The sequence below is a fragment of the Sporosarcina sp. BP05 genome (assembly GCF_014282005.1).
Taxonomy (GTDB): Bacteria; Bacillota; Bacilli; order Bacillales_A; family Planococcaceae; genus Sporosarcina.
Map to the genome: position 1 here is coordinate 1 of NZ_JACFTD010000020.1, position 57,671 is coordinate 57,671.

Here is a 57,671-nt window from a genome sequence, read left to right on the forward strand (position 1 = left end):
TATTCCATGTTGAAAAACTTATACTTTTCTTCACGTCTGTTGATTAACCAAATGCAACAAGCAAATAACTTGATCACACACTGTGTGCTACGTTTATAGCTGCATTTGGATTACTTTGGATTGAACGACTACTATACCGTTATCGAGTTGTCTGGATGTGTAGGGATGCGACTTTGTCGCATCCCTACACATTTTTTTGGTCAACGTATGGTGGTCCTTCATCTGACGCGCTCCAAATACAAAAGTACACGTAATAGTGCTGAAGCTTTTTGGGACGAAAGAATAGTTGGCTTCTTAACTGGAGAAAAGCCGCCAAAGATGCAATTTTGGCGGCTGAATCCTTCTTTATAGCATTTCCTTCTCAATTTTAAGGGAGTGTCACTTTCTATATGGCGTCATACTGTTACTCGTAATAGCTTTGCCAAATTAAGCAAGAAAGGCATTATTATAAGCGGTATAGTGCCCGAACATTCAATTATTTCGACATAGGATACTAGTTTCCCTTTATAGTTATTTGGATCCTTTTTTTACCGTTAAACACTCGATTTTTCAGCAGATAAGGTAACTTATATAAATAAAAACTATTCTTTTCACCATCATCGAAACAACGATTGCCTGTTTATTTCCCTACAATATACGTCTTCAGAAGGGCAATACGCTCTCGCAAAACCAATTTTGCAGCTACTACTTTCGGTGTTTCGGCCGACACAGCATCTGAATCGAGATCAAGGTTAACCGCAATTTTCCGCGCTCTAGCAAGGTGATAATCACTTGTAATGATTGTGACCGATTGAATTTCAGACGGCAATAACTTTTTCGAAAATAGTATATTTTCATAAGTTGAGGTAGATGCTGTTTCTAAAATAAGCCGTCCCTCAGCGATGCCATTCTCCGTTAAAAACCGTCTCATCGCTTCCGCTTCGCTAATAGGCTCATCCGAACCTTGCCCACCAGATAAGATCATGGTCACATGTGGATGTTCAGTGGCATACTGGAGCGCAGCATCCAAGCGATACTGCAAAGACAGCGACAGGGAATCTTTTTTCACTTTCGCACCGAGTATGATTGCATAGTCATTCGTACCATCTGCCGCCGGTTCCACTCCCTCATCCATCCATTTTCCCGTTAACCACCACAAAAATAAACTAAAAATTGTAAGCACAATAGCACCAGCCATTGCTATTTTCTTCGATTTTTTCAATACAATCACTCATTTCAACTGTTCTACGGAAATTTTATTCTCCATCAATAAATTCATATAAAACGGATCTTTTCCGATTGCATAAACTCGGTCGCAAACGGTAGTGATTTCATCCATATCATGAGACGTATACATAATCATTTTCCCTTCATTTTTCGCCAGGCTATTCAAATACGAACCTATCTCCATTTTGGATTTTAGATCGATCCCAACTGTAGGTTCATCTAACAACAGGAAAGTCGGATCATGGAGCAGGCTGATTGCTAGGTTCAACTTCCTTTTCATACCGCCCGATAACGATTGAACTCCTTCCTTCCAATGCGTCAATTGCATATCCAAACAAAGTTGTCGGCATTCCTCTTTTGTACGTTTTTTCCACGACAACTGTTCAAAAAACAGCATATTTTCTTCTACAGTGAATTCTTCCCAAATCGATATGTCTTGGGGAACATAACCGATTATCCGCCTGATTTCCTTCACATCATTCACATAAGAAAGTCCATCCAATTGAATGTCACCTTGTGTCGGCTGCATAACCGTCGCGAGTAGTTGAAGCAATGTTGATTTACCCGCACCATTTTCCCCAACAAGGCCGACAATTTCGCCTGGTTTCATTTGAAAAGACACATTTTCTAAAACGGTCTTTTCCTTGTACTTTTTCTGTAACCCCGTTACGTTAAGCATTTGCCTTCCCTCCTTTATGGATCCAAACAGTGAGCAAGACAATCATAACGAAAAGCCATATCAGCGGTATCGTCCCTTTCAGTAACGAATGTACCGGACTTAATTCTTCAATCCATGGCCACTTCCCCGTTAGCCCATCCACCGGTATGATTGACCCACCGATTACAATAAAAAGCAGTGCAATCCCAAGACCACTTATATAATACATAAATAATTGCTTGTAGACGCTTGCGAGTAAAAACGCGAGCAAGATTATCGTCAACCGAAAAGCGAAAAGTGAAATCAGCACTCGGATTGTCAATGCTTCGCGGAATAATGACGAGAAGAGAAATGCCGTGACGAGATCCATTAGGAAAATGATGACTGTAAAATACAACAACGATCCACATGCATACTTTTTAAAAGAGATTTCCGTGAATAACCAGCGCTGGCGCATCGATGGTCGATTTTCTTTCAGCATCCAGTCGAACAGGAAAAATGTCGTGATGACTGCGAAAAATGCCCAAACACCCCAGGCTTTCAGTAACGGTAACGCATGTTCTTCAGCGGTTTTACTCTTTTCATAATAGGTAAAACTCGATTGGAGCAACGCTCCACTTCTTTGTCTCTCACGACTACTAGCAATAATTTCTTCATAATTCCATTCATCTTCCATACCATATTCTAAGAACAATTGTTTGATAACAAAAGCCGCTTTTGAACGGGCCGCGTCTTGTTGGGCATAGGACGTAATCGTTTCGACGACCGATTGATAAGCGAAAGACCGATTGGAAGAGTATGCCTCGATTAGCTGATTTCGCCGGTTTTCAAGTATATTATTCTCATAGCCCTCGCGAATAACGAACACACTATCCAGCTCATGCTGTTCGAGTTTATGTAGTGCTCCATCCAAGGACATGAACTGGATATGGAGAAGTTCCGTATTCGCGATATTATCGACTAGATGAGCTGCCATTTCAGTCTGTTCCTCAACTACAAGTGCTATCGGCACCCTAGTCTCCTCTTGCCAAGTCTCAACCCCTTGCATAATTAGCACCGTCATAACAATTGGAATAATTATCCAACACAATTGACTTCTCCACTCCTTCTTCAAACGCATCCAGCGGATAAATACAACATTCTTCACCGGATCCACCTCTCTTTTCCGACTGTTGATAGCCAAAGTAAGAGTAGTCCGATAGTAGCAAGGACCGTCAGCGTTGTGAAGTTCGCATAGTTTCGTCCTTCTAATACAATATCAATCATCCAATTCAAGCTAATGTATGAAAAGATATACGGTAAAACACCTTGAATCCCTTGTGGAAAGTAAAGAGTCGGTATAACTGCACCACTTGTAAAAATCAGTAGAAAGGTATAGAGGCTTTGTAATAAAAGAACGACTTTCCGAGATGAAATCAAAACATCAATTAACGCTATGCCTACTAAAAATAACAGGGCATAAAGAATAGTGAACAAGCCCAATCGTAAATAATCAGTGAGAAATAGTTCAAATCCAACAAACTTATTTATGATGAAAAATGCTACTGCCGCAACGACAAGGCTATATCCTAAAGAGACAAGAATTCTTGCTAGGATACGTTGCCACATGGTTACACCGAACAATTTCATCCGAATGAGCATCGAGGAATGCTCTTCTTTCCCTAAAACAGTATAGATAGCGAAAAGCCAGACTGACATAATTATTAACCAGCCCGATAATATGTAATAGTGAGTCGGAGAAGACGTCGCCACATTTGTAATCACTTCTTCATCAAGTAACTTATCTTTTCCAAGTGTGTACAAACTGAAATCCATAAACTGTTGAAACATCATTTTTTGGCGTTCTTCTTCTGGCATATCGGTTTTCTTTGCGTACTCATTGATAGTCAGAATAGTCGACTGGGCCACGGCAATGTAGCGCATCATGCTTTCTACTAACTCTTTCACAAGAAAACTATCTGTTGAACGCGCTGGATTTCCAACAATCGGGATCGTCACGGACTCACCTTCATACAAATCCTCCGTAAACCCGCTTGGAAATGTAAAATAGGTACTTATTTCATTTTGCGCCATCAGCTTTTCAGCATTGTCCTTCGATATCGACATAAATTGGATGAATTGATTATGCGAGGCCCTTTCTTCCAGTAGCCCGCTAAACAGCATCGTTTCCTGCGTTCTGTCTTCATCAACCAAAGCCACCCGGATTGGCGAATCTTCTTTGGGTAGCAGTAAACCAGCCAGCAGGAGCAACAGTGAGCCTATCAAAATAATTGGAAATAGAAAAAGAAGAAGAAGTGTCGCCCACTTCTTCTTCAACTGTTTATTATATTGACGCATGAAAAATAGTATTCTTCTAATGGACAGCAAAATGGTCACTTCCATTCTATCAATTTCGCCTTGGCGTAATTGCGTCCAGATTTTGAATCGAGCTTGTGCCTGCAGGACGCAGGTATGCAACCTTTGCCGCAGGATGCGGCGAACTTGGGTTGCCTTTTAACACCATTCAAAATCTGTGATATCCGCCGGAGGCTTTGGGCCAACAGGATGTTGGTTACTCCGGCGTTGCCGCAGGACGCGGCGATCTTAGCCAGAGTTCTACAATTTAGCCGGGGTTTGAACCCCGGCTAAATGAAGTTAAAACCCGCCTATTTCACCCTGTAAATCTTCCATAAACCCAAACACCCAATCTTGGACTTTTACCATAGCTTCTTCAGTAAACGCTTCTAATTCATCTTTATTCATTTTACCAATATTCACTGTGCCACCTGTTTCTACTGGCATATCTACTTTTTTCACAACTTTTCCTTGTTGCTTTAAAATCAAATTGAACATATTAACGCCCATTGACTCTTCACTGAAAGTAAATTCATGCTTCGCTTTCATTGAATCACTTTCGTGTGTAGCGCTACCTTTCCAAATAACGGCAGGATCCAAATCCCCATCTGTAAAGCCAAATGAACGAGTGAATGTTCTTTTCTTATCTTTTAGTTGTTCTTTTCCTTTATAGATGAATTTCATATCATCCATCGTCAACGTAATGGAATCAATTGCTTTTTGATCTTTCCAGCTTAAATCGCCTTTGATTTTCACAAAGTTTTCATCTCCGAAGGAATCTTCTACGCCAAATGTGAAGTCCCATTTTTGCCCTGCTTTCTCTAGCAATTGAATTCCGCTAATCATTAACGTATCGACATCAGTCTTATCTTCACCCACACCCATTGCGAATTCACGTTTCACAATTTTGTTTGAATGGTGCCAGATTGTAGATTGCAATCCGTTAGGAAGTTTAATGGAATCCACGCCTACAATCGCTTCATCAAGCCCATCTTCAAAGCCATCCATAAGCGTTGCAATTTCATTATCGGAAGTATCCCCAGCAAATGAAGTAAGTGTCAGTTGCTCTTTCAGTATAGTTTTAAGTTTTTCATCCTTTTTCGCTTTTTCCAATAAATTTTTCAGTAATGTTTTAACTTGTTGTTCTGTAAGATCCAACTTGACTTTTTTTGTTTTCATTTTTTTATCAAACACAGTAAGTTCTTCTTTTTCACTCGTAAATGCCTCTTCAGGAATCTCTTTAATGAAATACGCTATATATTCTTTTTCGACATATGTACGAGATTCTTCCGTCATCGAAAAGCCGTCTTCGAATAGTTGGGATAGACCAAGATTTTCATTTCCTTCATAATCTGGATCGGTTTCTCGCATTAATTTCCCAAAATCCTTATCGTCGAAGCGAATCAGTCCATCCATGAATGGAAATGAAGCCACTAGTTTCTCAGTTGTCACAAAAACCGAACCAAAGTTCATGTTAACGCTACCTAGTTCTCCCCTAAGATCCACTTCCAACTCTTTCTTGACTGGATCATAGACTTGTTTACTGGAAATTTTAGCGCTATTGACAATGCTTTGTACTTGTTGCATTTCATAGTCAACGGATGGTTCATTCCATTCGCCAGATAGGTCAAAATTCGTTTCAACCGGCTTTTCCTTTTGAACTTCCAACCACCTTAGTTCGTTCTTATAGCGGTCTTCAAAGATAGTCCCCACTAGTTTAAACGTTTCTGCTTCTGCTAAAAAATATTGTACTTTCGGTGATTTATTCACCAAAAGAAATGCCGACACGCTGCCGCCTACAGTGACCAATAAAGTTAATACAATAATCATTAATAACTTTGGTGACTTTTTTTTCACAACTTTCTCTTCCATGCAATTCTCCTCCTAAATTTGAATCGTGAACTAGAAAAATTTCGCTGAAGTTGAATTTTTTTCATATTCACATTTTTTCATACTATCACAGTCTATGTCTTTACTCAAAAAATAGTTGGTAAAATTCACCTTTTTAAGCAATTGATGATATCCGACTAGTCTCCCCTTTACACCAAAAGAATCATACAACTCAAAAAACCATCTACCATTAAAGAGTAGATGGTTCTTTGAATGGATGGTTCTTACTTTTTCACTGTTTGCTTCTTGTTTACCATGCTGTGCACTTCTGTAGGCAATCCCCAAAGCTTAATGAACCCAACAGCTGCCGATTGGTCAAACGAGTCATCAGACGTATACGTTGCAAGGTTCATGTCATAAAGTGAATTTGGTGATTTTCTGCCTTCTACAAGCGCATGCCCTTTGAATAGCTTCACGCGTACTGTTCCATTGACGTATTGCTGTGTTTCTTTGATGAACGCTTCTAATGCATCTCTAAGTGGCGAGAACCACAGGCCATTATAAATTAACTCACTCAATTTTTGTGAAATGATTGGTTTGAAATGAGCCAACTCTTTAACAAGTGTCAGATCTTCCATTTCCTTATGTGCCTTCAGCAAGATAATTGCTCCCGGACATTCATACACTTCACGCGACTTGATACCTACAAGACGGTTTTCTACGTGGTCAATTCTTCCGACACCGTGTTTTCCGCCAATCTCATTTAGTTTCAGAATCAGTTCACTGAGTGGATACTGCTGACCATCAATACTGACTGGTACACCTTTTACAAAATCAATTTCAATGACATCGGACGTATCCGGCGCATTTTCAATAGAAACCGTAAGCCCGAATGCATCTTCAGGTGGTGCTGCCCAAGGATCTTCCAAGATTCCACACTCATTAGCACGTCCCCATAAGTTTTGGTCGACCGAATATGGGCTATCTAGGTCGATTGGAATCGGAATATTCTTTTCCTTCGCATAAGCAATTTCTTCTTCACGCGACCAACTCCACTCACGGACAGGAGCGATGACTTCCAATGACGGATCCAGTGCTTTGATGGCAACTTCGAAACGTACTTGGTCATTCCCTTTTCCCGTACAGCCGTGTGCAACCGCTGTAGCATTTTCTTTATGCGCCACCTCAACAAGTTTTTTTGAAATAAGCGGACGTGAAAGCGCAGATACCAGAGGATACTTGTTTTCATAATAAGTTTGAGCTTGGAGTGAAAGCAACGCATACTCCTGTGCGAATTCCTCTTTCGCATCAATTACATAACTATTTACAGCTCCAACCTGCAACGCCTTCGCCTGGATGAAGTCCAAGTCTTTTCCTTCTCCGACGTCTAGACAAACCGCCACTACATCGTACCCTTGTTCTGTTAGCCACTGTACTGCTACAGAGGTATCTAGTCCACCTGAATATGCTAAAACCACTTTTTTCTTAGCCATAATTAAAATCCCCTTCCATTCAATCGGGTGCATGTTTATTCAGTAATTTGTATTTTTATAATAACATATTTTCAAATTAACACAATAGTTTTGTTTGAGTTTTTTCGAATTAAAAAAGAGTACACAATTTTTAGCCTGTGTACTCTTTTTATGGGACTGTCATAAGCTTAACTAAGACCATGGGCTACCATTGCATCTGCTACTTTTAAAAATCCTGCAATGTTGGCTCCCATTACGAGGTTACCGGGATGCCCATATGCTTCTGCTGCATCCAAACAGCTGGTATAGATATTTTTCATGACAGTCTGTAGTCTTTCATCAACCTCTTCGACTGTCCAAGAAAGGCGCATGCTATTTTGGGACATTTCCATCGCCGATACCGCTACCCCGCCTGCATTCGCAGCTTTCGCCGGACCGAATAAAGTTTTATGCTCGTGGAAAACTGCCATCGCTTCCAGCGTACAAGGCATATTCGCACCTTCCCCGATTGCTATTACACCGTTCGCAATCAGTATACGTGCAGCTATCTCATCAATTTCATTTTGCGTCGCACAAGGAAGTGCAATATCACATGGAATTGACCAGATTGCCGAACAATCGTCGTAATACTTTGCCCCCGAATGTTCTTTAACATATTCCGAAATCCGTTTGTTCTCGACTTCTTTCAAACGCTTGATTGTATCAAGATCGATTCCATTTTCGTCATAAATATAGCCGCCTGAATCACTGCAAGCCAGTACTGTAGCGCCTAGCTGGATTGCTTTTTCAATTGCATAAGTGGAAACGTTACCCGACCCGGAAACAACAACCTTTTTACCCGCAAAACTTAAACCTGCTTCTTTTAACATTTCTTCAACAAAATAGACAGTTCCATACCCTGTTGCCTCTTTGCGCCCAAGACTACCACCGTGTTTTGGATCCTTGCCAGTAAATACGCCTGCTTCATAACCGCCTTTCAAGCGATTATACTGACCGAACATATAGCCAATTTCTCTCTTACCAACGCCGATATCCCCTGCTGGAACGTCGGTATCAGGACCAATATATCTGCTCAACTCCGTGATGAAGCTTTGAGTAAAACGCATAATTTCACGGTCTGATTTACCTTTCGGATCAAAGTCAGAGCCACCTTTACCCGCACCAATTGGTTGGCCTGTTAACGCATTTTTAAATATCTGTTCAAATGCGAGAAACTTCATGATGCTGCTATTTACCGAAGGATGGAAGCGGATACCGCCTTTATACGGTCCGAGATCACTATTGAACTGGACACGGAAACCACGATTTACATGTACTTTACCTTGATCATCTTCCCATGCAACGCGGAAAATAATGATGCGTTCCGGTTCTGTAATACGTTCTAAAATACCATTTGTTATATAGTCGGGATGCTTGGAAAAGACAGGTCGAAGAGAATCGAAAATCTCTCTTGTTGCTTGTAAAAACTCTTTTTCATCTGGATTTCTTTTTTTGATCAATTCATAGACTTCATGAACGTAATCATTCGCTCTTTTTTTTCTATCATTGTGAGTTTCATTCAACTTCGTCATTTTTCACTCATCCCTTTCTTGTATAAGTTAAAGGTGGAAGCTGTTAAATTCCTACTTCCACAACTGAATGATATTTCAAAATCATTTAGTCATTTTTTAGTATTATCGCTGAAAATATGAATATATACAACTGTTTATCTATTGCTGAATAAGTAATTATACATCATTATGTCATATTTATGTATGAAAAATAAAATTATTTACTTTTTTCTGAAGAGAGAGTATTATTTAGTTATTCAAATATCGATTGATGAAGCATATACTTATCAGTGTAGCTGTCAATAGCTATTAGAAAATTACAACTAGGAGAAAGAAGGTTAGGACAATGAGATTTAAAAAGATACTCCGTACATTTATCGGTGCGAATATAACGCTACTGGCGACTTTCGTTTTCCTACCTGTTTTACTTTTCAATCCGGATGTAGAATTTCTGACGAGTTTCATCAATTATATCAATAAAGAGTAATTAAATTGACAAAACGAACCGCTAGTGCTCAGGCACTGCGGTTCATTTTTTTAGGTGATTTTCCGGATTGTAAAGTTGTCTTCTAATAATAACCAGTTTTGTGGGAAAGCCAAACCAAGTTTCCAATACATCATACCGCGTAAGTTGAACTGTTTGATCAAGTCAAATTTAGCTTGGATACTACGTGCGTCTTCAAACCAAACTTCATGCTGTACCCCTGCATCTGTGTACTTGAAATGCGGCGCCTGCGCAACATAGTCGTATTTGATATCAACTTCTCTTTCTGCCGCAATCGCTAGTGCCTGCTGAGGGCTTAATGCTTTGGCAGCAGATCCACCTTGGCTCGGATAAGGTGTCGACCAATCATAACCGTATAGATTTTGACCCAAGAATATTTTTCCACTTGGGATTTGACTGACGGCATACTCGACGACGTTTCGAACAGGGCCTATTGGACTGACTGCTTGTGGATCGCTGTACGTATAACCCCACTCATATGTCATTAGTGAAACGAAATCCACAATCTCCCCGTGCGCACGATAATCATGAGCCCCGTAAATACCCGTCCTAACGTCACTTGTCATGGGTGCTAGTGCAGTCGAAATTGTAAATCCGGCTTGATGGAATCGATCTCTCGCATTACGCAGAAAACGATTATAAAGTTCACGGTCTTCTGGATGTAATAACTCAAAATCAAAATGAATGTCCTTATAACCCACCTCATTGGCAACTTGAATGAGATTGCCAAACAACCGATTTTGTGCAGCTTGATCCGTAAACAATACATGGGCAAGGTCTGCATTAAATGCAAAGTTTTCTAAATTACTTACAACAAGTGCATTTGCCGCTCCCGCAGCTTTTGCTATATTTGGCATATCATCAATCGAGGGTGCCTTCAATGACCCATCTCGTTGCGCTTCATAACTGAACATAGCTAGATACGTCAGTGCATCAACTCTTTGTTTAACTTCATCAATCATTACTTGAGTTACTGGAGTCCGCGGCTCTACATAGAGTAATGACTCAGCTTGCTTTTTCGGTTGCGGTGGAATATACAGACGCTGTCCAACACGTAAGTTTTGCGATGGGAATAGTCGATTAATTGTTGCAAGCTCATTTACTGTCAAACCGTACATTTGAGCAATGGAATAAAGTGACTGACCCGGCTGAACCCAGTGGTAGCTACCCGTAATCGGTATGACTAACGCTTGGCCTACAACGATACGTGATGGATCTGGCAGTTCATTAGCTTGTGCAATTTCTTGATAATTAATGCCATAAGCTTGGGCAATTCCATATAAACTTTGACCTTTTTGAACCACATGGATCTGCATACTTATCATCTGCCTTTCATTAATAAAAATGTCCTCTACCCTAGACTATTTTTGCTAGAAGGAGATTATGCTTAGTTTGTTTTGATTTAACAATTTTCACGTATAGCTTCCACGCAAGCATCCATACTATTGTTGATGAAAATCAATAACTATTAAGGAGGAGTTTATACAGTGACACAAAACCCATTCGGCCAAATGGACAATCAAACTCATGAGAATATGCACACGGGTAGCGTTTCACAGCAAATGAATCATGGCGGTCATGAATTATTTGACGTACACGAGGCATTATCTGGAACTGTCGCATGTCTGAACCAAGCAATGCTATTACGAACACATGTGAAAGATCCCGAGTTACTTGATATTTTGGATCGCCAATACCGCTTTACTTTAGACGAATATAACATTACAGTTGAATGTTTCAAGACCGGACGAAATCCCTCACATCCAACTGGAAGATATGAGATGAAACAAGGCAATGACTTCGTGTATGGTATGAAACCGTCTCAACCAAAAAAACCGATGCATTCCGAGGCAGACATATCGGATGAAATCATTTCAGGCTTTCTACTAGGCTCTGCGAAGGCCGGGGCATCCATGAAAACAATGGCTGCCACTGAAACATGTAACCCCGTCGTACGTCGCGTACTTGCCGACTCAGTACCCAATTGTATAGAAATGGCTTATGAACTGGCAATTTACCAAAACAAAAACCATTATTACCAAGTACCACAACTCGCCGCACAAGATATGCAACAATTATTGAATTCGTTCGCCTCCTCGCAAGGCCAACCAGGGATGCCGACTAACACTTTGCAGTAAATAACTGAAAAACAAAAAATCAGATGCCCCCTCGGAATCGAGTGGACATCTGATTTTTTTTATTACTATATATGTTGAACAAATGAATACCTATAATAAGCTGAGCGAAGGCATCCCCTAGCGCCGTAGCAAATTCAATGGGATTCTTTTTTCACAACCTATATACCCAAGCACGCAACTCATTCCAAAATCGAGTTGACGATATGTTTTGGTGAATTCTCAAAGAAGGATAAGTAATGCATCGGATGACTTTTGGGAAATAGTTTTTTTCTTATTGCATTCGAATTCATCCCTTGATTGTAAAGTGATTGGACTTCTTGTTGTATGCTCTCCAAGTAATCCAACTTCTTCTCAATCGCTTGTCTCCCTTTAATTTTGATCCCTGCATGGGAACAAATATACGTTTCAAAATCATACGTCAAAACCTTTTTTAATGATGTAATAATTTCCGGAACAGATTCAAATGCAAACAAACTTTTAGGAGTCGGTTGTATATACAAATCCCCGCCAAACATCCAACCTTTTTCCTGATTAAACAACGCAACATGGTCATGTGCGTGACCAGGTGTATGAATGACATCCCAGTTGTAGTTATCTGTTGTAATCATGTCATTCAATTCAATCGGTTGGAACGGTTCTCTTTCACCCCAAAAAACTTTACGATAAAAAGGCAACTTCGCACGATTTTCACAGTCTTTAATCCCTAATTCATGAATATAAATCGGGACTTTCTTAATTTCTTGAAGCCAATATGCCAACCCCGTATGATCTTCGTGGTGGTGTGTTAAGATTACTTTCTTCATATCCCACTGTTCAAACAAGAGTATGAGTTTTGCTTTCATCTTAGCCGGTCCGGTATCAATTAATAACCCATCTATCATAAAGACGGAAACGGTCATTTTTTGCTTACCAAATGAAAGTACCATCTCAGCCTGTTTTAAATCCTCAAAAGATGTAATTTTCATGAACACACCAACCAATCATTTTGACTTCGCAATAAGTGAAGAAGGTACATCCGCTTTGAAACGGACGAGTTCTCCAGTACGCGGGTGTATAAGTGCCAAAGCAGTTGCATGAAGACCAATCCGTTTGATTGGATTAACGGTAGATCCGTATTTTTTATCACCAACAATTGGATGGCCAAGGTCTTCCATATGAACGCGAATCTGATTTTTACGACCTGTTTCTAGTTGAACCTCAAGTAACGAGTAGTTACTATTCATCTGTAGCGTTTTGTAATGAGTGACAGCATGTTGCCCACCGTTGTCAGTCGGATTTGAGTACACTTTAAATGTTTTACTTTCCTTTAGCCACGATGAAATCGTTCCTTCTTTTTTCCTAACTTTACCTTCGACAAGTGCCGTATACGTACGCTCTTTCACGACTTCATTCCACGCGGCCTGTAATCCATTTTTCACTTCTTCGCTTTTCGCGAACAACATCACACCCGACGTATCACGGTCAAGACGATGAACGATATAAACGCGGTTTCGTGAATTGGATTCTTTTACATAGTCCATTAGCTGTCTGTAAGCGGTCATGTCTTCCGGATTTTTCGAAGCGACTGAAAGCAGACCCGCTTCTTTATTAATAACAATGATATCGTCATCTTCATGTAAAATAGTGACTCCGACTAGCGTATCCTCTTTCATCGCTGCTCGATTTTTAAGGATCTCAACAAGTTGTCCAGCTTGAAGTGGATGATTATGTTGCGTAACCATCCTGCCATTCACTGTGACCTGTCCACGTGTCAGTATAGATTTCACTGAGTTACGGCTACTTTTAGACATCATCTCCAATAGAAAGGGTAATAACTCCATTGGTTCTTTCACTGTATAAACAGATGTATCTTCTTTTCTACTTGCTGAATTCGTATGATTTTTTTTCATAATTTATAAACTCCTCACTCTCACTTCTTATTATCCTCAAATTGCCTCTACATTACAAACGCTGTATGATAAAACCAAGGAATTTATTTCAAATAGCAGAAAAAAGGGGATTTTTATGCGAGTTGCGATATTCGATTTTGATGGAACACTGTATTCAGATGAAACTTTTCAACTATTAATGAGCCATTTAAGATACCACCCCGTCCATCATACAAATTATAAACGATTTTACCGGGCCATCCTTCCGCCTTATATCGGCCACAAGTTGAAACTAGTTTCCGAAGCCAAGATGAAAGAACGTTCCATGCAAATCTACTTGAATGCACTTGGCCTAATGTCCATTAAAGAATTAGATGCCTACTTCGGAGAATTAACCGATCGGGTACGAGAAGGCTTTAATCCCGATGTAATTGCGCGTTTGAAACAGCACGCTACTGAAAATGTACATATCATGCTTGTTTCTGGTGCATACTCATCCCTTTTGCAATCCGTCACAAAGGAGTTGCAGTTCGATTCAATTATCGGTACAGAAATTCCCATGAAAGAGGGAAAAACTGATAATCGAACGCCACTTTATCATATACAAGGTCCACGAAAAAACGAAAAGATTCTAGAAGTACTACAAGGGAAAGATATCGACTGGGAAAATAGTTTCGCCTACGGAGATAGTTTTTCCGACTTGTCTGTACTGGAACTCGTCGGGAACCCTGTTGCCGTTCGACCTGAACCACGATTAAAAGCTATTGCTAAAGAACGTGAATGGGAAATAATTTGAATATGGAAAAGCGGAAGGCGCCGTTTAGCCCCGACAAGCGCTGGGGGAATTGATGGTAAAGGCGCTCTTTGCCTTTGTCATCAATTCTGAAGCGACTCGAGGGGCTGGCGTCTGGAGTCTGGACATCGTTCCATGCAGAAAAACTAATACTTTCTTACCTTGTATCAAAAGCGCAAGCGCCTATAACAGATGAGCGCAGCCTAAGTACGCCACATCCTATGGCAACAGCTGCATAACCTTCATCCTGTTGGCCAGCGGCAGGCATAAGGCGGGTAAAGGAAGGCAGTCTAAGTTCGCGACGTCGTGTCGCAACTACTGCATGACCTGCATCCTGCAGGCCCAAGCGGCGTTCTTTGCCGCACAGCCGGACCGACTTATGACCCGAGCCTCTAGGCGCTGGAGTCTGGACGTAAACAAAAGCGCAAGACGCCGTTTAGCCCCGACAAGCGCTGGAGGAATTGATGGTAAAGGCGCTTTTTGCCTTTGCCATCAATTCTGAAGCGACTCGAGGGGCTGGCGTCTGGACGAGATCATAAGCGCAAGCGCCAATTTCCTAAAAAAAGAAACGTACATCCGTATTAATGGATGTACGTTTCTTCAATACGTTCAATTTAAACTTTTACACAACAAATCCTTTTTTGATTTTCCTGACAGCTGGATAGATGATTAGTATGTATGTTTTTACTCTCTTTACGCCCCGTTCTCCAATTTACAGAAATCTGATAAATCCATCAATTGGATCTTGATATTGAATTTTTATCGAAAAATATATTTTAAGCATAAACATTGTAACAAAGCTAATGTAAGCGCTGCAATTTCCAAGTATTCCAATTGGGCAGAATTTTCGGACTTGTGTTATTTTCGAGTTCATGGTAAAAACTTATAATAACAATTAAAAATTCGGAGTGGAATGGGGTATGGTCAATGACGAGTAGTTACAAGTCTTCTTTAGAAATGCATCGTATTCATACGGGGAAAATGGAAACTGTATCAAAGGTTCCACTTGAAAACAGTGTAGATCTCAGCCTAGCTTATTCTCCTGGGGTAGCTGATCCATGTTTAGAAATCGCAAAAAACCCCTATGCGGTATACGACTATACAATCAAAGGGAATCTAGTGGCAGTAATTACAGATGGAACTGCCGTGTTAGGATTAGGCGATATAGGACCCGAAGCAGCACTTCCCGTCATGGAAGGGAAAGCGTTGCTGTTAAAGAGATACGCTAACATTGACTCGTTCCCAATCTGTCTTGGCACTAAAGATGTTGATATCATCGTGCAAACAATCAAAGCAATCAGCCCGACGTTTGGCGGGATCAATTTGGAAGACATATCTGCCCCGCGATGCTTCGAAATTGAAAAAAGATTGCGTGAGGAGTGCAATATCCCCGTGTTCCATGATGATCAGCATGGTACAGCAATCGTTGTTGGCGCGGGATTATTAAATGCGTTAAAAGTTGTTAAGAAAAATAAGAAATCTGTTAAAATAGCCGTTAATGGGGCAGGTGCTGCCGGGATTGCAATAGTGAAACATCTCAAAAACATTGGATTTGAGCAGATTGTCATCTGTGACTCAAAAGGTATTATTTACAAAGGCCGCCCTATTGGTATGAACCCGACTAAAGATGAAATCGCTGAAATTACAAATCCCAATGGCTTAACAGGCTCGTTACAAATTGCCATGACGGATGCTGACGTCTTCATTGGTGTTTCCGCTGCCAATATATTGACGTTGGAACATATTGACTGCATGAGTAGCGATCCGATTGTCTTTGCTTTGGCAAATCCGAACCCCGAAATCGCACCCGCTTTGGCAAAATCATATGGAGTTCGCGTCATTGCAACCGGCAGATCTGATTATCCCAATCAAGTCAACAATGTGCTTGCGTTTCCTGGTATTTTCCGGGGGGCACTGGATGTCCGAGCAACCGAAATAAATGAAAGCATGAAACTGGCCGCAACTTACGCCATCGCATCATTGATTCATGAATCAGAGTTACGCGATGATTATATTGTTCCTGATCCTTTTGATGAAAGAGTTGTTAAAGCCGTTACACAGGCGGTAAGTAAAGCTGCGATTGAGTCAGGCGTATCTGCTCTTATGTGTACTGTACGATAATAGTAAATAACCCATTAAAAAGCGTCGCAGAAAAGTTCACTATCCTTTTCGCGACACTTTTTCTTATTTTTCACCGTCAGCCTTCATATCTACATGGAGACTTCCATCTGTTTGGACTTCTGCATAAAATATATTTTTGACATTGCCAATACCCTGTTTTTTCAATTGTTCGTACAACCATTCTTCCGTCAAATTTAGCTCCGTTAAATTCTTATCCGTAATTTTCCCTTCTGCTATTACTTCAGTCGGTATATATTTAGGCACCGGTGAAGGAGCATTTACATCTTTTTTCGTTGCAGCTTCTAGCCCTGCTTTTTTTAAGACACTTAACTCTCCGTTTGTTTCAAGTATTGCATAATGGACATCTTTAATCGAAAAAATACTTTGTTCACGTAGCATCATACTTAAATCATTTAAATGGAGTCGCAGCTTTTTCAATGAAGCTTCAACTATTTTCCCTTCATATACAACGATAGTAGGTTGATCATCAAGAATAATCCGCGCCTTTTTTGATTTAAATGCAATGTAACTCATGAGCATCGTCAGGAATGCCCACCAAACCATTGCTACGAGTCCATCCAAAAGCGGGGTTTTGGATACTCCCGCGATTTCCCCTGCAATGGAACCTATCGTGATACCGGTTACGTAATGAAAAAACGTCAGCTGAGAAATTTGTTTTTTCCCCATAAATCGCGCAAGTATAAGTAGGACAAAAAATGTAACCGTCGCCCTCAGTATCATTTCCCAAAAGTCCACTTCAAAAAAGTCTTCCAAGTTCACACCTCCGCTTTTAAAGAAGTGTTCCACCATTCCTCATCGCCTATTCAAATAGATGACTTGAATTTTATATTTAACAACAAAAGAAAGCTCTTCCAAAAGTAATGTCAGAATGACCTTTGGAAAAGCCTTCATTTTTAAATTGCTTGTATTTTGTTCTTCTTCAATATTCCTGCGAGTAAAGCTGTAACTAATGCACCAGCAGCTATGGCTATTGCATATAGCAACACTTTTCCAATTCCACCATCGACAAGTCCCATAACGAAAACGCCGCCATGCGGTGCACGTAAACCAATATCAAATAGCATCGTAAGTCCACCAGCCAATGCAGCTCCAACTACGGATGCTGGGATGACACGTGCAGGGTCTGCCGCCGCAAACGGGATGACACCTTCCGTTATAAAGCAAGCTCCAAGTACGTAAGCCGTTTTTCCCGCTTCACGCTCTTGTTTTGTAAAACGTTTTTTGAACAATGTTGTTGCAATTGCCATGCCTAGTGGCGGCACCATTCCTGCTGCCATGACCGTCGCAATGAACCCGAAATTCTGTGCATCAAGCATCGCAATACCGAATGTGTAAGCGGCTTTATTAATCGGACCTCCCATATCAATTGCCATCATTGCACCTAATAAGATACCTACTAGCACTTGGTTTGTTCCACCAAGCCCTTCCAAAAATGCTGACATGCCTGTGTATAATTTAGTCAAGGGAGCATTGACTATCATCATAATTAGTCCAGTGATTGCAATGCTGAATACCGGGTAGAACAACACAGGTTTCAAGCCTTCAAGCGCATCAGGTAGTGCAGCAAACGCTTTTTTAACGACAACTGTTATATACCCCGCTAGGAATCCGGCAATGATTCCACCTAGGAATCCAGAGCCACCACTAACACCGTCCACACCTGTAACTGTAATAGCGATTAATCCACCGACCATACCAGGAGCAAATCCAGGGCGGTCAGCGATACTCGACGCAATGAATCCTGCTAGCACAGGGACCATTAGGAAGAATGCATTTCCACCGCCGATTGTATTTAACATTGCAGCGAATGCATTGTAATCTGCACTATTCGGGTCACTTGAATTAATACCCCAGAAGAATGATAACGCAATTAAAATTCCACCACCGACAACAAACGGTAGCATGTTAGACACACCATTCATCAAGTGTTTATAAAATCCACTTTTGATTTCGGATGTGTCACTATCATCTTTAGACTTTTCATGTTTGTAAATTGGTGCATCTTTGAGGATTGCACGATTCAGCAATTCTTCCGTTTCATAAATCGCCTTTCCTACCTTCGTCTGTATGACCGGCTTACCGTTAAATCGAGCCATTTCCACTTTAGTATCTGCAGCAACGATGATGGCATCCGCTTCCGCTATGTCAGCATCCGTCAATCGATTTTTCACACCGGATGATCCGTTCGTTTCCACTTTTAGTGAAATGCCCATTTCTTTCGCTTTATCAGTCAATTTTTGTGCCGCCATATAGGTATGTGCTATCCCCGTTGGACATGCAGTAACGGCAAGTATTTTCGATGTAGGCGAAAGCGTTGATTCTGATTCACCAACCTCTTCAGGTCCTTCCAACTCGATTTCCTTGTCATTCACCGCTTGTAGAATTTCAGTTTTTGACGTAGCACTTAGAACTTTCTCTCTAAAATTCGAATCCATCAAAAACGTAGCTAATCTTGATAGCGCTTCCAAATGATTGTTATTTGCGCCTTCACTGGCTGCGATCATGAAAAACAGATGAGCCGGCTGACCGTCTAGCGATGCATAATCGATACCTGGTAAAGATCGTCCGAATGCGATTCCAGGCACCTTCACCGAAGCAGATTTCGCATGTGGAATTGCAATTCCATCACCGATTCCTGTTGTGCCCTGCTCTTCACGGGCCAAAATATCTTTTGTAAATGCCTCTTTATCAATCAAATTTCCTGCACGATCGAACTGATTGATCAGTTCCGTCAATATATCCTGTTTCGATGTCGCTTTCACGTCCAAAATAATTGTAGCTTCAGTCAATAACTGTGTGATTTTCATCATTTCACATCCCCTTCATCTAATGAACTGATCAACACTTGGTCCAACAATGCTAGTACATCTTCTTTCTCACAAAGATCCATTCTAAAAGCGGTTGCACTTCCGCTTGCTACACCCGTCCGGAATGCCTTGACTGCATCCGCCTCTTTCGTGAAGGATGCTAGAAACCCGGATACAAGTGAATCACCAGCCCCCACTGTATTCACAACTTTTCCTAATGGCGCTTCCGCAAAAACAGCAACCTCTTTCGTAACCAGCAGCGCTCCTTCCCCGCCCATTGAAACGATGACATGTCCAACGCCTTTTTCAACAAGTTTCTTGGCGTAATGCTGTGCTTGCTGTTTGTTCACGATTACTGTATCGAACAATTCACCAAGCTCTTGCGCGTTAGGTTTAATAAGAAATGGATTCATGTCTATCAAGCCTTTTAACGCAGGGCCCGATGTATCTAGGACGAAACGGACACCATTGTCATTACAAATTGTTGCGATATCCTTGAAAAAGCTCTTCGCTATTGATTCAGGAAGACGACCCGCAAGAACGAACCAATCACCTTTTTTCATTTTCTGCACTTGCGCTATCAATTGCTGTTGCTGTCCTAGTGTTATATCAGGACCAGGTCCATTTAACTCAGTTTCTTCATCGGCTTTGATTTTCACATTGATACGCGTAATTTCTTCCGTTTGGATAAAGTCCGTATGAACGCCTTCTTGATGTAGAGATTGTTGAATATAATCACCTGTGAACCCACCTACAAAACCTAAAGCGATGTTGTCAACCTCTAATCGTCGTAACACACGGGACACGTTAATTCCTTTTCCTCCGGGATAGTAATACACTTCTTTAGAACGGTTCAGTTTACCGCTACTGAATTCGGGTAAATAGGTAGTATAATCAAGCGAGGGTGTGATTGTGCACGTATAAATCATGATTTCCCCACCTTTACTGTGGTCTTTTGTTCCAATAAGTTGATAGCTTGTTTTTCGAAATCACTTACAATTAATACGGCTTTATCGAGGGGCATAATAGTAGCAAAACTTACTTTGTTATATTTCGAATGATCCGCCACGACATATGTCTTTCTCGAGAGTGTAGCAGCTAGCCTTTTAACAGCGGCTTCTTCCGGATCCGGCGTTGTATACCCAATTTCCAAATGGAAACCGTTGACGCCAAGAAAGCATTTATCAAACTGATAATCGCCAAGCGTTTGGATTGTTTGCGGTCCAACAAGTGCACGCGTGCGGGACTTTATATAACCACCCGTCAAATAAGTCGTTATTTCGTGCTCCATCAATAAATCAACATGTGTCAATCCGTTCGTCACAACGGTCACTTTTTTATCCTTTAAATAAGGGATCATCTGTAATGTAGTAGTTCCTGCATCAAGAAAAATGCAATCCCCTTCTTGGACAAAAGAGGCGGCATAATTAGCAAGCTGAATCTTCTCTTGAAGGTTTTCGGATGATTTATCGGAAATACTAAGTTCTTTTGTGATGCGCTCGCTTATAGTAGCGCCTCCATGGATACGATCCAATTTGTTAAGGTCTTCTAGATCATTCAAATCTCTTCGAATTGTCGACTCTGATGCGGATGTTGCATCAACTAACTCTTGAATTTTAACGGTCTTTTTCTCAGTCAATAAATGCAAAATCAATTCATATCGTTCATTTGTCAACATATGAACACCACCTCTAATTAGCTGTAAACTCATAATACTCTAAACAACCTTCACAATCAATCACAATCTTTCAAAATCAATCAACAATTTTTATAATGTAGAAATTGATACTATTAATTAGGAGGAATACACAATGATAGAAAAGCAATATACAATTTTAGGAACTGCAGGTTTACATGCCCGCCCAGCGTCCGTCCTCATCAGTGCGGTCAGTTCTTTCAAATCCGATGTAACACTGGAATACACAGGTAAAAAAGTGAACTTGAAATCCATTTTAGGTGTAATGTCTCTTGGAGTAGCTTCAGGCACTACTATTACAATTGCGGCGGATGGTGAAGATGAAGCAGATGCCATTGCAAAAGTCGATGCAATTATGGAATCCGAAGGCCTTGGAAAGTAATAACAACCACAATTCTTCATAATTTCCTAGACATCAAAAAAATGAAAGCCACGAATGGTACCATCCGTGGCTTTTCACAAACTATTTCTTTAATCTAGTTTCACTCTGAGGATTGCACCTGTATTTGCATCAATTTTCACTTCATACTTATAACCTTCTGCCGTTCTTACGTCAATTTCATATACTAACATTCCATCGTCGTAATCCAATTCCGCTTTTACGACCTGGCCTGGAACACGTTCCAATGCAATGGCCATCGCCTGATTGATTGTAATCCTTCGGTATTGTGGGTTCTGATAATGTTCATGCCAATGTTGATTTTGATCATGTCGATTTTGATTTGTCACCCAATCTCCTCCAATTCGATTCCCCCGTTGTCCTTAAGATTCTATTCAAGGATCGGCGAAAATGTGCTGAATCTCTGAACTTATAACTGAAAAGACAATTAATCTGGCCTAAGTACATGATTTGCACTTGGGGCTTGCTTAATTATGATGATGTATTTCATCATTAAAAAGCCATACCTTTCAATCAACGTTCTTCTCTCTTTCTTCCTGCTTTTGACTCAACGGAAAACGCGTTGAAACTTGATCCGATCTAGTCAATAATTTGGATATATATGAAGACGTCATGCTATAGCTACCCTCTATTTTTCCAGATAAAAAGTGGGTTCGCTCGAATAGGACAAAGCGCAGATAATCCAGTTGCCTTATTATTTTCCCTAGCATCCCTTCTTGGTTGTCCAACCTACTCATCATTTCTTTTTGTACATCTTCTTGAATCATTATTTGCTCGGACAATAGCTTTTGGTAATCTAACTGTTCATTCATTTTGACCACAACTTCCTCATTTGCAGAAGTCAGTGTTTCCATACGATTGACAATTTCTTCATTTGTCTGGCTGACCACATTCACTTTCTCGATGAATTCTCGATTTATTATTCGCTCATGCTTTAACGTACGTTGTAACATTTCGTTTTTTGTTTCTACTTTTTTTAATGATTCCATAACATCATTTCCAAACTTTTCATGCCGGATATCACTTTTCTTGATTTCATTCAAACGATTATGGATTGATTTCAATTGATTGGATTGTGAATTCTTCTGTTGCTTAAGTAAGGTTTCCATGATATTGAACTGATCGCCAACTGAGTGAGTCGCTTCGCTTTGTTCCTTCATCCATTCCGCTAATGGATCTATTTTGCAGTGTTCCTGGTTCTTCCCTAGAATGTCTACATTATTTTCAAATACATCTGGGTGCCCATTTCGGTTAATAAACAACCCCATCCCTCATAACCCCCTTATCGTATTAGCTTATGCAATTCACGACAAAAGGGTCATTGAGAAGTTATTCCCATTCATAAGGTGTTTCTTGATACACATAATAATTAAGCCAGTTGGAGAAGAGCAGGTGGGTATGAGAGCGCCACGTATTCAATGGTTCTTTGCTTGGATCATCATTTGGAAAATAGTTTTCCGGGATATCAATGGCAACTCCTTTTTGCAAATCACGTGCATATTCTTCCGCCAGCGTATCCGCATCATATTCCAAATGACCTGTAATCATAATATGTTTACTGTCTTTAGAGATGACGATGAATGCCCCTGCGTCCTCTGATTTGGCAAGTAAGTGTAGACGAGGTTCATTTTCTATTTCCTCTGTTGAAACGGATGTATAACGTGAATGTGGTGCTTTAAATTCATCATTAAAGCCACGCGCAAGATTAATCGTCGGATCGGATAGGCGATGCGTAAAAACGCCTGAGCATTTTTTCGGCAATTCAAATTTCTCGATTCCATAATGGTGATAAAGTGCCGCTTGAGCACCCCAACAAATATGTAAAACAGAAGTTACATGTTCTTTTGACCATTCCATAATCTCCGTTATTTCTTTCCAGTAATTAACGTCTTCAAATTCCAAATGTTCTATTGGGGCACCCGTAATGATTAATCCGTCGAAACGACGATGTTTCACTTGTTCAAATGTCGTATAAAATGCATTTAAATGTGTTTTACTAACGTTTTTTGAATCATGAGTGGCTGTGTTCAAAAACGTAACATTTACTTGTAGCGGTGTATTCCCTAATAGACGTAGCAGCTGCAACTCGGTTCTTTCTTTTTCAGGCATTAAATTTAAAATGGCGATGTTCATAGGACGTATATCTTGGGATGTTGCGCGTTCCTCATCCATCACGAATATTTTTTCCTTCTTCAATAGTTCCCCTGCTGGCAATTGTTTTGGTATGTTGATCGGCATCTGTCATCTCTCCCTATTCACTTTGGTTTAATCTCTTTATTCAACATAAAAAACCCACTTTTCTATAAGACAAGAAAAAAGAGGGTTTATTTTGGCTCTCTGTTCTTATCTCTCAAGAAAAAAATCTTGTTGGAGGTAGCACCTTCCTGACAATGTCAGAGGTTGCTGAAGCTTCATAGGGCCATATCCCTCAGCTTCTCTTGATAAGAATATTCAATTATTTACTATTATACTATTAAAATCACTATTGTAAACCGTCTTTTTCGATGATAATTACCGAAAGAAATAAATTTAATTTAATTTTCACGTTAATTCAACATGAATAGTTGCTGAATAATATCTCTTTAGAAAGCCATAATAACAAGGCACTGAAAAAAAGAAAGGAGCTGTTAGAATGGGAAGAGATGACAACAAAACTGGTGGAAATAACGCACGGTCATTACCACAAACGCCGAAAAACCAAAAAATAAAACCGGCTGACATGAAAGAAGAAATGGCTCGCGAGTTTGCTGAACTCCGTTCCCTGCAACCAAAACGCGAACGAATGAACGCAAATGAAAAGAAGAGAAAATGAATTCTATTCTAAAGAAAATCCACTAAAAACCGCCATGTAAAAGATAAGACCTCGCACAAGTATCATTCTTGTGCGGGGGGTTTTATTTATCCTTAGCCTATATCGGATAAAAAGGGCTTTGATTTCATTTAACTCAGGTGATTTCAAATTCTTTTCCTCCTGCGATTTTCCCCTTCACCCAAAATGATTGCTCGGGATGCTGCCTTCCTTTTCTACTTCCACATTCCACGCAATAATTGTTGTACTGTCCCGTACATTCTGTCTTTCGATTTCCATCAACAGCTGCGAAATACCTTCATCAAGTTCTTTTTCATTCAGCGCAGCAACAAGATTTGACGGATCCGAAAAAGGTTCCCCCGGGCATTCCACTAAACCATCAGTCGTCAATAAAATAAGGTTGTTCCCTCTTCTCAATTCTCTCGTCCCCGACGTGTAGCATGGTACTGCTTGCCCAAACGTATTCACTTGACCAATCCACTCAAAGAACTGCCTTTGATTGAGTTGAAATTGGTTCAGGGCTATCAGGTCCTGATGTAATACATATGCTAGGCAATCTCCAACGGAAAACCACCATACATAATTAGCTTTCCTGACAACGATGAGACAAGCCGTTTCTCCTGTGACACGCCTGCATTTATCCAGAAATTTCTCGGATTGAAAAATTTCAAGTAGTTTCACTTCCAAATATTTAAAATCCAGAGAATCCTTCATTTCTAAAATTTCTACAAAATCTTCTTTATGCTGTTCAAGTGTGTCAATGACAAGTTTCGCACTTTCTGCACTTTTATGTGCATCCAAAATAGCCGCGAATTCCCAATCCTCATTTTGCCAAATAATGCAGCCATCTTCATTCTTGGTTTGTCCCGCTGAAGAATTACCTCCAAAACGACCAACCGCCAAACGATTAACCCACCGAACATCCCGTTCATCGACAAAGTCCTCTTCACTTCCAACCCAAGAGAGATTATTCATGAGCGCTCGATCAGTCGATATGGTCTCACTTCATAACTTTCATAAGCAATCGACTCATTATTTCGGGCATCATTCACCCTAGATGCAAATTGCGGACGTTTTAACCATTCTTCTACTTGTTCTTTATCAAAGTCAACAAATTGTGCGTCAATCGTTTCAGGAGGCTGCGCAGCTGGTACACCCGATATGACACTCCCACGAAAAACCATGCAGATGATACCTGACGTGATATTTTGATAAACACCCGTCATATCACCGATTTCAGCGTGGATACCCGTTTCTTCCAACACTTCCCGTTTAACCGCTTCTTTCAAGGTTTCACCAAGCTCAAGTCGCCCACCAGGCATTTCATATGTATCATTTCGGTGATTGTTCCGTACCAGTAATACGTGTCCTTCCTCATTGACAATGTAACCACTAACAGCAAGGATTTGTCTTGATTGACCATAATCCCCCGTCGAAGAGAAAAAATCTTCGTTTGATGAAATAAATAATTCGGCTAATGATTTTCGATAATTTTGCGCTTCAGCATGCATTGCCGATGCCCGAATGCCAATGTTAACTGTCTCGTAATGAGCCCTATTATCATATGACCACATAGCCATTATTTCCGTCTGTTCTTCATTGACCCACCGTCCAACCAACTGCGCTCCATGCGTCAGCTGATTCGGTAGCAAATAGGTGTGAAAAAAGTGGGTAAACGTTTCGTACATCGCTGGTTCTATCGTGTACGTTTTTCTGCGATACAACATTCAATAATTCCCCCTATACGAATAAATTGTCAGCGAGCCTTTTTCAATAACCAAACTAGGCCCAACGTAGATACAGCAACTAGGGTTAAAGTGAATTTGAAGTCAATGATTGGTCTGAACTTCACTTTTTCCGCATCAATCTCGTAGACACCTAAAGGTTTAACGAAGATACGCCCCCCGCCTCCCTCACCTTGTGCAACTGAAGAACCACCTGTTTCACCAGAATATCCACCTCCCCCGCCAACAATATAATTAATCTTTGCTACCGGAAGGACTTTTTTGTTTTCAAAACTAATCGGTTCACCATAAATCAACGATACGTCTCGTTGCTGTGAAAACTTGTCAAATATCCGCGCAATAGGTGATTGATAACTAGATGGTTTTTTAGTTCCCATAACTTCCTCACTCCTTTAATTTTTAGTCAGTATTCGTTTTGATGTCGATTTTTTATGTCAGCGTAAAATAGTATCCATCTATTTTACGCTGATATTTTAATACTGAAATTGCACTTTAACCGTAGCGCTAATCGTAATCTGTCCCTGTTCAATCGGTGTGGAGCCAGTCATTTCCTTCGCTGCAAATGTTCGATACGCAACAACGGGTTCTGCTCTTAATTCCTCAACGATTTTAATTGGATGGGGATCAAGTTGCAGCTGCATTGTCCCAGCAATTGTTTGCGCTTTGGCTAAAGCATTTTTTAGTGCAAGGCTCAATGCTTTTTGATATTCCAAATGTTCATTTTCAACCTTGAACTGAATATTTGATACCCTATTTGCCCCATTCTGGACAGCCATATCTATAACATTTCCAACTTGATCAATATCTGTGATTTTTACTGTAATCGCATTCGTAACTTCGTATCCTCTAAATACTTGCTCGCCTTCAATATAGTTGTATTGGGGAACTATAGTGTAAGAAACCGTTTGTATATTCTCTCTGTCAATTCCCAATTTCAATAACGAATCGATAACCTGATTCATTTCATAAGCATTTTCTTTTTGTGCATGATTAAGTTGTTTGTTTTCAGTACTGACTTCCAACTGGATTTGAGCGATATCCGGCGTTATTTTAAGACTTCCGATTCCAGTAACAGTCATAACCCGGGGTTGCCGGCAGGTCATTTGTTGCACATGAGGATAATACATATGTCTCCACCTTTCCCGAGAATCATTATGCTATCTTAGATAGTATGCTGATTGTCTTGAAAAGATATTTGCCGTAGTAATTAACGGGGATGCATCCTTTTTTCAGGAATTTAAAAAACTCGCTGTTTACATTACCGCCAATTCACTTCAAATCGCTTTTTTATTTCTTTGGCAATAATGTACTTCCTTTTCATAACAACCAAATGAAAAAACCAAGAGCCAGACACAATGACAACACAGAAAGCGATAATTAAAAGATTAATAATACTGAGTATTCTTTTCACCTTCCGTATTTTCTCATTCCCTTACTAAGTGGATTCCATTCGTTACGAACAAATGGTTATACATCTATCAACAATTAGCTATATCATCCCAACCATATGCGACTTCACTCAACTTCTTTCCACCAATTTCAATTTCCCGAGTATCAATTTTCTTTCCACCTAATGCTTCATAAAATCGGCAAGCCGGATTTTCTTCGATAACCCATATAAGCATTGAATTTAACTTCTTTTTCTTTAAATCCTCTACTACTGACTTGACCAGTAATCGCCCAATTCCTGTTCCTTGGTGCTCTTTCAATATGAATATTGAATATACTTCGCCTGAATACGATTTATAATTGCCGGTACGTTCTTTTCCGCCAACAGAAAATCCAATCACATGACCATTTTCATCTTCTACTATGTATAAATTATTTTCCATAACTGCACGCTTCCAAATAGGCTCCCGTTTATCGTATGATAGGTTTTCCAAAAAATCATCCGGCACAATCCCTTTGAATGTTGTTCTCCAACTATCCACTTGGACTTTCGTTATACCTGCCGTATCCTCTATATTTGCTTTTCGAATTAACATTCCAATCTCCACCCCAAAGATTCGACCATTTAAATAAGAATCGTTCCCATGCAATGCACAGAAACGATTCTACTAACACCTATTGCAACTTCATCAAATGGGTCGTCTCAGAAGCCGAGTCATCCAATTCGAATCCGTTTGCCCTATAAAAAGCATCTGCTTTTGAAGATTCTGTCCGCACTGTTACTTCTTTGAATGCATCGCGTGAATGGTCAACAATTTCCTTCAGTAAAAGTGAGCCTACACCTTGCCGCCTGGCATCGTCTAAAACGTAAAATCGCTGCAAACGTGCAACTTGTGTATCTTCGGAAAAAGGTGATTGGTTTACCCCACCGATCGCTACTACCTCACCGTCTTGATTTTGAACAGCTAACAGTGCTTCACCCGGTTTGTTGAACGTATTTGTTCCATCCTCATAATCATTGACTAGTCGTGTTAAAAATCGGTACCCCTCCGTTTCGCTTTCTTTCACTAAATGAGAGATATCAATTGCCTTTAAATCCTCAACTTGCTCCACTTTGTACGTCATTTCTATTCCTCCTATCAATCAAATGATTGCAACATACAGTCTATTTCGACAAATCAGGTAAAAAAACCTTTATAATTATTAAAAATGACCTGTATGCGAAAGTTTCCGCAACAGGTCATTTTTTCGATTTCATTTCACATCGTCTTCATCATATTGGGCCCTAGAAAAGCCGCGACCGAGTATCTCCGACGCATTTAAGAAGATTACAAATGAGGTCGGTTCTTGTGTTTGAAGTAATTTCTTAAAGTATACAGCTTCCGATTGTTCAACGACACATAAAATCATTGTTTTTTCTTGATTGGAGTAACCGCCTATGGTTTTAATTTTTGTTAATCCGCGATTGATATCGTTGTTAATAATACTTTGAACTTTCTCTTCTTTATCCGTAATGATGAGAACCAATTTGGTCGGCGACGTTTGCAACTGAACAAAATCGATTACTTTGCTCGTAACATAAATCGCCATCATTGCGTAAAGCGCAAGTTCAAAATTGAAGACGAATGCTGATGTAACCACAACTAGTCCATCTACGAGCAATTGCGAAAAACCACTCGAAAGACCCGTGTATTTCTTGACCAATTGAGCGATTAAAGCAGTACCGCCCGTAGAGCCGTTTGCCCTGTACACAATGCCGAGTCCGACACCCAGCATGATCCCGCCGTAAATAGCACTTAACAATGGATTGTCTACGGAAAGCTTTATGTCAGTCGTGAGCCAGATGACAAACGGAACAAAGAACGTCCCAACAAGCGTTTTCATACTGAATTCCTTGCCGACAAGCAAGACCCCTAGTATTAGTAACGGAATATTAATGAGCCACTGCACATAAGCCGGATTGAATTGGAAGAGTTCATATAGTATTGTACTAATCCCTGAAACGCCGCCCGCCGCTAGCCTGGACGGTAACAGGAAAATAGTAAAGGCTAGACCAACGAGTGCAGCACCAAAGATGATCTGTATATATTCAAATAAGACCGTTTTTCTAAACTTTTGTATTGCCATTTTTCACGGCCCCCTTTCACCCTTTCCATTCTAACAAAAAGCGGGCTATGACATCGTTTTTTTTCGAAAATGAGTTAAGTTATAGATAATAACTGAATGCTTCATAGCCAAAATAGAATGATAAAAGCGCTAGAACACTGAACACCGCGCTTTCTACCTTGCTTCCGGTTCTTGTCGTCAATGGAAAGCGGACTGTCATGCTGAGTGGGAAAAGCAGTTTAATACCGTTTTTCGTTGCCATGTCTAATACGTAATGACTCACCATTCCCGCTAAAACCCCTGCCTTCACAGCCTCATTCGGAATAAATGAATTCAGTAACGTGGCGATGATCACTAAGAACAACAAACTATGTGTAAATGTACGATGTCCAAATAGCATACTGATGAGTTTTGATAACAGCTTAAATTTCCGTCCAATTTTACTGCCGGTATGACAAATGTCAGGAAGTAACGCGCCTACTATCCCTGCCCCAAGCATTATAATCGGATCATAATTTGTAATTTGTGCATAAGCAAGACCTGCTGCAATGCCGCCTACGATGTGTGTTTTCCCCGTCATGCTTATCCTCCATTTATCAGCTATATTCTTTACTATACTAGTATAAGCGTTGTTGCGTTTCCTAGCACGGAAACATTTCGGCTGGTTCACAATAGATTTCCAACTATTTCATTTGAAAATACAAAGCGGATGATGTACACTATATTTACAAGCTGCGTTGTGCGTATAAATATTAAGTTTTAACCCTTAAGCTGTAATCGGGAGTTTTACCTAGAAACAGGAATGGCATACCCAGTTCTTTCGATAACTGGGACATACAGGATTGTTTCTGCGAACACCCACTTGGAGAAGTGGTGGTTTAAAACTTTCTAAGACCATACGGCAAAGGCGGCTGTTATTTTAATAATTTAAACAAAACTGGTTTCCATTGGAAGCTGGTTTTTTTATTATAAATTCGAAGGGGGCGGACATCATTCTCAAACGATTGGTGGTCACGGGTTATAAACCCCATGAACTCGGCATATTCGATGACAAGCATCCTGGCGTCCGATTTATAAAGAAGGCATTAGAAAAACGGCTCGTAGCCTTACTCGACGATGGGTTGGAGTGGGTAATTATTAGCGGGCAACTAGGAATCGAAGCATGGGCAGCCGAGGTCGTTATTGATTTGAAAAAAGAATATACAGATTTGAAATATGCCGTTATTACTCCTTTCACAGACCAAGAGAAAAATTGGAACGATATGAAAAAGGAAAAGTATCATACCCTCATCGCTAAAGCAGACTATCATACGAGCCTTACGAAAAGGCCGTATGAAGCTCCATGGCAATTTATCGAAAAAGATAAATTTTTCATGCGCAATTCTGATGGAATACTCATTGTCTATGATGAAGAAAATGATGGTTCACCAAAGTTCGTGAAGAAGGCAGCTGAAAAGTATGCGGAACGTTCCGATTATCAAGTCCTAACAATTAGCGCGGACGACTTGCAAATGATTGCGGAAGAAGAACAAATGGACGAATGGCAATGAGGTTTCCGATTCCTTGACACTTTCTGCACTACATGGTATGATAGTTCCGTTAACAATAAGGTAATGCTTAAGATTTGAATATCTGGCATTCTACGTACTGTTTTTGAGAATACTTATTCACACTGGCGCGACTAAAGGGTCGCAAGGACGTAAAAGTAGGCAGGGTTTACGTTGCTTAAGTTAGAAAGCACCCAGTGGAACAATGACCGCGGCTCTGAAAGCTTATCCTTTCTATGGAAATTATTCCCCGAATTATCGGGATGAAAAATTAAATTCAAAAGTATAGTGTTACCTGACAAAACAAAGGGATGTCCTCAATCGAGGGCATCCCTTTTCCAATTTCATTTTCTAATCGGACTTATTATTGCGTTGCTGTTAAACACATATTACAATAGCAACAAAAGGATGGTGGTCTTAATAATGGATATTTATGCACATCGCGGTTCGTCCGGCACACATCCAGAAAATTCACTTGCCGCCTTCCACGAAGCTGCTAGGCTTCCTATTTACGGCGTAGAATTTGATGTTCATTTGACAAAAGACAGTGAACTGGTTGTCATTCATGATGAAACAATAGCTAGAACATCGAATGGCCAAGGTTTTGTGAAAGATATGACACTTGCGGAGTTAAGGTCGTTTGATTTCGGCGGTTGGTTTTCCGATGAATTCCGTGGTGAACCTATACCGACTTTACATGAAGTACTCGAAGTTTTCTTGGAGACTTCTCACCATCTGAATATCGAACTAAAATCGGATATTTTTCCTTACGAGGGGATGCCGGAGAAAGTTGTTGCAATGGTTCAGAAGATGAAACTCGATTCACGTGTCGTTATTTCATCATTCGATCATGAAGCTGTTCGAGCGGTGAAAAAAATTGCACCACACATCGAAACTGCCGCTTTGTTTATGGAGGTATTAGTCGACCCGCTCGATTATATGCGTACTATCCCTGCCGATGCACTCCATATTTCATTACCATCCGCTGTCCGTCCATCTATGAGGAAAGTCGTAGATGAAGGGGTCGCTGTTCGTGTCTTCACTGTTAATGAAGAAAAGTATGCGAAAGTACTAAGGAAAGTCGGTGTCACCGCACTATTTACTGATTACCCCGAGAAAATGATGATTTATTTGGATAGAAAAAGCTGAGCAAGAAGCCCAGCTTTTTCTATTCACTCATTCTATTGACGGCGTTATCCCTACTTTATTCTCCTTAATTAGCACACGCGCTAATAAATCTTTCAAATATTCGTATGGACACAGCATCCCCTTTTTCCGACAATGCTTCAGGATGCCATTGAACGCCAAATACGAATTGTTCGTCCGTACTTTCAATTGCCTCCACAATACCATCGCTCGCTACACCAGTAACTTTGAAAACTGACGGTACATCCTTTAGCGATTGATGATGATATGAATTCACCTGAATGCGTTCACTTCCCGCAATTGATTCAAGCAAACTTCCTTTTTCTACTTGAACATAATGGGAAGAATGCGTGTTGGGTGCTTTTTGTATGTGTTGAAGAATTGGCCCATCGTTTTGTTTATGAAGATCTTGGTATAATGTTCCACCAACTGCGACGTTCAGTACTTGCAGCCCTCTACAAATGCCAAGAATCGGTTTCCCCGTTTTGAGCATTTGACGCGCAAGTTCCAGCTCGCTTGAATCTCTGCTTGGTGAAACTTCTCCAAGATGCGCATGTGGCTCCTCATTAAACAACATCGGATTGACGTCATTTCCCCCAGATAATAGAAGACCATCAAGCATTTCGACCAGTTGATCAACGTCTTCCTCCAACCCGACTGGAATAATCATAGGCAATCCACCCGCTCGAATAACTGCCTGTACATATGTGTTTTTTAATATATTTCTACCGTCTTCTTCAAAATCCGTCGTTATTCCAATAATTGGTTTCATCCACTAATCCCCCTGATAACTAGTATATTCTTACGCACCCGTATAGTTTGCACATGCCCTTTCGACGAACGGTACCTCCCCTTAATTTAAGCGGAAAGGCTGTTAATAAATTCTTCGATTTCCTTTTGCGATTTGCGGTCCTTGCTCACAAAACGACCCGCTTCAACACCGCTATGGAATGCGATAAAACTTGGAATTCCAAAAATATCAAGGTCTCCACATAGATCTATAAACTCATCACGGTCAACAAGAATGAAACTATATTCCGGATAATCTGCTTGGATTCCAGGCAATAACGGCTCAATTACTCTACAGTCGGGGCACCAATCTGCGGAAAACATGAACATTGTTCTCTCCTCATTTTTCAGTTTATCGAATTGTTCCATTGATTGTAGTTTTTCCAATTGAAATCACTCCTAATTTTTAGTTAACAAACACGATTTTATTATATCATTAACAAAGCCACTATTTACTATTTTCAGTGAATTATAGACGTATATTGCCTAAATCATTCTGTTATTCGAAACTCCACATGCACCATTTGCCAATATCGACAAAACCAATTCGTTTATAGATGGAGCCTGCGGCAGGATTATCATAGAAAAGACAGAGCATCTTACCCTCATCAAGCAATTCGGCACAAAGTACAGACATACAAAACGAAGCTAACCCTTTTTTCTCGTATCCCGACAGAGTACCAACGCCAACAATCATGGCAGATTGGCTGTTTTCCGCTGTGCTCGATGCGGAACTTATTAACCGCCCATCTTCCTCGATGAAGTACGTACGCGCAGATTTATTACTAAGTGACTCACGTTTATGTTCAACACTGAACGTTCTCGTAGCAAATTCGGGTATTCCATACATTTGTTCGATTATTCGTTCCGCGTCATCGGGCGTAGCTTTCTTCACTTCAATTTGTGCAGGAACTTCTTGCAAATCCTTAACATGCTCACATTTAGCATAATAAAGTACACGTGGATTTGACGGTTTACTAGTCAAATACGGTTCCAATTTAATAACGATCTGCTCGATTCCTGAAATGAACTCGTACTTTTCATCATGATTGATAATTTCAGCAAACCCTTTTGCATCGAATTCCCCCGGCGCATAGACAATGAAATTTCCATCATATTTTAATAAGATACCCCGTAACTCACCATCTTCGATAAAATCGCCCCATATTTTCTGAATCTGATTAGTAAATCCATACGCTTCAATATCCCCTATGATAAAAAGATTTTCCGCTGGCTTCTGAGAAACGAAATTCAATGTAACTCTCCTGTCTGCTTCCATAAGCTGTCGAATCATCTGAATCATCCCTCGTCAAGTTTTATGGAATAGCTTACCATATAAGACTTTCATTACGCAATATGAAAAGGACCTTGTCAACTTAATGACAAAGTCCTTTTCGTTTCGTTACTGACTGGGAGAACCCTTATGGAGCGGGGGCGGAATAATCCACCCTTTTTCTTTGTTCATTCTTAATAATTTAAAACCGAACAGCATTTTATCCGTATGGAATTTCCCGAACATCATTGCAATGTCTTCCCGAAGGCATTGCCCCATCACTAGACTGCAAGACACGAGAGCTTGTCCGACGTTTATCGAGATGGCACCGCTGATTTCAGGATCCATAAACCTTGCACCAACCGGTATATCCTCCGCATTCGCTTTTGGACGCTCTGGCAATGACGGTGGCAATGCAATTCCATTCTCTTTTAAAATGGTTTCAAGTTGTTTGTTTTCCGATTTCATCGTTTTTATCGCTTCTTTTAAAAGTTCGATAAGCTCCTCGTCACCTGCATGATTAACAAATCCTTCATAAGCACTGATTAGCCCATTATTTGCCCCAACATATGCCCACGATCCTAGTACTTCACCATAGTGCAATGGTTCATCTTTTGGATTACCATTTAAAATACCCAATTTATCTCTCCTTTTCTCTCCACTTGTGTAATGGACTTCAACTGTATTATGTGAAAGGAAAACATTAATATACGTCAATTTTTAAAGTGACAGTCACCATGTCAATTCGACTTCAGTTCTGAATTGTTTTTTCCTATAATACACTCATGAATAAATCCATTTGGGGAATTCTAAATAACATATGTATTTAGAGGAGGTTTTTTTGTGCGTCACTGGTTTATCTTACCGATGTATGTCATTGCATTGTCTTTTCTGTTTTTGACGGTTGTTTCGGCAAAAGAGGAGCCGACAAAAGAAAATATCCTAGCAGAACGAATGCGTCTATATTTACGGTTCGAAAACGTTTCTGTCCCTTGGTATTATTTAGCGGCCGTTGATCAATTTGAACGTAACATCCAACAAGTTCGAACAGATATTCCAAAGAAAGAAGGACCCATCGCCATTCAATTTCCTGATGATTATTGGACAGGTCTACTAAACCCTGATAAAGAAGACATCCTTCCTGAATCGATTGCTTACTTTAACGGGAATGGACTCGACGGCAATGATGACGGTTTAGCTGATCCAAACGTTGCAGAAGACATCCTCTATACAATGGCAACTTATTTAAGCGGATATGGGCAAGCCGAGGAAGATTTCAAGTTGGCGATATGGGATTATTATCAGCGCGAAGACACAGTTAAACAAATTATGACGATTGCAAAACTATATAAGCACTTTGAAACGCTGGACTTGGATGAACACGCCTTTCCTGTTCCAACTAATTACAATTACAGTTACAAAGGGACATGGGGTGCTAGCAGAGGGTGGGGTGGCAGAAGGATTCATGAGGGGACCGATTTATTCGCCGGATATGGTACCCCAGTTCGAGCCACATCTTACGGGGTTATCGAAATAATGGGGTGGAATGACTTCGGAGGTTGGAGGGTCGGCATTCGTGACACCCATAATACGTACCATTATTTTGCCCATTTAGCTTATTTCAATAAAGACTTGAAAGAAGGCGACATCGTTGAGCCAAAGACCATCATTGGTTCAGTAGGAAGCTCAGGTTATGGAAAAGCAGGGACGTCCGGCCGATTCCCTCCTCATCTCCACTATGGGATGTACAAATATAACGGTCGAACAGAATGGGCTTTTGATCCGTATCCTTCGCTTAGAATTTGGGAACGACAAGACAAGCAAAAATGAATTAAGCATAAAGCATGAATAATCACATAACGGGTTCGGTTGATGGGGAGAAAATACAAAAACGCACCGCAACTAGCAACTGAATTAGCATATGATTCGCATCCAAATTAATGGTAGAAAAAGCAAGAAAAAAATGCCCAGATTATTATGCCTGTGCATTTTTTTCTTGTCCTATCCTATCCTATCCTATCCTTTATTCCGCAAACGCGCCCATTAGTTGCAAATTAAAATTAACATAATAGTTATTTTTTGTTTTTTAACTCTAAGAGTATAGGAGTTATATTTAATAAAATCGATATAATCGTCAAAACCCATAAGGCTGTTTCCATCGTAGGTACTACATCTAATAATGCAGACCAATCTTTCACCTCTACCCAATCGGACACCGTACTGTATTCTGCAACAAGTGTTAGTGCTGTAAATGATAATCCCATTGCCATTGCCAATTTATAATCTTTGCCTATCACATACATATAAAGATTTATACAAGTTGCTATTATTGCGACAAGACCCAATATTATCCAGATAATTATACCTCCATTCACACTGAAAATTGTTATTAATTAAGACGGAGGGGATAGTAAAGGGTTCCATATTTACAAAGAAACTTTTCAAACCTCCAATTAACAAGCTTATTATCACCGCAATTAGCAGGGGCACATAAATTTATGTGCTGTTGTTAATTCGTTTACCAATTGTAATGCTATTTTCTATTGATAATCCCCATTAACATTGATATACCAACAAAAATAGGGACACTAATTCAAGTGTGAATTGCGTCCCCATATGCTATGCTTTTTAACGTTTTCTCCCTATGTACCGAACCCGTTAGTAATCACATCGATGCTATTTAATTTCGAATATGTATCATCGTAAATAAATCCGCCCCGTTCTCACCTAAATGCCAATTTCCAGGTTTCTTCTTCAAGTAAAGGGGTACTTTTTTAGTCAATAACAAAATTAAATATTTTCCCTTCCCTTAGTGAAAGTGTTTCATTTTTAAAATAGATTCCTGCTTCATCATCAATTCCATAACCTATTGATAACTGGGTTCTAGCTAAAGCAGTTTTCAAGTTTTCTTCTTCATCCCATTTAGTAAAATGGACACTAATACAACAATCCTTTATTAGCCCAAGTCCATTGAGAAATTGATGCTTATTTTCCGTGTTATCTATTGGGGGTATCACACAGTTATCGGGACAAATTAAAGCACCTGCTGAAAATCCTGATACCGGAACGCCCTGTTCATACATCTCTCTAATATGTTTAGCCATTGATGTCTCAACGATATAGTTATGATAAAGCTCCGTTTCTCCTCCACAAATAATTATTCCAGTGCAAGAAATCAGCTCCTCTATAGTGCTTTTTGAAGGTTTCGAAGTAAGTGGTAGATAAGTAAATTGAACTAAGCCATTTTCCTCCAAAACACTTTTATATTTTCTCATATATTCTTCCCAACCATCTTTTTCAATAAATAAAATCGCTACTTTCCCATTATCGTTTAAGGAAAGGTTTGCAAACTTTCTTCCAAGAATTTTATCAAACGGCGGACTTCCTCCAAATAAAAACAAATGTCTATCTTTCAAAATTCCATCCCTCAATTCTATTAAATTGTCCAATGACTTTATAAGTGATGCAGAGTTCAATAAAAAAACGAACAATAAATTATACGAAAAACCCCTACCTTATCACAGTTTAGCCGCCAATTCCATCGTTCTTACCAACCCTATCTTTAATTAATTCCCCTTTTTAATAACATAAGAATTTGATAACCATCCGAAGGAAGTCCCGCATAAGGTTTCCACCAATTGGGGTATCTAATGGGAATAATCGTGAAGATAAACATGAAGAGATTACAGTAAATAATTCCATTTAGAAAGTTCTTGGTTTCAAAATGTGTTACTTCTGCCTTCGCAAGATAAGCGGTAACAAACAGCACCAGAGAGACGATTGGCCCGCCTATCAAAACCATGATGTTTTGAAGTTTCGAGAAGTTTGTCTTGTTTTTCACGGCACAGAAACCAAAACATGCCCAATTCATGTAGAATTGTATCCTTCCAATTTGAAAGTTTTTCTTATTTGAATCATTTGCGGAACCAAGATATACATGCGGTTTTTCTTTAGTAAATATTATTACGCCCATTGCGTGACCCACCTCATGTAAAAGCACGGAAACAGGTATTCCTATTAAATAAAAAAGGAAAAATGAAACCATTTCCAACTCACCTCAAGAATTTATATAGATTGTAAATCACTACTAGTTTCCAATAACTCTGAAGGTTCCCCCCGTGAAATCCACCTCAAATCTGTTACCTTTTTATTGAAAAAACCATAGAAATGCATACACCATCAAAACTAGGACCTACCCGCTATAGCGAATAGATCTGTAGTTTCTCTATCAAAAAACCTCGTTACTCTTGTTTCGGTACTTGCCTAAATTAAATTTCAATCTCCAATGTTTTAAACAAGAACGAATACATATCTGTCTGCTCTTCGATGATCTTAACTGTCGGTTTACCCATTCCATGACCAGCATTCTTTTCCACTCGCAGAAGGATTGGGTTATTTCCTTGTTGTGATGCTTGCAATGTTGCCGCAAATTTCGTCGCATGCCACGGAACTACACGGTCATCCGTATCAGCTGTCGTCACAAGTGTCGGCGGATACTCGATTCCTTCTTTGACATTGTGAAGCGGAGAATACTTGTACATGAACTCAAATTGTTCCTTGTTTGTTTCAGCATTTCCATAATCGGTCACCCAATAGCGTCCCACGGTAAATTTATGATAACGCAACATATCAGTGACAGGAACGAGGCAAAGTGCCGCCCCATATAGATCAGGCCGCTGAGTGATGCATGTAGCAACAAGCAATCCACCATTACTCCCGCCCATAATGGCGAGTTTCTTGCTGTTCGTATAGTTTTGTTCAATCAACCACTCCGCCGCGGCAATAAAGTCGTCGAAGACATTCTGCTTTTGCCCCAACGTCCCCGCTTTGTACCACTTCGCACCGAACTCCCCACCACCACGTAAATTCGCAACCGCATACACGCCGCCCGCCTCAATCCACATACGCTGTGATGGAGAAAAAGCCGGAGTCAAGCTAACATTAAAACCGCCATAGCCATACAACAAAACAGGATTATCACCCGTCAATTCCAGCCCTTTTCGATGCGTTAGGAACATCGGAATATGCGTACCATCTTTGGATGGATAAAATACTTGAGTAGTCTCAAAACCAGCTGTTTCAAACAGCTCCGATGTATCAAAGACAGTATCCAATTCATCCTTTTCAAAATCATAGCGTGCTATGGTTGTTGGCACCAAGTAAGAAGTGTAGCCTATGAACATCGTTGACGCTGTTTTCTTACCGGTTACGCCAGATAATGAAATGTAATTAGGAAGAGGCACTTCTTTTTGTAACTGCCCCTCTAAGTCATAAATACGTAGTTTGTAATGGGCATTCTGCAAATAGCAAACGACAAATTGCTCGTTAATGATTTTTGCGAATGTAAGGACGTCTTCCTGTTCGGAAATGATATCAACCCAATGCTCTTTCCCCGGTTTGTCCAAATGGACAGCAATAATTTTTTCCTTAGAAGCACCATAATTTGTTGTGAAATAAAAGAGCTTCCCTTCATTTCCAATAAACGAATATTCCCCATCATCGTCAGCCAGTAAGTGAACAAATCCTGCATCGGCTTGTTCATCACGATAATAGATCCGGCTCTTATTTTCTGTTCCTTTCCATACTGATAAAATCAAATATCGATAATCATCAGAGTACATTGGATTAAAAGATAACTCTTTATCCTCAGTGTCCTCATACGCCAAAATGTCCTCAGCTTGGACTGTGCCAACCGTATGCCAATACACACGATTATAGTTACTCTCATCTTCAGAATCTACCGTCCCGGGTTCAGGGAATCGATTATAATAAAACCCGCTTCCTTCTTCATTCCATGCAATACTGCTGAACTTACACCATTTGATAACGTCAGACTCGTCTTTGCCCGACTGTAAATTGCGGATTCGAATTTCCTGCCAATCACTTCCGTTCATCGAAACGCCATAAGCCAAGCGATTCCCATCTTTCGTAAACGCAAGATTTGTTATAGCGGCTGTTCCTTCTTCATTTAACGTATTCGGGTCAATAATGACCTCAAGCTCATCTGTCGATAAATCCTTTGTCCGATAAAAAACAGCTTGGTTTTGTAGTCCATTATTTTTATGAATATAATAATAGTCCCCTTCTTTTTGCGGAACGGAGTATTTGGCATAATTCCAGGATTTCGTTAATTTCTCTTTTACTTTTTCCCGTTCTGGATACGTTGCTAGGTAGTTTTGAGTCGCTTCATTTTGCTCATCAATCCAAATCTTTACCTCTACAGTTTCCGGCTTTTCGAGCCAGCGAAAAGGATCTGCAACATCAATGCCATGGTAGTTTTCAACAATCGTCTCTGTCTTTGTCATATTGTCCACCTCATTACCCCCTATATACTTCAATCGTCTATATTTTACCATATTATCTACTTAATTAAATAACTATTCTAAATAAAAAGCCACAAACCTAATTAAAGGTTGCGGCTTTCACTTTTTTAATCCATTATATCTGCAATTATGCTATATGAACGCAAGCGATCTTCATGACTGTATACTTGCGTATTGATAATTAACTCGTTCGCCCTTGTTTCTTGAATGAAACTTTCGAGCTTGCGTTTAACAGTTTCGGGACTGCCAACAATTGTTGTACGAGGATCAAGTGTTTGCTTAATAGATGCTCGTTGTTGTGGTGACCAAAACTCATCGATATTGTCGACGGGTGGTCTAAGTTGTGACGGCATTCCCGTAGTGATTCCAAGGAATTGCAGTTGTTGTGAAGTTGCTAACCACTCCGCTTTTTCGTCCGTCTCCGCTGCGATGACATTGATCCCAAGCATGGCATACGGTTCTTTCAAAAACTTGGATGGCTTAAAGTTTTGGTGGTATAACTGCAATGCCTGCAAAGTATAGGCAGGTGCAAAGTGACTTGCAAAAGAAAATGGTAAGCCTTTCTGTGCTGCTAGTTGTGCACTGAAGCCGCTCGAACCGAGAAGCCAGATGGGGATATCAAGTCCTTCACCCGGAAAGGCGCGAACACGAGCAGATCTGTCCGGTTCAAAATAAGACTGAAGTTCGGCTAATTGTTCTGGGAAATCGTCACCAGTACTTTGTAATGTGCGACGTAGTGCATAAGCAGTTGCTTGGTCAGAACCTGGCGCACGTCCAAGGCCCAAATCGATTCGTCCCGGATAGATTGATTCAAGTGTACCGAACTGCTCGGCGATAACAAGTGGCGCATGGTTAGGCAACATAATACCGCCCGAACCGACGCGAATTTGTTTTGTTACTCCTGCAATATGACCTATCAGTACCGATGTTGCAGAACTTCCAATGCCAGGCATATTGTGATGCTCAGCGAACCAGTATCGATTGAATCCTAATTTCTCAACATGCTGTGCCAGTTCCGCACTATTTTTGAAGGACTGTGTTGCATTACTACCTTCATTTATTGGAGAAAGGTCCAAAACGGAAAGTGGAATCGAATTGAACTTTTTTATTTTATCAGCAACCAAGTGTCCTCACTCCTTATTTAGTTCTTATAGGAAAGGATACCGCTCCCAACTAGATTCCTCTACCAATTGGACTCAGAAAAACGTAGTTTCGGATAAAATGGTACTTGACATTCGCATTTCATTTGTTATGATTAATTCTAATTCCATAACTAATCTAACTATTTTGATGGAGACACACTTTATTTTATGAAATCTTAAGAGAGCTGATGGGTGGTGCAAATCAGTGATTTCGCAGTAAAGTAGCACTCTGGAATAGATAAACTGAAACATCTAGTAGGTTTATCCGTCACATGCGCGTTAAGCATGCTAACCAAGACTGTCTATTTTTTTGACAGTAAAAAGGGTGGTACCGCGTGAGTATTACAGCTTTTCGCCCCTTACATTTATTTGTAAGGGGAGGAGGGCTTTTTTTTATTCCCAAAATTGAGAGGAGAATGAAGATGTTACAAGACCAAATGCTACTACGAATCCCAGGACCGAGCCCCATTCCACCAAGCGTACAACGAGCAATGAGTCAACCAATGATTGGCCACCGAGGACAAGAGACATCGAATATGCTTAAAAGTATCGCACCGGGTCTGCAGCGGATTTTCGGCACGACACAAGATGTTGTTATTTTAACAGGCAGTGGAACAGCTGGTTTGGAAGCTGCTGTTGTCAATATTGTGAAACCTGGCGATGAGGTATTAGTCATTGTTTCAGGCGCATTCGGTGAACGTTTCTCAAAAATTTGTGATGCTTACAATATTAAGGTTCAAAGCTTAAATGTCGAATGGGGCGAAGCGCTGAATCCCCTAGAAATTAAACGCTATGTACAAGAGCATCCTGAAATCAAAGCTGTATTTTCTACATATTGCGAGACTTCGACTGGCGTATTAAATCCTATCAAGGAACTTGCACAGGCAGTCCGTGAAGTGTCAGACGCACTCATCGTCGTCGATGGCGTTTCCTGTGTTGGCGGTGTTGAAACAAAAATGGATGACTGGGGAATCGATGTCTTAGTAACAGGTTCTCAGAAAGCATTCATGCTACCAGCAGGACTAGCTTTTATCGCTGCAAGTGATCGCGCTTGGACTATCATCGAAAATAATCCACAACCACGCTACTATATGGATTTAGTAAGATATCGCGACAATTTGTTAAAAGATACGACCCCATTCACACCTGCACTATCATTGTTATTCGGCTTGGAACAAGTTCTTCAGCTTATCGCTAAAGAAGGAGTCGAACAAGTAAATGCACGCCATATTTTGATGATGAACATGACGCGCGCCGCTTTCCGGGCATTAGGTATTCCTTTATTAACGAGTGATAAAGATGCCTCCCCTACTGTCACAGCGGTTAAACCTGAAGACTTCGATGCAGAAGCGTTTAGAAAAGTGATTAAACAAGAGTTCGGTTTAATTGTGGCAGGCGGTCAACAGCATTTGAGTGGTAAAATATTCCGAATCGGCCATATGGGGTACTGTTCCCCGGCAGATGTCCTTCAAACGATTAGTGCGATGGAAATCGGCTTACTCAAAATCGGCAAAGCTATTGAATTAGGTAAAGGCACTGCTGCTGCACAACAAGTCTACTTAAACGAAGGAGTGTTGGTCTAAATGACTTTTAATATACTAATTAGCGATCCGTTAAGTGAAGATGGTATTTTCCCATTAAGACAAGCTGAGGACTTAAATATCGTAGTGGACACAACAAATACTGCTGCTGAATTAGCTGAGAAAATTCACGACTTCGATGCCTTACTTGTTCGCAGTCAAACACAAGTAACGCGCGAAATTATTGAAAAAGCAACGAAACTAAAAATCATTGGACGTGCTGGTGTCGGCGTCGATAATATCGATTTAGATGCGGCGACTGAACATGGAATTATTGTTGTCAATGCTCCGGACGGCAACACGAACTCCGCTGCTGAACATACAATTGCAATGCTAATGTCCCTTGCACGCAAAATTCCGCAAGCCTTCAATTCATTGAAAAACCAGCAATGGGACCGCAAATCATTCATTGGCGTTGAATTAAAAAATAAGACACTCGGCGTGGTAGGTCTTGGTCGTATTGGTGCGGAAGTTGCGGCAAGAGCAAAAGGACAGCGAATGAATGTCATTGCCTATGATCCTTTCTTAACTGAAGAGAAAGCGAAGAAAATGGGTATTACCGCGGGAACTGTTGAAGAAGTACTAAGAGCAGCAGACTTTATTACTGTCCACACCCCACTTTTGAAAGAGACGCGACATATGATCAATAAAGAAGCCTTTAATTTGATGAAAGACGGCGTTCAAATTATTAACTGTGCACGCGGTGGAATTATTGATGAAGATGCATTATATGATGCAATTGTATCGAAGAAAGTCGCTGGAGCTGCACTCGATGTTTTTGAAACAGAACCATTTGTTGGCCATAAACTGCTGACACTCCCTGAAGTCATCGCGACTCCACACTTAGGTGCAAGTACGATTGAAGCGCAAGAAAGTGTCGCAATTGATGTTAGCCGTGATGTTGTCACATTCTTAAATGGCGGTGCAGTGCAAAACCCAGTTAATCTTCCTTCGGTTTCAAAAGAAGCGTTGGCTAAAGTTGAGCCGTTCTTTGACTTAGTTGAAAAGTTAGGTGTATTCCTATCCAATTTAGCAGAGGGTGTTATCGAGGAAGTAAACATTTATTACTCAGGACAACTTGCTGAATCTGATGTCCGTCCTTTGACACGCAACACGCTGAAAGGTCTATTGAAACGTAATCTTGGCACACATGTCAATGATGTTAACGCTAAGTTTTTGGCGGACCGTATCGGCATAAAGGTCAATGAACATAAAACTTCTACATCGAAAGGTTTTTCAAACTTAGTTACTGTTGAAGTATCGACAACGAATGGAGTAAGACGCGTTGCAGGAACTTTACTGAACGGTTTAGGTGCACGCATCGTCAAAGTCGATGATAACCTTGTCGACGTAAAACCTGATGGCCATTTACTGTTTATTAAACATAAAGACCAGCCCGGTGCTATTGGTAGAGTCGGAACATTACTAGCAATCGAAAACATCAACATTGCAACGATGCAAGTTGGCCGGTCCACTGTTGGCGGCAATGCAATCATGATGCTGTCTGTCGATAATCATGTTGAGAAGGCTAACGTTGAACGCTTGAAAGAGCTTGAAGATATCTTTGATGTTATTGCGATTGATTTGTAAGCATAATTTTGGTTTATTTAAATATTTTATATAGCCGGTACTTAACAATTGGAATGTTCGTCCAACACCGCTATGTCGCTTGGTGATGGCCTTACGCAATAAGCCCGCAGAAGATCACTAGGGAGGGATTGAACTGCATCCCTCCTAGGTCTTATTGCTTCGGCGCCTGCAGGATGCGGGTGTGCAGCCTTTGCCGCAGGACGCGGCGATATTGGGCTGCCTTTCATTAGTGTCGCTCCTTCACTAGATTTGTTCGTTATACGGGTGAAGTATAGTGCCGAATATATAGTCACTAAACAAATGGATAGAATCATCAGACAACATCTGATGATTCTATCCTTTTTTTTATTAAAAATAGTGAGTGAACAAATAAACTTTCAAACGCTCAAAATGACTACACAGCTAACATTTCTACAACAGTGCCTGATTCCCTGCCTATGAAATTAATACATAATAAATAAAAGGGATATCTAATTAGTTCCACAATAGATTATTTATATTTATTAAAAGACGTTCTTTTTGGCATTATGGATTTGATAAATTTGATATCTTTTTCATTTACCATGTCCGCAAAGTATTCCGTTCCGTTATGTTCAGAGCTGAAAATTGAAGTATTTTTTTTTTTTAGAAAGATTGAAAACCATTTGATGTCACTATTTCGGTTTAAATTAGTAAATAAATAATCAAGCATCTCCACTGTTTTATTTCCTTTGAAAATAGTCATTCCATTTTCAGTAGATATTTCATAGGATTCATTGACCCTTGATTCCATTTCTTCTATCAAAGCCCTTTCAACACACCAGCAGTGGATCTCAATATTGTCCGATTGATCCAAAAAATATTTCATCAAAGGTACCCAGTAATCATTTTCTCTATTCTCTTCCACTTCCGGTATTTCAAAATGTAATTTATAATTCATTTTAATAATCCCCTTAAACGCGTTTTTCACTCCCTAAATATTGGTTAAATAAATACCTATATAAACTAAGCGAAGGCGCATTACATGGGTAGCCTAAGCCATCAGACTGGTAGCGAAGCTGCTTGGCTTAGGGCGGGAGGCATCACCTAACGCCGCAGCGGATTCAATGGAATTCTTAATTTCACCCTATATAGTCTAACCAACGCAATAACCAGAAATAAAATACCAATAAACAACAGACTAGCGAAAATAATTTCCAACCCGCTAGTTGGAGAATTAGACACGAAACCACTTAACACCAAGAATAAAACACCAATAGAAGTTAGGTAATATGTGAATCCCGTATAGTTACTTTTGAGTGAAATATACCCCATAAGGATTATGAGATATGTACCACTTAACAACATTAGCAAAGGAAATAAAGGTGCAAATTTAGCAGCATATAAAAAATAATCAATGGGTAGAATATCGCTTGTGTTCTCCACTTGTCCATTGACTATTCCAGAAAAAATTGCGGTATGCTTCCATTCCCAAGAATGCTCTAGTAGTGCGCTACCTTCATACCACGCGGCCCCAGTAGAAAACAGTAACAGTATTGATGCTAAAACCAATTGGATGACAACCCTAAAAGACACTTTCTTCACCTCAAGTATAAGTTAAAAATTAAATAGCTCAAATCTGAACGTTTTTTGATGTATATTTACTATCCTTATTTTACTAAAGCACTCGTTAGTTGAAGAAGAATAATGGAATTGCAGCAACAATCCCTTTATCTCCAATCAAAATAGTTATTTTTTACTTCAAGTTAAAAATTCCCTTACCAGTTTCCATATTTATAGGCAATGATGAATGTTCATGAGCTATGACCCAAGATTCATTCACTTTTTTTAAACCATATGTGAACCGATTTGTCGTTTGACGAAGTTTCTCACCAGAATCTTCTTGGTGAGCAGCAAATGTTACAGCACAATGAACAAATGCGAGATTTGAATTTTCTTCAACTACTAGTTCATTAAAATCAACTTTTAGTAAAACACCATCCTCGCTCAATCCATTAAACCACTCTGCCACATTTTCCTTCCATGAAGAAATCCCCTTGCTCTCCCAGTTCCCCCAGCAATCATAAATATGCATTTCGGGAGCATACATGGATAAGAATTTTTCAACATCTTTTTCGTAAATTGCTGTTTTGTAATTTTCAAGTACGTCTTGAACTTTGAAAAAATCCTTCGTCATTTAGTGCATCCCCTTTACCAATTTCAGAACTATAAGTATGTTAATAGAAATGAATTAAATATTCAAACACTTTTTACCTCTTCAATTAACCAGCACATTAGTTCAATAAGAAATAAGCTTTACTCCTTCTTGAAGTAAAGCACCCGTTAGTTAAAAAAGCCGAGAAACATATCCTGAAAGAATATCAGTAAAAGTAATACCCAAATAACCGCTAAACTTTGAAAAAAGTATTTTTTATACTTCGGGCTATCCTTTTCAAAAACTCTAAACCATTCTCCAAATAACACGATAATAAAAATAAGAGATGTATATATCATTAATTTAATCATTTCCGCATTTTGTTCTGGTGTATTAAATGTATAGAAAACATTAAAAAAGTAACTAATGCATAATATGCTGAATAATAAAATATACATACCCAATATAATTAGACGACCTTTTCGAGTTTTCAATATAGCCCCCCTTATTAATTTTTGACACATGAATATTTTAAATCAATCTACTTCAATAGCCTTCCAAGAATACCTGTCTGTTCAACTAAACTGCTTCGTTAGTTGAACAGGAAAGGATGCTTTACCCCTTCTTGAAGTAAAGCAACCCGTTAGTTGAATATGAATCCCATAAATCTCTATTTTTGTGAATTTCTTTTTTCTTTCCAGGTATTCATTAAGTTTTTCTGATATTCCTTTGGCTTTTCTATTAAAAACCAATCGACTGAATGGGCAGGTGTTGGCATCCATTTCTTGCGACGGATTCTTATCTTTTCGTGATTTGTATAGTGTGGATAAATCACGGTAGACTTCAAACCTCTTACATTGGAATATTTAACGCTTTCAATCTCATCCCAAAAAACTTTATTCCCTTGTAGGTCAATTACAATTCCTTTATCATCCCAATGAAATCCCTTACCATCATTTCTTTTTCTCCAAAGGTATATAGAGTATCCAATAAAAACAAATGAAAAAAATAACCCAATTATAAACACAAATAGATGCGAGATTATACCTTTTATATCCGAAAAGCACAATATTAAAAAAGTAACTCCCATAACCATAAAAGTTATTATTGGATACCAAGAAATTTTATACATTCTCACTTCATTCAAATATAACAACACCTTTTTAGAGATTTGATTTATTGTTATTATATCAGATTTTCTTCTTCAACTAACCTGCCCCGTTAGTAAAAAAGGCTTTACTCCTTCTTGAAGTAAAGCACCCGTTAGTTGAAGAAGAACAGCGGCGCTAATACAACAATCGCGCCCGATTGTTTTAAAATTAAATTACTTATTGTCCTCTTTCTTTTTAGCGCCGTAACCTAAGAGAACACCGATCAATAATGTAAACAAGTAATTACCGTCAAAGTTCTTTGTAAAGAAGCTTAGAACTAACCAAGCAACAAGTATTCCTGCAATTAACGAAATCATAGTTTTAGACATTTACTATTACTCCTTTTTTGATACCGATTGTTAAATACATTACTTCACAAAATGGTCCGATCGTAGCACAAAGTTGTAAAACAAACGCGACCGATAGTCGAATAAAGTGTTACATAACTTTACCAAATACCCTAAAAATCACTTTAAATATAGAAATTTTAAGAGGGGAAACAAATATAGAATCTTTTATTATCATATTTTTATGTTTCAAAAAGTTATTAATTTGTTTTCTTCTATTAGGAATCATGAATAAAGGTAATCTTGTAGGAGTAAACCATTCCACTCTTTCTGTTTCAGGACCATCCTTGATTGGCAATCCATTATTCACTTTTCCTAAGAATAAGTGTTGCATATCATCAGATTGGGGTTGATAATACTCCCCGACTTTCCTTTTAATTGAAATGATATACCCTGTTTCCTCTTCCGTTTCCCGTATAGCACAACTTTCTAATAGTTCATCCTTTTCTAATGTGCCACCAGGTAAATCCCAAAGAGGATAATCTTTTCGTTTGACTAACAGTATACGGTTCTCTTTATTTATAACAATAGTAAAACAACCAGAAGTTTTTGCCATATCAATTACTCCTTTTTCAACTCTACAGTCACTTCAGTTTAAGTACATTGTTTCACAATCTGGACCGTTTGTTAAACACAAGTTAAACAACACTCTTCAACTAACCTGCTTCTTTACTTTAATACGATTGAAACGAAGTAAAGTTCCAACTTCAAATAAATATCCCATATAAAATTATCAAAAGTCCATTTTTCTTATTCAATTAATCTGCCCCGTTAGTTCAATAAGAACAAGGCTATCTACTGACAGCCTTGTTCTGCTAAAGCTACCCGTTAGTATAATTATGTCATCAAATTAATTCCGTTAAATTCTACCGACGATTGCATAGAGAAATGCAATAAATAAAACACCTAATGAAATGGAAAGTAACGAGATATACTTCATAAACCCTTTTTCTTTCTTAAAGAAAGCAACGATACCAAGTATTATGCCTGTTAAATAGACACCAAATCCAATGAATATTCCCCACCAACCCAAAATAGCAATATTAATCGGTGGGAAAGCCATATATGCAACAAAAATTCCAACGATAACTAAGATGATGGAATACCTACTAAACTTCCTTTCCAATTTTTCTCCCCTTTCTACTCTATCTATTTCTTCACCCTATTTAGTCCTTTCCTTCTTCAACTAACCTGCCTCTTTAGTTCAACAAGAAAGAAGAGCTACCTAAGCAGCCCCAGGATCTTTCACTAAACCACCCGTTAGCTTAATTAGTTAGTATCAAGTAATAGTATTTTGCATCTTGTAATAAACTAATTAAATCAAATGATGCTTTGAAAGCAATATATATTGCAATACCTGATAACATAGTTATAACTACTCCGCTATCTTTAAGCATTTTTCTATTTTTCTTATAAAGGATAAGCGTTGTTATAATAATTATTAATAAGTATGATACCGATATAATTAGTTTTGCGAATACCAATTTACTATCATTTACAGCATTCATGAAATTTACTAAATCGTCTTGATTGGCAGCACTCTCTTCGATAATAGATATATCTCCTTTGTAGCCAACCTTCCAAGAAAATTTATTTTGTTCTTTTAATACGGTGTACTCATAACCCAAAGATTGTTCATCACCAATACTTTCTGAATATTCCTGTGTGTCTTCTTCTTGGGAACAAGCAGATAAGATTAAGGTGAAGCTAAATAACATTAGCAGAATACATTTTTTCATTGGAATTCCTCCCGTCCCTCGGTAAATTCATTATAGCCTTATTCAACTAAACTACCCCGTTAGTTTAAGTGCAAACTTTCACAATATACAGATTTAATTAAACATAAAATCTCCAAATCCCTTCAAAAATTAGTTCTCTTTATATTAAACGAACGACCTCAGTTTTAGCACTAGTTCTAGCAACACCTCATAAATATTTAGGGTGTATTCAATTTGCATGCCTATCGATGTGCTAATAAACATGTCAAATTGAATAGAGCATTGATAAGACAACAAAATAGGAGACACCAATTCAAATGCGAATTATGTCCCCTATTGAGCTGTTACTCGATGTTTTCTCCCCATCAATCGAATCCGTTAACCAAATAGGCACGCCTTTTCGTTTTTTAATGTTAGTAGTTTATCAATCCACTTTTGGAACTTATAAATAGGTTGCCTACTGTACGGCTTCTTTCTTCGTCAACTCTTCAAGAATTGGAAATAGCTTCTCTAAATGATCAATTTCATAAGTTGGTACAACTTCTTCACTTGGCAGTTTATTCTCCCGGTTAATCCAAACGGAACGCATTCCTACACGCGATGCCCCTAAGATATCGGTCATTAGATTGTCGCCTACCATAATTGCTCCATCTGCAGTTACGCCGCTTTCAGCAAGCACATATTGAAATATAGATGCATCGGGCTTCCCTATTCCGAATGCGCCTGAGATGATAATTTGGTCAAAATAAGGGACGAGTGCAGATGTAATTTCAAGTTTCGTATGTTGTAAACTTGGCGAACCATTTGTTAAGAGAACGAGTTTGTATGTATCTCTTAGACGGTCCAATACTTTGAATGTTTCTTCATATAGAAAAGGATGCTTTTTTCGTTCCTGTGGAAATAGTTCCGCTAACGTGCTGCCAAGATTTTTATCATTTATACCGATTCGCTGAAGCCCATTTGTCCATGCTTCTTTACGATAGCCTGGGACAATTGCTTTCATCTTTTGAAAATAAACGCCTTCATCATCAAATGTGCCCCACAGGCCTTCAAACGGGTTAATGCCAATAATCTGTGTAAAATCATATGTATCGTACGTTTCGTAAAGCTTTCTAGCTTCCAATCTAACAGCTTCTTCAAGTTCTGCGGGATTTAGATCATGTACTTGGGCCGCGTATTCACATGTTTTTAGGAATGCCGTTTCCACGCTTTTTTTATCCCACAGTAACGTATCGTCCAAATCAAAAACAATCGCTTTTATCATAAGAATTCATCCCCTATCTTCTTTATAAACTAGTATACATGATTTCAGACTAGTTAAACGAATAAAGAAAAAACCGCTCCTAATTCTAATCCGGAGCGGCAATTCTTCAATAAATTTCTCTGTCCCAGAAGCGTTGCTGTGCGATTGCTGTTACAAAATCATTATCGAAGTCGGGATTATCCGTCGCGAATACAATTCCAGGTCCCACCTTTGCATTTGATAATTCGAAGAAAGGCTCACCTGTCGATGCAAATCCTATCGGTTTAAAATGCTTGAACGATTCGTTAATATAGTATTGGATATTGGAATTGAACTTTGCTTGATTTTTAGCCCTGCCGCCAACAACATATAAACTATCAAACAACACCGGATCCATTGTAAGAAAAGTTTCATTAACGATTACATTAAGACCATCCGCACCTTTCACTGTGCCAAGTTTTTCACCAACGATATCCACAGTAACACCGTATTTCCTTAACGTTTTGACAACTCTTTTCACTTCTGCACCATTAAAGTCATTGCCAATCAGTACGCCGACTTTCAATGTGTAAGGGACTCTCGTCGTATTTGCCTGACTGAGTGCAGGTGATGAGGCCTTGACGTTCACTTGCTTACCAGTAGGACGGTTCACTCCGACGCCGTCCGCCACCATGTCGGCCATAGCCTTATCAACATGGACGAACATATCGACAACCTGCTGTCTAACGTCACGGCTTTGTACTTTTCCAACTTCAAAGATGAATGCGTCAATGATATGCTGTTTTTCAGGCGGTGACATACTGTTCCAAAAAAGCCTTGCCTGGGAAAAGAAATCTTTGAACGAATCACTTCTCGCTTGAATGATACGCCCTTCCACTTTTTCTGCGTAATGGACGAATCCGCCTTCCTTCGCAGATGAGGTGGACGGTGTATTATCCGCAAGCGAGTTTTTATGGTAACTTACCTGGCCAACATCAATTCTCTGCCGGCTATAGCCATTTCGCTGATTATTATGGAACGGACAGACGGCACGGTTGATGGGGATTTCAGTAAAATTCGGCCCCCCCAGACGAATGAGCTGCGTATCTAAATAAGAAAACAATCTGCCTTGTAGAAGTGGATCATTCGTAAAGTCAATTCCAGGTACGACATTACCTGGGTGGAACGCAACTTGCTCTGTTTCGGCGAAGACGTTGTCAACATTACGATTTAGTGTCATCTTGCCAAATATTTTTACAGGAACAATTTCTTCCGGCCAAAGTTTAGTAGCATCAAGCACGTCAAAATCGAACATGAATTCATCTTTTTCATCAATCATCTGCACGCCAAATTCATACTCCGCAAAGTTCCCATGTTCAATTGACTCCCATAAATCCCGTCGCTGGAAGTCCGGATCTTTCCCTGAAATTTTCTGCGCCTCATCCCAGACAAGCGAATGTACGCCGAGTAAAGGCTTCCAGTGAAACTTCACAAACCGCGCTTTGCCTTCCGCATTGACGAATCGGAATGTGTGAACACCGAATCCTTCCATCATCCGCCACCTTGTTGGAATTGCCCGATCTGACATTAGCCACATGACCATATGCGCTGATTCCTGATTGTTAGCTACGAAATCCCAAAACGTATCATGGGCAGAGGCAGCTTGCGGCATTTCGTTATGCGGTTCTGGCTGTATCGCATGGACAAGATCCGGGAACTTAATCCCATCTTGGATGAAAAAGACGGGAATATTATTGCCCACAAGATCATAATTACCTTCTTCCGTATAGAACTTAACAGCAAACCCTCGTACATCCCTTACAGTATCCGCAGAACCTTTGCTTCCTACGACATTTGAAAATCTCGTAAAAACCGGTGTTTTTGTTCCGGGCTCTTGTAGAAACTTGGCTTTTGTGAACTCCTTCATGGATTCATACAATTCGAAAACGCCGTGAGCTGCATATCCTCTGGCATGTACAACCCGCTCTGGAATTCGCTCGTGGTCAAAATGGGTTATTTTTTCCCTAAAATGGAAGTCCTCCATCAATGTCGGACCACGAATACCCGCTTTCAATGACTCCTCATCGTTCGAAACTTTCAGTGCTTGATTTGTCGTCATTTTTGTACCTGCATTATTCACACGGAATTGTTCCAACTGTTTATCCTTACTGTTTTCATCTACGACATGTTTGTGATTTGATGATGATTTATCCACACAATCCCCTTCCGTTATGCATTTAGTAATTGCCTGTTAAGAATACTAGGCGCTTCCCTACTATATGCGGGACTTTCCAGACTGTGCAAAAAGAAAAGGATAGCACCTTGGAAGGGCTACCCTTTTCTCACTTTATTATAGTAGGAACAGTTATGCTTTTACCGTATCAGTGACTTCGACTACCCAACCGAATGGATCTTCCACTTTACCAGTTTGAATACCTGTTAGTGTCTCATATAGTTTTTTAGATAATTCACCGGTTTCATTATTATTAATGATCATTATGTCAGCGCCCCAATTAAGTTCCCCAATTGGCGAAACTACTGCCGCTGTTCCTGTTCCGAAGGCTTCCTCTAAAATACCTGCCTGGTGTGCCGAACGAAGTTCTTCCATAGAAATTTTACGTTCAACAACTGGAATGTCCCAATGTCTCAGTAATTGAAGGATTGACTTCCTCGTAATCCCTTCCAAAATACTGCCATTTAAAACAGGTGTAATGACTACACCGTTAATTTTGAAGAAGACGTTCATGCTTCCCACTTCTTCTATATACTTTCTTTCTACTCCATCAAGCCAAAGAACTTGTGAATACCCTTTTTTGCTTGCTATTTCTTGTGCTCTTAGTCCAGACGCGTAGTTACCAGCCGTTTTTGCTGTTCCAGTTCCGCCTTCTACTGCACGCACATACTCATTTTCAACGAGAATTTTAACCGGATGAATTCCTTCTTTATAATACGATCCAACGGGAGATAGGATAATAATGAATTTATATTTCTTCGATGGTGAAACGCCGAGATAGGGTTCAGTCGCAACCATGAATGGTCTTATGTACAGGGATGTTCCTTCTGTTCCAGGAATCCAGTCCTTATCGATAGTAATTAGTTTTTCTAAAGCTTCGATTGCGATTTCTTCATTGAAAGCCGGCATGCATAAGCGATCACTCGATTTGTTCATGCGACGCATGTTTTCTTCAGGGCGGAATAACAGAACTTGCCCCTCTTTGCCTACATAAGCTTTCAATCCTTCAAAAATTGTTTGACCGTAGTGAAAAATAGTTGCCGCCGGATCCAGCTCAAGTGGCGCATATGGAACGATTCTGTGATCCGTCCAGCCTTGCCCTTCACAATAGTCAGCTATAAACATATGGTCAGTAAACACTCTTCCGAATTCTAATTGATCTGCTTGTGGTTTTTGTTTTTTTGATTCACTCAAAGTGATTGTAATTGCATGGTTCGTCATGATGTGTGCATCTCCCTATGTCTAATTTTCAGGCCAGCTGATTGGGCTATTTCCGTATATTATGTGATTAAAAAGGAATACCAAGATAAGCGTTACCTTTACGCTTAAACGATATCCCTTCATTTATCCATGTACGTAAATAACTTTCTAATAATATAGATTATATCAACTTCTTTGTAAATAAGCTATCTAATCATAAAAATAGTTCGCACTTTTTTTGTAGTTTCTTTCCAGTTTAAAGAAGATTCCTAACGAACACCTATGAAGATAAAAATAAAAGATATGTATTGAAATTGAAACCTAGAAGGCGCACATTACTTGACAATTTCATCCCGCCGCTGTAATATTATCTTGAATTCAAGATAATATTATGAAGATTTTATCCCAGAGAGGATTGATGAAGATGAACGTAAAAGGTATACACCATCTTACTGCGATGACCGGAAGCGCAGCACATAACTTTAAATTTTACACAGAGGTACTTGGTATGAGGCTAGTGAAAAAAACAGTGAATCAGGACGACACAACTGCTTATCATTTATTTTACGGAGATGAAAAAGGGAATCCAGGAACTGAACTGACATTTTTTGATTTTCCCAATGCTGGACCAAAAAGAGCAGGCGTCAGCAGTATTTCCAACTCATCACTTCGTGTAGCGAGTAACGACGCGTTGAAATATTGGATTGAACGCTTTACTGAATTTAACGTTAAACATGCACCTATTTCAGAATTTGCTGGTCGCAATGTTATTTTCTTCGAAGATGCGGAAGGTCAGCAATTGACGCTTGTATCCGATGAGACAAACACAGTCGCTGCAACTGGAACTCCATGGGATAAGAGTCTTGTTCCTGTTGAGTATGGGATAACCGGGCTTGGTCCAGTTAGACTAACTGTCCGCACTCCTGAACCGACAATCGCAGCGCTTCAGATTCTTGGATTTACGGAGAAGAACCGCGTTCCAGCACTTGTCGAAGGACAAGATGACATCATCGTTATGGAAGTTGGAGAAGGCGGAACGGGAGCTGAAGTGTTCGTTGAACCACGCACAGATTTACCTGCTGAGGTTCAAGGGATAGGTGGCGTTCACCATGTAGCCTTCCGTGTTGACGACGAAGAAGAACTGCATGCATGGATTGATAAAATTAACAGTACACGCTTGCCAAACTCTGGGATTGTAGAACGATTCTATTTCACTTCTTTATATTTCCGCGAGCCTAATGGCATCCTATTCGAACTTGCAACAGATGGCCCTGGATTCGCAACAGATGAGCCACTTGAAACATTGGGTGAATCACTTGCACTACCACCATTTTTGGAAGGTAAACGTGCGGCTATTGAAGCGAATATCAAACCTTTGAATACGAAAAAATAAGAACGTTCAAGCAAAATAAAAATGAGAAGGCCATCCCACCTCGAAGATACTTCTGATGGGATGACCTTCACTATTTACAGCAAATTACTTAAAAATGCTTTTGTCCGTTCATTTTTGGGTCCATTAACTAATTTTGGTGACTGGTAAAAGTTTAGTTTTCCGATTCAGCTACTTTTTTTACGCGTTGCACAGATTCAACAACTACTTTGTCTGTAGCAAACAGTGAAAATAATTTCATGAACCACTTTAATGGACGATTCGTCGCGGTGTATTTAAATGAAGTTTTATGATCGTCGAGCTTGACCAGTTCGAATCGAGCCGTAATATCGAACATATTAGCTAGTGTGAACCCTATTTTCAGGTTTTTTTCGTTCATAGAGTCTATATACTCTAAAGTCTCTACATCGTACTCCATCACGCGCTTACCTTCTTTATATTTCTGTAAATATATACTTCCAACCATTCCATCTACTATTTTTACAGGTTCGTTTCCAACGACTTGCGGCATAATCTTTTGCATATTTTCTAATGACCCATCAAAATATTTCCACACATGCTCAATAGAGGCATCAATTTCAATTTCTTTCGTCCACTGTTTCATACTAAAACCACCTCTCACAAGTTCATTTCCTGTTATTCTATATATTCACTTCACTTTACCACATCATTAGATCAAAGACATTTTAGTCGCCGCAAACAACAAAATCCCACCGGCACTATTCATCCGGCGGGACTTGATTATCAATTAATGAACTTTATTGTAGTCCTTCAAATAATAACACTCTTGCAGGTGATGCATCTGTACCCGTTAATTTTAAAGGTGCAGCAACCATAAAATAGTCCCCTTGTTCAACTTCTTTTAAGCGAAGCCCTTCAATAATAATGATATCGTTTGCAAATAATGTTTTATGTGTTGGATGCCCTTCTTGGCTTCTTTCGATTCCAAGCGTATCTATTCCGACTCCCCGAATACCAATGTCGGAAAGATATTTCGCCCCATCTTGTGCAAGATAAATAAAATCGAAATTAAACGTATCCTCAAATGAATTTTTTGTTTTAAATAGAACAAAATCATTCTTTTGGATCTCGAATTTTTCCAAATCCTGTTTAGAAATTCCGTCTTCTACATTTGTTAAATCAAGTACTTTACACTGTCCCACAAGACTTTCCATTGAAATTGATTCGAATGTATCTCCATTTACAACCATGTGAAGCGGCGCATCAATATGTGTTCCAGTATGCACATCTATCTCCATCCGAGTTTCAGTTACATAGCCATTTGTTACTCGATTAAATTTCGGTTGTTTTTCAGGCTTATCTTTGTAAACGGTCATACCTTCATAAATGGTTCCTGTTACATCATACATTTTCATTTAACAACCCGTCCTTTATTTTTAGTGTCTAACTCTAAAGCTATCCTCGCATGTAGTTTAGCCTGCCGTCTAGCAAAACTACT

General features: G+C 39.6%; 59 protein-coding genes, 1 other RNA gene, 1 riboswitch and 1 other annotated feature. Of the genes, 13 read left to right on the forward strand and 47 right to left on the reverse strand.

The window, feature by feature from the left end:
- Window positions 1-619: 619 nt before the first annotated feature.
- From H2672_RS16275 to gdhA, 7 genes are all read right to left on the reverse strand, one after another.
- A complete protein-coding gene (locus tag H2672_RS16275) occupies window positions 620-1,201 on the reverse strand; it encodes a YdcF family protein (RefSeq protein WP_255485862.1) in 582 nt (193 codons plus the stop codon).
- 9 nt (window positions 1,202-1,210) lie between these two features.
- Window positions 1,211-1,885: an ABC transporter ATP-binding protein gene (locus H2672_RS16280; protein WP_186673108.1), complete on the reverse strand. Its 675-nt coding sequence runs from the start codon at window positions 1,883-1,885 to the stop codon at window positions 1,211-1,213.
- The gene (locus H2672_RS16285) at window positions 1,878-3,011 is read right to left on the reverse strand and encodes an ABC transporter permease (RefSeq protein ID WP_186673110.1); all 1,134 of its coding nucleotides are present in this window, start codon (window positions 3,009-3,011) and stop codon (window positions 1,878-1,880) included. Before H2672_RS16285 ends, H2672_RS16280 begins: the two co-directional genes overlap by 8 nt.
- Entirely contained in the window at window positions 3,008-4,246 is a 1,239-nt protein-coding gene (locus H2672_RS16290; protein WP_186673112.1) for an ABC transporter permease, read from the reverse strand. The genes H2672_RS16285 and H2672_RS16290 overlap by 4 nt, the downstream gene beginning before the upstream one ends.
- A 252-nt stretch (window positions 4,247-4,498) precedes the next feature.
- On the reverse strand, window positions 4,499-6,070 hold the full coding sequence (locus H2672_RS16295; protein ID WP_186673114.1) for a DUF6583 family protein: 1,572 nt from the start codon (window positions 6,068-6,070) through the stop codon (window positions 4,499-4,501).
- A 242-nt stretch (window positions 6,071-6,312) separates the two neighbouring features.
- Entirely contained in the window at window positions 6,313-7,524 is a 1,212-nt protein-coding gene (locus H2672_RS16300) for an argininosuccinate synthase (protein ID WP_370569687.1), read from the reverse strand.
- Between the two features lie 164 nt (window positions 7,525-7,688).
- Window positions 7,689-9,071: an NADP-specific glutamate dehydrogenase gene (gdhA, locus tag H2672_RS16305; protein WP_186673118.1), complete on the reverse strand. Its 1,383-nt coding sequence runs from the start codon at window positions 9,069-9,071 to the stop codon at window positions 7,689-7,691.
- Window positions 9,072-9,396: 325 nt separating this feature from the next.
- Here gdhA and H2672_RS16310 point away from each other — a divergent pair, with 325 nt between their 5' ends.
- Window positions 9,397-9,537, forward strand: coding sequence for a hypothetical protein (locus H2672_RS16310; RefSeq protein WP_186673120.1), 141 nt, complete (start codon window positions 9,397-9,399; stop codon window positions 9,535-9,537).
- A gap of 50 nt (window positions 9,538-9,587) precedes the next feature.
- Here H2672_RS16310 and H2672_RS16315 read toward each other — a convergent pair whose 3' ends face one another.
- Window positions 9,588-10,871 (reverse strand): glycoside hydrolase family 18 protein, encoded by a 1,284-nt coding sequence (locus tag H2672_RS16315; protein WP_186673122.1) that lies wholly within the window; start codon window positions 10,869-10,871, stop codon window positions 9,588-9,590.
- Window positions 10,872-11,066: 195 nt separating this feature from the next.
- Between H2672_RS16315 and H2672_RS16320 the strand changes: the two genes are divergently transcribed.
- Window positions 11,067-11,693 (forward strand): spore coat protein, encoded by a 627-nt coding sequence (locus H2672_RS16320; RefSeq protein ID WP_186673196.1) that lies wholly within the window; start codon window positions 11,067-11,069, stop codon window positions 11,691-11,693.
- A 179-nt stretch (window positions 11,694-11,872) separates the two neighbouring features.
- Here H2672_RS16320 and H2672_RS16325 read toward each other — a convergent pair whose 3' ends face one another.
- Complete coding sequence (locus tag H2672_RS16325; RefSeq protein WP_186673124.1) at window positions 11,873-12,658, reverse strand: MBL fold metallo-hydrolase; 786 nt, start codon at window positions 12,656-12,658, stop codon at window positions 11,873-11,875.
- Between the two features lie 15 nt (window positions 12,659-12,673).
- Window positions 12,674-13,582: an RluA family pseudouridine synthase gene (locus H2672_RS16330; protein WP_186673125.1), complete on the reverse strand. Its 909-nt coding sequence runs from the start codon at window positions 13,580-13,582 to the stop codon at window positions 12,674-12,676.
- Window positions 13,583-13,697: 115 nt separating this feature from the next.
- Between H2672_RS16330 and H2672_RS16335 the strand changes: the two genes are divergently transcribed.
- Together H2672_RS16335 and H2672_RS16340 are read left to right on the forward strand one after the other, a co-directional pair.
- Window positions 13,698-14,357, forward strand: a complete 660-nt coding sequence (locus H2672_RS16335; RefSeq protein WP_186673126.1) for an HAD family hydrolase — start codon at window positions 13,698-13,700, stop codon at window positions 14,355-14,357.
- 924 nt (window positions 14,358-15,281) lie between these two features.
- Complete coding sequence (locus H2672_RS16340; RefSeq protein WP_186673127.1) at window positions 15,282-16,475, forward strand: NAD(P)-dependent malic enzyme; 1,194 nt, start codon at window positions 15,282-15,284, stop codon at window positions 16,473-16,475.
- A 63-nt stretch (window positions 16,476-16,538) separates the two neighbouring features.
- On the opposite strand, the gene H2672_RS16345 is transcribed toward H2672_RS16340, so the two are convergent.
- The 4 genes from H2672_RS16345 to H2672_RS16360 form a co-directional block, all read right to left on the reverse strand.
- A complete protein-coding gene (locus H2672_RS16345; protein WP_370569684.1) occupies window positions 16,539-17,249 on the reverse strand; it encodes a YetF domain-containing protein in 711 nt (236 codons plus the stop codon).
- Between the two features lie 140 nt (window positions 17,250-17,389).
- A complete protein-coding gene (locus H2672_RS16350; RefSeq protein WP_186673198.1) occupies window positions 17,390-19,303 on the reverse strand; it encodes a PTS fructose transporter subunit IIABC in 1,914 nt (637 codons plus the stop codon).
- A complete protein-coding gene (pfkB, locus tag H2672_RS16355; RefSeq protein WP_186673128.1) occupies window positions 19,303-20,232 on the reverse strand; it encodes a 1-phosphofructokinase in 930 nt (309 codons plus the stop codon). Before pfkB ends, H2672_RS16350 begins: the two co-directional genes overlap by 1 nt.
- Window positions 20,229-20,981: a DeoR/GlpR family DNA-binding transcription regulator gene (locus tag H2672_RS16360; protein ID WP_186673129.1), complete on the reverse strand. Its 753-nt coding sequence runs from the start codon at window positions 20,979-20,981 to the stop codon at window positions 20,229-20,231. The genes pfkB and H2672_RS16360 overlap by 4 nt, the downstream gene beginning before the upstream one ends.
- Before the next feature lie 133 nt (window positions 20,982-21,114).
- Between H2672_RS16360 and H2672_RS16365 the strand changes: the two genes are divergently transcribed.
- Complete coding sequence (locus H2672_RS16365) at window positions 21,115-21,381, forward strand: phosphocarrier protein HPr (RefSeq protein ID WP_222439434.1); 267 nt, start codon at window positions 21,115-21,117, stop codon at window positions 21,379-21,381.
- Between the two features lie 89 nt (window positions 21,382-21,470).
- Here the strand turns inward: H2672_RS16365 and H2672_RS16370 are convergent, their stop codons facing one another.
- From H2672_RS16370 to metA, 3 genes are all read right to left on the reverse strand, one after another.
- Window positions 21,471-21,728 carry a PepSY domain-containing protein gene (locus H2672_RS16370; protein WP_222439435.1) on the reverse strand — a complete coding sequence of 86 codons (258 nt, stop codon included), beginning with the start codon at window positions 21,726-21,728 and terminating at the stop codon, window positions 21,471-21,473.
- A 180-nt stretch (window positions 21,729-21,908) separates the two neighbouring features.
- A complete protein-coding gene (locus tag H2672_RS16375; RefSeq protein ID WP_186673130.1) occupies window positions 21,909-22,667 on the reverse strand; it encodes a hypothetical protein in 759 nt (252 codons plus the stop codon).
- A gap of 61 nt (window positions 22,668-22,728) precedes the next feature.
- Entirely contained in the window at window positions 22,729-23,637 is a 909-nt protein-coding gene (metA, locus tag H2672_RS16380) for a homoserine O-acetyltransferase MetA (RefSeq protein ID WP_186673131.1), read from the reverse strand.
- Between the two features lie 102 nt (window positions 23,638-23,739).
- Window positions 23,740-23,847: riboswitch (SAM riboswitch) on the reverse strand.
- A gap of 184 nt (window positions 23,848-24,031) precedes the next feature.
- On the opposite strand from metA, the gene H2672_RS16385 reads away from it, so the two are divergent.
- Window positions 24,032-24,211 carry a hypothetical protein gene (locus H2672_RS16385; protein WP_186673132.1) on the forward strand — a complete coding sequence of 60 codons (180 nt, stop codon included), beginning with the start codon at window positions 24,032-24,034 and terminating at the stop codon, window positions 24,209-24,211.
- 174 nt (window positions 24,212-24,385) lie between these two features.
- Here H2672_RS16385 and H2672_RS16390 read toward each other — a convergent pair whose 3' ends face one another.
- The 8 genes from H2672_RS16390 to H2672_RS16425 all read right to left on the reverse strand — a co-directional run bounded on the left by H2672_RS16390 (window position 24,386) and on the right by H2672_RS16425 (window position 30,028).
- The gene (locus H2672_RS16390; RefSeq protein WP_186673133.1) at window positions 24,386-25,183 is read right to left on the reverse strand and encodes a PP2C family serine/threonine-protein phosphatase; all 798 of its coding nucleotides are present in this window, start codon (window positions 25,181-25,183) and stop codon (window positions 24,386-24,388) included.
- Window positions 25,180-25,935 carry an NUDIX hydrolase gene (locus H2672_RS16395; protein ID WP_186673135.1) on the reverse strand — a complete coding sequence of 252 codons (756 nt, stop codon included), beginning with the start codon at window positions 25,933-25,935 and terminating at the stop codon, window positions 25,180-25,182. The genes H2672_RS16390 and H2672_RS16395 overlap by 4 nt, the downstream gene beginning before the upstream one ends.
- Before the next feature lie 29 nt (window positions 25,936-25,964).
- Entirely contained in the window at window positions 25,965-26,330 is a 366-nt protein-coding gene (locus H2672_RS16400; RefSeq protein ID WP_186673138.1) for a hypothetical protein, read from the reverse strand.
- Window positions 26,331-26,426: 96 nt separating this feature from the next.
- Window positions 26,427-27,080, reverse strand: coding sequence for an SIMPL domain-containing protein (locus H2672_RS16405; protein ID WP_186673140.1), 654 nt, complete (start codon window positions 27,078-27,080; stop codon window positions 26,427-26,429).
- A 351-nt stretch (window positions 27,081-27,431) separates the two neighbouring features.
- On the reverse strand, window positions 27,432-27,938 hold the full coding sequence (locus tag H2672_RS16410; protein ID WP_186673142.1) for a GNAT family N-acetyltransferase: 507 nt from the start codon (window positions 27,936-27,938) through the stop codon (window positions 27,432-27,434).
- 79 nt (window positions 27,939-28,017) lie between these two features.
- The gene (locus H2672_RS16415; protein ID WP_186673144.1) at window positions 28,018-28,467 is read right to left on the reverse strand and encodes a GNAT family N-acetyltransferase; all 450 of its coding nucleotides are present in this window, start codon (window positions 28,465-28,467) and stop codon (window positions 28,018-28,020) included.
- A 129-nt stretch (window positions 28,468-28,596) separates the two neighbouring features.
- Complete coding sequence (locus tag H2672_RS16420; protein WP_186673147.1) at window positions 28,597-29,469, reverse strand: YitT family protein; 873 nt, start codon at window positions 29,467-29,469, stop codon at window positions 28,597-28,599.
- Window positions 29,470-29,548: 79 nt separating this feature from the next.
- On the reverse strand, window positions 29,549-30,028 hold the full coding sequence (locus H2672_RS16425; protein WP_186673149.1) for a metal-dependent hydrolase: 480 nt from the start codon (window positions 30,026-30,028) through the stop codon (window positions 29,549-29,551).
- A gap of 146 nt (window positions 30,029-30,174) precedes the next feature.
- Between H2672_RS16425 and ssrS the strand changes: the two genes are divergently transcribed.
- From ssrS to H2672_RS16440, 3 genes are all read left to right on the forward strand, one after another.
- A non-coding RNA gene (gene ssrS / locus H2672_RS16430) (6S RNA) lies at window positions 30,175-30,366 on the forward strand.
- Window positions 30,367-30,440: 74 nt separating this feature from the next.
- Window positions 30,441-30,998: an SLOG family protein gene (locus H2672_RS16435; protein ID WP_186673202.1), complete on the forward strand. Its 558-nt coding sequence runs from the start codon at window positions 30,441-30,443 to the stop codon at window positions 30,996-30,998.
- 420 nt (window positions 30,999-31,418) lie between these two features.
- Window positions 31,419-32,144, forward strand: coding sequence for a glycerophosphodiester phosphodiesterase (locus tag H2672_RS16440; protein ID WP_186673151.1), 726 nt, complete (start codon window positions 31,419-31,421; stop codon window positions 32,142-32,144).
- Window positions 32,145-32,208: 64 nt separating this feature from the next.
- Here the strand turns inward: H2672_RS16440 and H2672_RS16445 are convergent, their stop codons facing one another.
- From H2672_RS16445 to H2672_RS16460, 4 genes are all read right to left on the reverse strand, one after another.
- Window positions 32,209-32,913 (reverse strand): gamma-glutamyl-gamma-aminobutyrate hydrolase family protein, encoded by a 705-nt coding sequence (locus tag H2672_RS16445; RefSeq protein ID WP_186673153.1) that lies wholly within the window; start codon window positions 32,911-32,913, stop codon window positions 32,209-32,211.
- A gap of 86 nt (window positions 32,914-32,999) precedes the next feature.
- Window positions 33,000-33,317: a thioredoxin family protein gene (locus H2672_RS16450; protein ID WP_186673155.1), complete on the reverse strand. Its 318-nt coding sequence runs from the start codon at window positions 33,315-33,317 to the stop codon at window positions 33,000-33,002.
- Between the two features lie 112 nt (window positions 33,318-33,429).
- The gene (locus H2672_RS16455) at window positions 33,430-34,224 is read right to left on the reverse strand and encodes a GNAT family N-acetyltransferase (RefSeq protein ID WP_186673157.1); all 795 of its coding nucleotides are present in this window, start codon (window positions 34,222-34,224) and stop codon (window positions 33,430-33,432) included.
- A gap of 108 nt (window positions 34,225-34,332) precedes the next feature.
- Window positions 34,333-34,842, reverse strand: a complete 510-nt coding sequence (locus H2672_RS16460) for a DUF3231 family protein (protein ID WP_186673159.1) — start codon at window positions 34,840-34,842, stop codon at window positions 34,333-34,335.
- Between the two features lie 228 nt (window positions 34,843-35,070).
- Here H2672_RS16460 and H2672_RS16465 point away from each other — a divergent pair, with 228 nt between their 5' ends.
- Window positions 35,071-36,033, forward strand: coding sequence for a M23 family metallopeptidase (locus tag H2672_RS16465; RefSeq protein WP_186673204.1), 963 nt, complete (start codon window positions 35,071-35,073; stop codon window positions 36,031-36,033).
- 242 nt (window positions 36,034-36,275) lie between these two features.
- Here the strand turns inward: H2672_RS16465 and H2672_RS16470 are convergent, their stop codons facing one another.
- From H2672_RS16470 to H2672_RS16490, 5 genes are all read right to left on the reverse strand, one after another.
- Entirely contained in the window at window positions 36,276-36,560 is a 285-nt protein-coding gene (locus H2672_RS16470) for a hypothetical protein (protein WP_186673205.1), read from the reverse strand.
- Between the two features lie 417 nt (window positions 36,561-36,977).
- Complete coding sequence (locus tag H2672_RS16475; RefSeq protein ID WP_186673162.1) at window positions 36,978-37,619, reverse strand: Type 1 glutamine amidotransferase-like domain-containing protein; 642 nt, start codon at window positions 37,617-37,619, stop codon at window positions 36,978-36,980.
- A gap of 146 nt (window positions 37,620-37,765) precedes the next feature.
- A complete protein-coding gene (locus H2672_RS16480) occupies window positions 37,766-38,176 on the reverse strand; it encodes a zinc metalloprotease (RefSeq protein WP_186673164.1) in 411 nt (136 codons plus the stop codon).
- A gap of 295 nt (window positions 38,177-38,471) precedes the next feature.
- Complete coding sequence (locus H2672_RS16485; RefSeq protein ID WP_186673208.1) at window positions 38,472-40,508, reverse strand: prolyl oligopeptidase family serine peptidase; 2,037 nt, start codon at window positions 40,506-40,508, stop codon at window positions 38,472-38,474.
- A gap of 125 nt (window positions 40,509-40,633) precedes the next feature.
- On the reverse strand, window positions 40,634-41,650 hold the full coding sequence (locus H2672_RS16490) for an LLM class flavin-dependent oxidoreductase (RefSeq protein ID WP_186673166.1): 1,017 nt from the start codon (window positions 41,648-41,650) through the stop codon (window positions 40,634-40,636).
- A 154-nt stretch (window positions 41,651-41,804) separates the two neighbouring features.
- Window positions 41,805-42,031, forward strand: a binding site (T-box leader).
- A 59-nt stretch (window positions 42,032-42,090) separates the two neighbouring features.
- On the opposite strand from H2672_RS16490, the gene H2672_RS16495 reads away from it, so the two are divergent.
- Window positions 42,091-43,251 carry a pyridoxal-phosphate-dependent aminotransferase family protein gene (locus tag H2672_RS16495; protein ID WP_186673210.1) on the forward strand — a complete coding sequence of 387 codons (1,161 nt, stop codon included), beginning with the start codon at window positions 42,091-42,093 and terminating at the stop codon, window positions 43,249-43,251.
- Window positions 43,252-44,838: a phosphoglycerate dehydrogenase gene (gene serA / locus H2672_RS16500; protein ID WP_186673169.1), complete on the forward strand. Its 1,587-nt coding sequence runs from the start codon at window positions 43,252-43,254 to the stop codon at window positions 44,836-44,838.
- Between the two features lie 490 nt (window positions 44,839-45,328).
- Here the strand turns inward: serA and H2672_RS16505 are convergent, their stop codons facing one another.
- From H2672_RS16505 to H2672_RS16555, 11 genes are all read right to left on the reverse strand, one after another.
- Complete coding sequence (locus H2672_RS16505; protein ID WP_186673172.1) at window positions 45,329-45,757, reverse strand: hypothetical protein; 429 nt, start codon at window positions 45,755-45,757, stop codon at window positions 45,329-45,331.
- A 146-nt stretch (window positions 45,758-45,903) separates the two neighbouring features.
- Window positions 45,904-46,401 carry a YjdJ family protein gene (locus H2672_RS20005; protein WP_370569685.1) on the reverse strand — a complete coding sequence of 166 codons (498 nt, stop codon included), beginning with the start codon at window positions 46,399-46,401 and terminating at the stop codon, window positions 45,904-45,906.
- Between the two features lie 151 nt (window positions 46,402-46,552).
- A complete protein-coding gene (locus H2672_RS16515; protein ID WP_186673176.1) occupies window positions 46,553-46,993 on the reverse strand; it encodes a YybH family protein in 441 nt (146 codons plus the stop codon).
- Window positions 46,994-47,621: 628 nt separating this feature from the next.
- Window positions 47,622-48,098 (reverse strand): hypothetical protein, encoded by a 477-nt coding sequence (locus H2672_RS19435; protein WP_222439438.1) that lies wholly within the window; start codon window positions 48,096-48,098, stop codon window positions 47,622-47,624.
- Window positions 48,099-48,275: 177 nt separating this feature from the next.
- Window positions 48,276-48,431, reverse strand: a complete 156-nt coding sequence (locus tag H2672_RS16525) for a tRNA U-34 5-methylaminomethyl-2-thiouridine biosynthesis protein (RefSeq protein WP_186673178.1) — start codon at window positions 48,429-48,431, stop codon at window positions 48,276-48,278.
- Window positions 48,432-48,540: 109 nt separating this feature from the next.
- Window positions 48,541-49,005, reverse strand: a complete 465-nt coding sequence (locus H2672_RS16530) for an NUDIX hydrolase (RefSeq protein ID WP_186673181.1) — start codon at window positions 49,003-49,005, stop codon at window positions 48,541-48,543.
- A gap of 303 nt (window positions 49,006-49,308) precedes the next feature.
- Window positions 49,309-49,575, reverse strand: coding sequence for a hypothetical protein (locus tag H2672_RS16535; protein ID WP_186673183.1), 267 nt, complete (start codon window positions 49,573-49,575; stop codon window positions 49,309-49,311).
- A gap of 139 nt (window positions 49,576-49,714) precedes the next feature.
- A complete protein-coding gene (locus tag H2672_RS16540; RefSeq protein ID WP_186673185.1) occupies window positions 49,715-50,188 on the reverse strand; it encodes a hypothetical protein in 474 nt (157 codons plus the stop codon).
- Between the two features lie 436 nt (window positions 50,189-50,624).
- The gene (locus H2672_RS16545; RefSeq protein ID WP_186673186.1) at window positions 50,625-51,431 is read right to left on the reverse strand and encodes an HAD family hydrolase; all 807 of its coding nucleotides are present in this window, start codon (window positions 51,429-51,431) and stop codon (window positions 50,625-50,627) included.
- A gap of 106 nt (window positions 51,432-51,537) precedes the next feature.
- Window positions 51,538-53,604, reverse strand: a complete 2,067-nt coding sequence (locus H2672_RS16550; protein ID WP_370569686.1) for a catalase — start codon at window positions 53,602-53,604, stop codon at window positions 51,538-51,540.
- Window positions 53,605-53,754: 150 nt separating this feature from the next.
- Complete coding sequence (locus H2672_RS16555; RefSeq protein ID WP_186673187.1) at window positions 53,755-54,843, reverse strand: branched-chain amino acid aminotransferase; 1,089 nt, start codon at window positions 54,841-54,843, stop codon at window positions 53,755-53,757.
- A gap of 403 nt (window positions 54,844-55,246) precedes the next feature.
- Between H2672_RS16555 and H2672_RS16560 the strand changes: the two genes are divergently transcribed.
- The gene (locus tag H2672_RS16560; protein WP_186673188.1) at window positions 55,247-56,215 is read left to right on the forward strand and encodes a ring-cleaving dioxygenase; all 969 of its coding nucleotides are present in this window, start codon (window positions 55,247-55,249) and stop codon (window positions 56,213-56,215) included.
- A gap of 151 nt (window positions 56,216-56,366) precedes the next feature.
- On the opposite strand, the gene H2672_RS16565 is transcribed toward H2672_RS16560, so the two are convergent.
- Window positions 56,367-56,816 carry an SRPBCC family protein gene (locus H2672_RS16565; protein WP_186673191.1) on the reverse strand — a complete coding sequence of 150 codons (450 nt, stop codon included), beginning with the start codon at window positions 56,814-56,816 and terminating at the stop codon, window positions 56,367-56,369.
- A 154-nt stretch (window positions 56,817-56,970) separates the two neighbouring features.
- On the reverse strand, window positions 56,971-57,588 hold the full coding sequence (locus H2672_RS16570; RefSeq protein WP_186673193.1) for a cyclase family protein: 618 nt from the start codon (window positions 57,586-57,588) through the stop codon (window positions 56,971-56,973).
- Window positions 57,589-57,671: the final 83 nt, after the last annotated feature.

Coding starts and splice junctions, on each gene's coding strand:
- H2672_RS16280 (WP_186673108.1), bottom strand. CDS start 1,885: ATGCTTAACGTAACGGGGTTACAGAAAAAGTACAAGGAAAAGACCGTT.
- H2672_RS16290 (WP_186673112.1), bottom strand. CDS start 4,246: ATGGAAGTGACCATTTTGCTGTCCATTAGAAGAATACTATTTTTCATG.
- H2672_RS16295 (WP_186673114.1), bottom strand. CDS start 6,070: ATGGAAGAGAAAGTTGTGAAAAAAAAGTCACCAAAGTTATTAATGATT.
- gdhA (WP_186673118.1), bottom strand. CDS start 9,071: ATGACGAAGTTGAATGAAACTCACAATGATAGAAAAAAAAGAGCGAAT.
- H2672_RS16310 (WP_186673120.1), top strand. CDS start 9,397: ATGAGATTTAAAAAGATACTCCGTACATTTATCGGTGCGAATATAACG.
- H2672_RS16315 (WP_186673122.1), bottom strand. CDS start 10,871: ATGCAGATCCATGTGGTTCAAAAAGGTCAAAGTTTATATGGAATTGCC.
- H2672_RS16320 (WP_186673196.1), top strand. CDS start 11,067: ATGGACAATCAAACTCATGAGAATATGCACACGGGTAGCGTTTCACAG.
- H2672_RS16325 (WP_186673124.1), bottom strand. CDS start 12,658: ATGAAAATTACATCTTTTGAGGATTTAAAACAGGCTGAGATGGTACTT.
- H2672_RS16330 (WP_186673125.1), bottom strand. CDS start 13,582: ATGAAAAAAAATCATACGAATTCAGCAAGTAGAAAAGAAGATACATCT.
- H2672_RS16335 (WP_186673126.1), top strand. CDS start 13,698: ATGCGAGTTGCGATATTCGATTTTGATGGAACACTGTATTCAGATGAA.
- H2672_RS16340 (WP_186673127.1), top strand. CDS start 15,282: ATGACGAGTAGTTACAAGTCTTCTTTAGAAATGCATCGTATTCATACG.
- H2672_RS16350 (WP_186673198.1), bottom strand. CDS start 19,303: ATGAAAATCACACAGTTATTGACTGAAGCTACAATTATTTTGGACGTG.
- pfkB (WP_186673128.1), bottom strand. CDS start 20,232: ATGATTTATACGTGCACAATCACACCCTCGCTTGATTATACTACCTAT.
- H2672_RS16360 (WP_186673129.1), bottom strand. CDS start 20,981: ATGTTGACAAATGAACGATATGAATTGATTTTGCATTTATTGACTGAG.
- H2672_RS16365 (WP_222439434.1), top strand. CDS start 21,115: ATGATAGAAAAGCAATATACAATTTTAGGAACTGCAGGTTTACATGCC.
- H2672_RS16375 (WP_186673130.1), bottom strand. CDS start 22,667: ATGGGGTTGTTTATTAACCGAAATGGGCACCCAGATGTATTTGAAAAT.
- metA (WP_186673131.1), bottom strand. CDS start 23,637: ATGCCGATCAACATACCAAAACAATTGCCAGCAGGGGAACTATTGAAG.
- H2672_RS16385 (WP_186673132.1), top strand. CDS start 24,032: ATGGGAAGAGATGACAACAAAACTGGTGGAAATAACGCACGGTCATTA.
- H2672_RS16390 (WP_186673133.1), bottom strand. CDS start 25,183: ATGAATAATCTCTCTTGGGTTGGAAGTGAAGAGGACTTTGTCGATGAA.
- H2672_RS16395 (WP_186673135.1), bottom strand. CDS start 25,935: ATGTTGTATCGCAGAAAAACGTACACGATAGAACCAGCGATGTACGAA.
- H2672_RS16400 (WP_186673138.1), bottom strand. CDS start 26,330: ATGGGAACTAAAAAACCATCTAGTTATCAATCACCTATTGCGCGGATA.
- H2672_RS16405 (WP_186673140.1), bottom strand. CDS start 27,080: ATGTATTATCCTCATGTGCAACAAATGACCTGCCGGCAACCCCGGGTT.
- H2672_RS16410 (WP_186673142.1), bottom strand. CDS start 27,938: ATGTTAATTCGAAAAGCAAATATAGAGGATACGGCAGGTATAACGAAA.
- H2672_RS16415 (WP_186673144.1), bottom strand. CDS start 28,467: ATGACGTACAAAGTGGAGCAAGTTGAGGATTTAAAGGCAATTGATATC.
- H2672_RS16420 (WP_186673147.1), bottom strand. CDS start 29,469: ATGGCAATACAAAAGTTTAGAAAAACGGTCTTATTTGAATATATACAG.
- H2672_RS16425 (WP_186673149.1), bottom strand. CDS start 30,028: ATGACGGGGAAAACACACATCGTAGGCGGCATTGCAGCAGGTCTTGCT.
- H2672_RS16440 (WP_186673151.1), top strand. CDS start 31,419: ATGGATATTTATGCACATCGCGGTTCGTCCGGCACACATCCAGAAAAT.
- H2672_RS16445 (WP_186673153.1), bottom strand. CDS start 32,913: ATGAAACCAATTATTGGAATAACGACGGATTTTGAAGAAGACGGTAGA.
- H2672_RS16455 (WP_186673157.1), bottom strand. CDS start 34,224: ATGATTCGACAGCTTATGGAAGCAGACAGGAGAGTTACATTGAATTTC.
- H2672_RS16465 (WP_186673204.1), top strand. CDS start 35,071: ATGTATGTCATTGCATTGTCTTTTCTGTTTTTGACGGTTGTTTCGGCA.
- H2672_RS16480 (WP_186673164.1), bottom strand. CDS start 38,176: ATGGGCGTAATAATATTTACTAAAGAAAAACCGCATGTATATCTTGGT.
- H2672_RS16485 (WP_186673208.1), bottom strand. CDS start 40,508: ATGACAAAGACAGAGACGATTGTTGAAAACTACCATGGCATTGATGTT.
- H2672_RS16495 (WP_186673210.1), top strand. CDS start 42,091: ATGTTACAAGACCAAATGCTACTACGAATCCCAGGACCGAGCCCCATT.
- serA (WP_186673169.1), top strand. CDS start 43,252: ATGACTTTTAATATACTAATTAGCGATCCGTTAAGTGAAGATGGTATT.
- H2672_RS16505 (WP_186673172.1), bottom strand. CDS start 45,757: ATGAATTATAAATTACATTTTGAAATACCGGAAGTGGAAGAGAATAGA.
- H2672_RS16515 (WP_186673176.1), bottom strand. CDS start 46,993: ATGACGAAGGATTTTTTCAAAGTTCAAGACGTACTTGAAAATTACAAA.
- H2672_RS16525 (WP_186673178.1), bottom strand. CDS start 48,431: ATGTCTAAAACTATGATTTCGTTAATTGCAGGAATACTTGTTGCTTGG.
- H2672_RS16530 (WP_186673181.1), bottom strand. CDS start 49,005: ATGGCAAAAACTTCTGGTTGTTTTACTATTGTTATAAATAAAGAGAAC.
- H2672_RS16540 (WP_186673185.1), bottom strand. CDS start 50,188: ATGAAAAAATGTATTCTGCTAATGTTATTTAGCTTCACCTTAATCTTA.
- H2672_RS16545 (WP_186673186.1), bottom strand. CDS start 51,431: ATGATAAAAGCGATTGTTTTTGATTTGGACGATACGTTACTGTGGGAT.
- H2672_RS16555 (WP_186673187.1), bottom strand. CDS start 54,843: ATGACGAACCATGCAATTACAATCACTTTGAGTGAATCAAAAAAACAA.
- H2672_RS16560 (WP_186673188.1), top strand. CDS start 55,247: ATGAACGTAAAAGGTATACACCATCTTACTGCGATGACCGGAAGCGCA.
- H2672_RS16565 (WP_186673191.1), bottom strand. CDS start 56,816: ATGAAACAGTGGACGAAAGAAATTGAAATTGATGCCTCTATTGAGCAT.
- H2672_RS16570 (WP_186673193.1), bottom strand. CDS start 57,588: ATGAAAATGTATGATGTAACAGGAACCATTTATGAAGGTATGACCGTT.